The following is a 55,689-nucleotide window of genomic DNA, read 5'->3' on the forward strand; positions in this document are numbered from 1 at the left end:
CTGTGGGCGCGATCATCCCGCCCTGTCGCCAACACCTTCCGGGTTCGGTTAGGACCTACCAGCCCGCGAGAACGAGCCGGGGCGCACCGCCGTACGGCGGTGCGCCCCGGAACGGGTGTCGCTACCGGATCAGAAGCCCGGGCCGTGCTGGTGGCCGTGACCGTGGCCGTGCCCGCCGCCGGCGGCCGGCTCGGCCTGCTCCGGCTTCTCCACCACGAGGCTCTCCGTGGTGAGCAGCAGACCGGCGATCGAGGCGGCGTTGGTGACCGCGTTGCGGGTCACCTTCACCGGGTCGATGATGCCGGCCTTGACCAGGTCGACGTACTCGCCCTTGGCTGCGTCGAGGCCGTTGCCCCACTTGAGGTCGGCGACCTTCTGCGTCACGACGTAGCCGTCGTGACCGGCGTTCTGGGCGATCCAGCGCAGTGGCTCGACGAGCGCCTTGCGCACGACCGAGACGCCGACCTTCTCGTCACCGGTGAAGCCCAGGTCGTCGTCGAGCACCGAGAGGATCTGCACCAGGGCGGCGCCGCCGCCGGGCACGGTGCCCTCCTCGACCGCAGCCTTGGTCGCCGCGATGGCGTCCTCGATGCGGTGCTTGCGCTCCTTCATCTCGACCTCGGTCGCCGCGCCAGCCTTGATGACGGCGATGCCACCGGAGAGCTTCGCCAGCCGCTCGGCCAGCTTCTCCCGGTCCCAGTCGGAGTCGGAGGCCTCGATCTCCTTGCGGATCTGAGACACCCGGTCGGCGACGTCGGCCTTCTGGCCACCGCCGTCGACGATCGTGGTGTTCTCCTTGTCGACCACGACGCGCCGGGCGGTGCCGAGCACCTCCAGGCCGACCTGGTCGAGCTTGTAGCCCAGCTCCGGGGCGACCAGCTCGGCACCCGTGGAGATCGCGATGTCCTGGAGCATTGCCTTGCGCCGGTCACCGAAGCCCGGGGCCTTGACCGCGCAGACCTTGAGGGTCTTGCGCAGCGAGTTGACCACCAGGGTGGAGAGCGCCTGGCCGTCCACGTCCTCGGCGATGATCAGCAGGGGCTTGCTGTTCTGCAGGACCTTCTCCAGCAGCGGCAGCAGCTCCTCGATCGCCGAGATCTTCTGGGTGGTGACCAGGATGTACGCGTCCTCAAGGACGGACTCCTGACCCTCCAGGTCGGTGACGAAGTTCGGCGAGATGAAGCCCTTGTCGAACTGGAGACCCTCGGTCACGTCCAGCTCGGTGGTGAGCATCGAGCCTTCCTCGACGGTGATGACTCCGTCGCGGCCGACGCGCTCCATCGCCTCGGCGATCAGGTCGCCGATCGTGGAGTCCTGCGCGGAGATCGTCGCCACGTTCGCGATCGACTCCTTGCTGGTGACCTCGGCGGCACGGCCGAGCAGCGCCTCGGAGACCTTCATGGCCGCCGCGTCGATGCCCCGCTTGAGGCCGGCCGGGTTGGTCCCGGCGGTCACGTTGCGCAGACCCTCGCGAACCATCGCCTGGGCCAGCACTGTCGCGGTGGTGGTCCCGTCGCCGGCGACGTCGTTGGTCTTGGTCGCCACCTCCTTGACCAGCTGCGCGCCAAGGTTCTCGTACGGGTTGGTGAGCTCGATCTCCTTGGCGATGGTCACACCATCGTTGGTGATCGTCGGCGCACCGAATTTCTTGTCCAGGACGACGTTGCGCCCGCGCGGGCCGAGGGTGACCTTGACCGCGTCCGCGAGGGCGTTGACACCGTGCTCCAGCAGGTGCCGGGCGTCGTCCGAGAAGCTCAGGATCTTCGCCATTAATGTCCCTTCGAAGCGCCATTGCCCCGGCCCGGCGAGCCGGACCGGGGCAGTGGCACTGATCGGTTGCTTACTTCTCGATGACCGCGAGGACGTCGCGGGCGGAGAGCACCAGGTACTCCTCGCCGGCGTACTTGACCTCGGTGCCGCCGTACTTCGAGTAGAGGACGGTGTCGCCGACCTGCACGTCAACCGGAACCCGGTTGCCGTTGTCGTCGACGCGCCCCGGGCCCACAGCGAGGACAGTGCCCTCCTGCGGCTTCTCCTTGGCGGTGTCGGGGATCACGATGCCCGACGCCGTGGTGGTCTCAGCCTCGTTCGCCTGGACCACGATGCGGTCCTCGAGCGGCTTGATCGCAACCTTGGTCGCGGTAGTCACGGGCATACCCTCCTGGGGTACTGGTTTCGTTGCTGGCCAGCGGGGCTGACCAGCGTCAATCTGCCTCATGCCACCGGGCGGTGCCGTCGTCGCGGGTGCCGGTCCGCCTGGCGTGCGCACCCGGGTCGCGAGACCCGGAAGCTGGCACCCTCAGGGTGAGAGTGCTAATCGCAGGTTATTCCGTGGCTAGCACTCCGTCAAGGAGAGTGCCAGCGCGTCGCGCCCCGCCAGCCAGGATTTCCGGGTCGGCCGGGACAATGACCGGGTGGATCTCGATCAACTGGCGGCGCTGCGTACCCCTGAGGGGTCGGCCGCGCTCACTGCGGCGGCCGACCTGGCCGGCGGTGATCCACTGGTCGCGGCGTCGGCGCTGCGGGCGACCGGGGTGCCGCCGACGTTGGCCGCGGCGGCACTGACCCAGGCCGAGCTGCGTCATCGGGCGGTGGGCAAGTTCGGCCCGGCCGCCGCTGGGATGTTCCTCACCCGCCCCGGCCTGGAGCAGGCCACCCGCCGGGTGGTCGCCGACCGTCGGGCCGCCCGGTTGTACGCGGCCGGCGTGCGCACCCTGGCCGACCTGGGCTGCGGGCTCGGGGCCGACGCGCTGGCCGCCGCCCGTGCCGGCATCCGGGTGTACGGGGTGGAGGCCGACCCGGTGACCGCGGCGATGGCCGCCGCCAACGCCGACGCGGCCGGCCTGGCCGAGCTGTTCACCGTCGAGTGCGGCGACGCGACCGGGTTCGACGTGTCACGGGTCGACGGGGTCTTCTGCGACCCGGCCCGCCGCACCACCGGCACCGGGCGGCGGATCTTCGACCCGCGCGCCTACTCGCCACCGTGGGACTTCGTCACCGGGCTGGCCGAGCGGGTGCCGCGAACCGTGGTGAAGGTCGCGCCGGGCCTGGACCACGCGCTCATTCCGGCCGGCGCGGAGGCCGAGTGGGTCGGCGTGGACGGCGACCTGGTCGAGGCCGCGCTCTGGTGCGGCGAGCTGGCGGAGGTGCCCCGCCGCGCCACCCTCTATCGTCAGCGGGGCGCCGAGGCTCACCGCCACCAGCTCACCGGCTCGGGTGCCGCCGAGGCGCCGGTCGGGCCGCCGCGCCGCTACCTGTACGACCCGGACCCGGCGGTGGTGCGCGCGCACCTCGTGGCCGAGTTGGCCACCGAACTGGACGCCAACCTGGGTGATCCGAGCATCGCCTACCTCTACGCCGACCAGCCGATCCGCACCCCGTACGCGCGCTGTCTGGAGATCACCGACGTGCTGCCGTTCTCGCTCAAGCGCCTGCGGGCGCTGCTGCGCGAGCGCCGGGTGGGCCGGGTGGAGATCCTCAAGCGGGGTTCGGCGCTCACCCCGGAGCAGCTCCGGCGGGACCTGCGGCTGGCCGGTGACGCGGCGGCGAGTCTGGTGCTCACCCGGGTCGACGGCGCACCGACGGTGCTGATCGGTCGGCCGGTGGGCTAGCGCCGTCTCGACTAGCCTCGTCGCTGTGGCGGGACAGGGCACGCCGGCAACGGCACTGTTGGTCAAGCGCGGCATCCCGCATCGCACCCATCCGTACCGGGTGGCGCCGGACGCCCCGAACTACGGCGCGTTGGTGGCGGTGGCGCTCGGCGTGGCACCGGAGCGCGTGTTCAAGTCTTTGGTGACCGCTGTCGACGGCGCGCTCACAGTGGCGGTCGTTCCGGTCACCGGCGAGCTGGATCTCAAGGCGCTCGCGGCGGCGGTCGGCGGCAAGCGGGCGGGGTTGGCCGACCGGGCGGTCGCCGAGCGGGCCACCGGTTACGTGCGCGGTGGAATCAGCCCGCTCGGGCAGCGTCGACGGTTGCCCACGGTGCTGGACGAATCCGCGCTGGATCTCCCGACGATCTACGTCTCGGCTGGTCGGCGTGGTCTGCAACTCGAACTGGCCGCGGCGGATCTGGTGGCGCTGACCGACGCCCGCACCGCGCCGTTGCAGACCCACTGACGACAGTCGTTACGTCGACTCCCCCGTGGGATACCCGGGGAGTAACAGTCGCGTTGCTGAATTGTTATCGCTCCCAACAAACTATGCACCTGCGCGGTCTTGTGGAGCCGGTGTGACGCGAAATACGTTGCCGGACACAACAAAACAACACCTCCCCCACCTCCGAAAGGACCCTGCACATGCGTAAGGGGATCCTCACCATCGCCGCCGTGGGCCTGCTCACGACCGGCGGCTTGACCGCCTGTAGCGACGACTCCGGCGACAAGGCCGCCTCCGCCAAGACCCCCAAGATCGGCGTGATCCTCCCGGACAGCAAGTCCTCGGCCCGCTGGGAAACGGCGGACCGTCGGTTCCTGGAGGAGGCGTTCAAGGCCGCCGGCGTCCAGTACGACATCCAGAACGCCCAGAACGACAAGACCGCCTTCCAGACCATCGCCGACCAGATGATCACCGGCGGCGTGACCGCCCTGATGATCGTCAACCTGGACTCCGGCACCGGCAAGGCCGTGCTCGACAAGGCCAAGTCGCAGGGTGTGGCCACCATCGACTACGACCGGCTCACCCTCGGCGGCTCCGCCCAGTACTACGTCAGCTTCGACAACGAGACCGTCGGCAAGCTCCAGGGCGAGGGTCTGTCGAAGTGCCTGACCGAGAAGGGCGCCAAGAACCCCGTCGTGGCGTACCTGAACGGCTCCCCCACCGACAACAACGCCACCCTCTTCAAGGCCGGCTACGACTCGGTGCTCAAGCCGAAGTTCGACGCCAAGGAGTACGTCAAGGGCCCTGAGGACGCGGTGCCGGCGTGGGACAACGCGCAGGCCGCGACGATCTTCGAGCAGCAGCTCACCAAGGCCAACGGCAAGATCGACGGCGTGCTGGCCGCCAACGACGGTCTCGGCAACGCGGCCATCTCGATCCTCAAGAAGAACAAGCTCAACGGCAAGGTGCCGGTGACCGGGCAGGACGCCAGCACCGAGGGCCTGCAGAACATCCTCGCCGGTGACCAGTGCATGACCGTCTACAAGGCGGTCCGGGAAGAGGCCAAGGCCGCCTCCGACCTGGCCATCGCCCTCGCCAAGGGCGAGACGAAGGACACCGGCCAGACGGTCAAGGACGGCGACCGGGACGTCCCCTCGGTGCTGCTCACCCCGAAGGCCATCTACAAGGAGAGCGTCAAGGACGTCATCGCCGACGGCTACGTGACCAAGGAAGAAGTCTGCACCGCGGCGTACGCCAAGTTCTGCGCCGAAGCCGGCATCAGCTGACCGACGCCGCAGTACCCGCCGGAACGACCATCGCCGCCCGGCACGGGAGCACCCTCCCGTGCCGGGCGGCGCCCGCCGGACGGGCCCCGACCCTCCCTTAAGAAGGAGACCCCCGTGTCCGCGACCCCCCTGCTGGAACTCCGCGGGATCGACAAGAGCTTCGGTCCCGTCCAGGTGCTCCGCGACGTCGCCCTGACCGTCCACCCGGGCGAAGTGACCGCACTGGTCGGCGACAACGGCGCCGGCAAGTCGACCCTGGTGAAGTGCATCAGCGGCATCCACCCCACCGACGCCGGAGAGTTCCTGTTCAACGGTGAACCGGTGCACATCGGCAGCCCCCGCGACGCCGCCACGCTCGGCATCGAGGTCGTCTACCAGGACCTCGCGCTCTGCGACAACCTGGACATCGTGCAGAACATGTTCCTCGGCCGGGAGAAGCGCAGCGGCATCGTCCTCGACGAGCCGACAATGGAACAGCTCGCCGCCGAAACCCTGGCGGGGCTCTCCATCCGCACCGTCACCTCACTCCGCCAGCACGTGTCCAGCCTTTCCGGCGGTCAACGCCAGACCGTGGCCATCGCCAAGGCGGTGCTGTGGAACAGCAAGCTCGTCATCCTGGACGAGCCGACCGCGGCGCTCGGCGTGGCACAGACCGCCCAGGTGCTCGAACTGGTCCGCCGCCTCGCCGACAACGGCCTGGCCGTGGTGCTCATCTCGCACAACATGAACGACGTCTTCGCCGTCTCCGACCGGATCGCCGCGCTGTACCTCGGCCAGATGGTCGCCCAGGTGAAGACCACCGACATCACCCACGCCCAGGTGGTCGAGCTGATCACCGCCGGGCGCTCGGGCGGGCTCGGCCTCGCCACCGACCCGGGCAGCAACGGCGACGGCCCGCAGCCGGCCGACTCGATCTCAGGAGGCGCCCGATGACCACCACCGCCGTGCGGAAGGACGGACCCGCCGCCGTCACACCGCCGCCGACCATCGGAGGCCACTTCCGCAACTACCTCAGTCGGGTACGCGGTGGCGACGTCGGCGCGCTGCCAGCCGTACTCGGCCTGATCGTGCTCTGCACCGTCTTCGCGATCATGCGGCCGTCGTCGTTCCTGTCGGCCGGCAACTTCGCCAACCTCTTCACCCAGGGCGCGGCGGTCACGCTGATCGCGATGGGCCTGGTCTTCGTGCTGCTGCTCGGCGAGATCGACCTCTCCGCCGGCTTCGCCAGCGGCGTCTGCGCGGCGGTGCTGGCCAATGTGGTCACAGTGCTCGGCTACCCCTGGTGGGTCGCCGTGCTCGCCGCTGTCGCCACCGGTGTGGTCATCGGCAGCACGCTCGGCATGCTCGTCGCGAAGATCGGCATTCCGTCCTTCGTGGTCACCCTCGCCGGCTTCCTCGCCTTCCAGGGCGTCGTGCTGCTGCTCGTCAAGGATGGCACCAACATCGCCGTCCGCGACGACGTGCTGGTCGCCATCGCCAACCGCAACCTCGGCCCCACCTTGGGCTGGGCGCTGACCGCCCTCGCGGTCATCGGCTACGCGGCGGTGCAACTGCTGCGCCACCGCACCCGGGTGGCCCGCGGCCTGATCACCGACCCGCTCGCGGTGGTGGCGCTGCGGATCGGCGGGCTCGCCGTCATCCTCGGCACCGCTGTGTACGTGCTCAACCTCGAGCGCAGCCGCAACGTCCTCATCGTCTCGCTCAAGGGTGTGCCGATCGTGGTGCCGATCATCGCGGTGCTGCTGATCATCTGGACCTTCGTGCTCCAACGCACCAGCTACGGCCGGCACATCTACGCCGTGGGCGGCAACCGCGAAGCGGCCCGCCGGGCCGGCATCGGAGTCGACCGGATCCGAATCTCCGTCTTCGTGATCTGCTCCTCGATGGCCGCCATCGGTGGCATCGTGGCGGCCAGCCGGGCCAACTCGGTCGACCCGAACACCGGGGGCAGTAACGTACTGCTCTACGCGGTCGGCGCGGCGGTGATCGGCGGCACCAGCCTCTTCGGTGGCAAGGGCCGCGTCCTCGACGCCGTACTCGGCGGCGCGGTGGTCGCGGTCATCGAAAACGGAATGGGCCTGATGGGGTACACCTCGGGAGTCAAGTACGTGGTCACCGGCGTCGTGCTGCTGCTCGCCGCCAGCGTCGACGCGCTCTCCCGCCGCCGCGCGGCAGCCACCGGCACCCGCTGACCGCGCGGGAGGTAGCACCAGCATGCGCCCAGGACCGAGCCAGGATGACGTCCGACGGCAGAACCTCGGGGCCCTGCTGCGACACGTGCACGTCCACGGGGCGACCACCCGTGCCGAACTGACCACCACGCTGGGCCTCAACCGCAGCACCATCGGCGCGCTCACCGCCGACCTGTCCGCGGTGGGGCTGGTCAGCGAAGGGGCACCGAAGGAAACCGGCCGAGCCGGACGACCGTCACTGGTCGTCCGGCCCGAGTCGGCCCGGGTCTACGCGTACGCGTACTCGGTGGAGGTGGACCGGCTGCGCGCCGCCCGGATCGGGCTGGGTGGCGCGGTCCTGGACCGCCGGGATCTGGACCGGCCGCGCGGGCTGCTGGCCGCGGAGGCCGCGCCACTGCTGGCCGGCGCGGTCAAGGAGATGCAGCAGCTGGTGCCGGCGGACGCGATCTGCGTCGGTGCCGGCGTCGCGGTCTGCGGCATGGTCCGCCGGGACGACGGCCTGGTCCGGCTCGGCCCCACCACCGGTTGGGTGGACGAGCCGATCGGCGCGGCCCTCGCCGACGAGTTGGGCATCGACGTACCGGTCACAGTGGGCAACGTGGCCGACGTCGCCGCGTTCGCCGAGCACGCACGAGGTGTGGCGGCAGGCTGCGACAACGTCCTCTACCTGTACGGCGACGTGGGCGTGGGTGCCGGCATCATCGCCGGTGGGCGCCGGCTGACCGGGCACGGTGGCTACGGCGGCGAGGTCGGCCACATGAAGGTGGTCCGCGACGGCAAGCCCTGTGAGTGCGGCTCCCGGGGCTGTTGGGAGACCGAGATCGGCGAGCACGGCCTCCTGCGCGCCGCCGGACGCTCCGACGCCCGGGGCCGTGACGCGCTGCTGGAGGTCTTCGACGCGGCCGACCGCGGGGACGCCCGGGCCCAGACGGCGGTCCGCCAGGCCGGCGACTGGCTCGGCTTCGGGGTGGCCAACCTGGTGAACGTCTTCAACCCCGAGATGGTCATCTTCGGCGGGACAATGCGTGACCTCTACCTCGCGGCGGCGGCCCAGATCCGCAGCCGGCTCAACTCCAACGCGCTCGGTGCCTGCCTGGAGCACGTCCGGCTGCGCACGCCGAAACTGGGTACTGACGCGCCCCTGATCGGTGCCGCCGAGCTGGCCTTCGAACGGCTCCTCGCCGACCCCCTCGACGTGGGCTGATCCGCGTACGCTGTCCGGCGTGGATGTCGAGCTGCGCGCCTCCGACGACGACCGCAACCGGGTGGTCGCCGCGCTGCACCAGCACACCGCGGCGGGCCGGCTGACGCTCGACGAGTTCGCCGATCGGGCCGGTGCGGTGTGGACGGCGCGCACCCTCGGTGACCTGGCCGCGCTGACCCGCGATCTACCGGCCCTGCCCACCTCGGTCGTCGACGCCGGCCCGGTCGGGCGCGGGCGTCAGGAGTTGCTGATGGTCTTCGCCGCCGCGGCGCTCACCCTGCTGCTGCTCGGCGGCCTGCTCGCCGTCACCCGCTGATCCCTGTCGCTCCGCGATGAACTGATCGCGCGATCAGTCCGTACCAGTGGGCGGACGGGCAACCGGCAGGATACGGCTGCCCGGTCCAGACGCGTTCCGGTCCGGACCGAGGAGGCACCACAGACATGGCACCGCGCAGATCCGCCCACCGCCGACTGGGCACCCGGACCCACCGAGCGGCGATGCTGCTCATCGCGATCATCGCGGGGGTCGGTGTCCTGCCCGGCGTGGCCGTCGCCGCGCCCGCCGGTGGCCAGCAGCTCAACGCCGCCGACATGACACTGCTCAACGGAGTGCGGCTGGCCGGGCTGTGGGAGATGCCAGCCGGCCAGATGGCCGCCGAGAAGGGACAGTCGGCGAAGGTCCGGGAGATCGGCGCCGGCATCGCCAGCGAGCACCAGAAGCTCGACCAGCTCGTGGTCGACGCGGCCAACAAGTTGGGCGCGACGATCCCCAGCGAGCCGACCGCCGAGCAGAAGGGCTGGCTTGCCGAGATGCAGAAGGCGTCCGGCGCTCGGTTCGACCAGATCTTCGTCACCCGGCTCCGGGTCGCCCACGGCAAGATCTTCCCGGTGATCGGCGCGGTCCGCGCCAGCACCCGGGACGCCACCGTCCGCAAGCTCTGCGAGGACGCCAACGCGTTCGTCCAGCACCACATGCAGATGCTGGAGAGCACCGGCCTGGTCCGTTGGCCGGAGCTGCCGCCGGCCGCGCTGCCCGCCCCGGGTGAGGACGGGCTCCTGGCCGCTGCCTCCGCCAACTCCGGCCCGCAGGTCGGAGTCAGCAGCACGGTCGTCTGGCTGGTCTTCCTCGCCGCGCTGGGCACGGGTGGAATCGCCACCTACCGGATGTTGCGCCGCAGCTGACCGATCAGGCAGCGGCCTGGATGGTGGCTCGCGTCAGCGGTCTACCTGGGTGAAGTCCCAGGAGTGCGGGGCGCGGGCCACCAGCAGGGCTGGCGGGTCCGGCAGCGGGCGGGGGTTGCTGCGCCACTTGGAGATCACCACCACGCGGTGGTCGGTGGAGGAGAAGACCTCGCTGGAGACATGAAGCGGGTCGTGCTCCAACTCGGGCAGGGCGGTGTCGCACACCCAAGTGATCAGGTCGGCGACTCCGTACGCCTCGGCGCGTGCCTCCCACATCCGCACGATCATGTCCGCCGCTCCCGTCACACGCTGACCGTTGTCAACGGAAGTGCCGAGTCGGCTGGCAGGTCCAGTCGGCTCGGAGCGACCCCGGCGGCGACCAGGTGCGAACCGAGCGCGGCCACCATCGCGCCGTTGTCGGTGCACAGCTTCGGCCGGGGTACCCGGACCCGGATGCCGTACTTCTCGGCTCGCTGCTCGGCCATCGCCCGCAGCCGCGAGTTCGCCGCCACTCCCCCGCCGATGACCAGGGTATCGATGCCCTGCGCCCGGCAGGCGGCGAGCGCCTTGCTGGTCAGGACGTCACAGACCGCCTCCTGGAAGGACGCGGCCACGTCGGCCACCGGCACCGGCTCGCCGGCACGCTGACGGGCCTCGACCCACCGGGCCACCGCCGTCTTCAGGCCCGAGAACGAGAAGTCGTACCGGTGGGCAGCGAGATCCTTCGCGGCGGTCAGACCGCGGGGGAAGGCGATCGAGGCGGCATCGCCGGCCCGGGCCTCCCGGTCGATGGGCGGACCGCCCGGGAACGGCAACCCGAGCAGCCGGGCGACCTTGTCGAACGCTTCCCCGGCCGCGTCGTCGATGGTGGCGCCCAGCGGGGTGACACCCCGGGCCAGGTCGTCCACGAGCAGGAGGGACGAGTGGCCGCCGGACACCAGGAGCGCGATGGCGGGTTCAGGCAGTGGGCCGTGCTCAAGGGTGTCCACCGCGACGTGGGCGGCGAGGTGGTTGACGCCGTAGACGGGTTTCTCGGCGGCGACCGCGTACCCCTTGGCGGCAGCGACGCCGACCAGCAACGCACCGGCGAGCCCCGGCCCGGAGGTGACAGCGATCGCGTCGATGTCGGCCAGCGTGACGCCGGCCTCGGTCAGTGCCCGGTCCATGGTCGGCACGATGGCCTCCAGGTGTGCCCGGCTGGCCACCTCCGGCACCACACCCCCGAACCGGGCGTGTTCCTCGACGCTGGAGGCGAGCGCGTCGGCCAGCAGGGTGTGCCCCCGCACGATGCCGACACCGGTCTCGTCGCAGGAGGTCTCGATACCCAGGATCAGTGGTTCGTCAGCCATGGTCGTGTGGTCCGTCCCCGGTCGACTCGGCGTCGCGCCGCATGACCAGCGCGTCGGTGTTGCTCGGTTGGTAGTAGCCGCGCCGCACCCCGATCGGCTCGAAACCGTACGTCGCGTAGAGCCGCTGAGCTGCCGCGTTGTCCACGGCGACCTCCAGCAGGGTGCTGCGGGCGTCGCGCCGGACCGCCTCGGCGAGCAACTCCTCCAGCAGGGCACGGCCCACGCCGCGCCGCTGGGCGTCCCGGCGGACGGCGATGTTCTGCACCCACACCTCGTCCGGCGGAACGCCGGCGAGCCCGGCGTAGCCGAGCACCGACCCGTCCGCGTCGACGGCGATCCGGTAGTGGTGCCCGTTGGCGAGCTCGCTCCAGAACATGGCGGGCGACCACTTCTCAGCGCCGAAGAGGTCCGCCTCGATCGGCAGCACGTCGTCGATGTGCCACCAGCGGAACGGTTCGAGCCGTACCGCCGTCATGGCAGGACCGGTTTGCGGCCGGTCGCCGCCACCGCGTCGGGGCGGCGCAGGTAGAGCGGGGTGAGCCGCTCACTGGACGCGCCCGCCCGGACCCGCTCGGCGGCGAGCAACGCCAGCACTGTCGCGTCCGGGTAGCGCGGCTCGACCCGAACGGGCAGGTCAAGGACCTCGGCGTACCGGTGTGCCCCGTCACCGACCGCGATCGTCGCGCCCAGTTCGCGGGCGCGCGCGGCGGCGACCGCCGGCGCGGACACCTCGGGCCCGACGATCCGCTGGCCGGCACCGTCGTAGACGGCCCAGTAGAGTTCCTTGCGCCGGGCGTCGGTGGCGGCCAGGACCGGCGCGCCGGACGCCGCCGGGTAACCGATGGCGTCCAGCGAACAGACGCCGTACGTGGGGATGCCGAGCACCTGACCCATCGTCGCGGCGGTGACCAGGCCGACCCGTAGCCCGGTGAACGGACCCGGGCCGAGCCCGGCGACGATGGCGGCCAGGTCACGCGGGCGCGCGTCAGCGTCGGCGAGGACCGCATCCACCTGGGGCGCGAGCAGCTCACCGTGCGCGCGGGCGTCGACGGTGCACCGGTGCGCACGCGACGCCACGCCGTCTGCCGAGACCTCCACCAGCGCGGCGGTGACCGCGGGGGTCGAGCTGTCCACCACGAGTACGAGCACGGTAAGCCAGCCTAGCCGCCCCGCCCACGCGCCCCGGTCACGCCCCGCCACCGCCGCTCCGAATGAGCGGTGGAGCCACGTTCCCGAATGAGCGTGATGTCTGTGGGTCATCGTGATGACTCACAGACATCACGCTCATTGAAGTAAGGCGACCCGCCATCCGCCGATCTGCCGCAACGGGATCGCGGACGTCTCGCCCTTGGTCCACCATGCCGGGATGTCATCCACTCGCCTTGTCACCCTTCTCGGCGCTGCCGTACGGCAGCAACGACATCTGCGCGACCTGAGTCAGCGTCAGTTGGCCGCGCTGGCCGAGGTCGACCAGGCAGCGGTGGCCCGCTTCGAACGCGGTGAGCGGGCGCCTACCATCGCCGTACTGGAGCGGTTGCTTGCCGCGATGGATGTGCAGTTGGTCGTCGGGGTCGAGCCGTTGGACGCACACCTCGACGCCCGGATCGACGACCTGGCCGCCCGGCCGATCGCCGAACGGATCGACGGGCTGGGGTTGGATCGGCTGCTGGATCGGCTCACCGACTTTCCGCAGGCGATCACCGGGAGCACTGCGGCGCTGTTGCAGGGCGCACCGGTGCCGGTCGACGCGCTCGAGATCGCCCTGCGCTGGCAGGACTCCAAACCGTTCACCCGCTGGCTGGAGACGAACTACGGGCAGCGGTGGAACGCCCGCTGGGGTGAGTTCGGCGGGGTGTGGTTGGAGCCAGAAGAGCCGGGCGAACACCTGTGGTCGACACGGTACGGGGAGATCAGGGCCACCATGTGCGACGAGCTGCCCGAGACGATCGAGGTGCGCCACGGTGGGCGGAGTTACCAGGTGGTGCCGCTGGTCGAGCTGGAACTGAGCGAGCCACGCGCCGCCGAGTTGCTGCGCCGCTACCGGGACCGGCAGCTGGCCAGCGACGGCTGAGCCAGTGCCGGTCCAAACCAGCAGCAGGACGTCGACGAGCGGCTCAGCCGGCGGTGCGCTCCCAATCGACTGTGGGCAGGCCGGCGTCGGCGAGTGCCTTGTTGGCCGCGCTGAACGGGCGGCTACCGAGGAAGCCGCGCGGGTTCATCGGGCTGGGGTGACCGGCCTCCAGCACCACGTGCTGCGGGTTGGTGACCAGCGCGGCCTTCTTGCGGGCGTAGCCACCCCAGAGCAGGAAGACCACCCGCTCCGGTGCCGCGTCCAGTGCCCGGATGGTCGCGTCGGTGAACTCTTCCCAGCCGGCGTTGGCGTGCGACCCCGGGGTGGCCTGCCGGACGGTCAGCACCGCGTTGAGCAGCAGCACCCCCTGGGCGGCCCACCCGTTCAGGTTGCCGCTGCGCGGCTTGGGGACGCCCACGTCCTCGCCCAGCTCCTTGAAGACGTTGCGCAACGACGGCGGCACCGTCACACCGTCGCGGACGCTGAAGCTCAAACCGTGTGCCTGCCCGGCCCGGTGGTAGGGATCCTGCCCGAGGATGAGCACCCGGGTGCCCTGCGGCGGGCAGAGCCGGTATGCCGAGAACAGATCCTCCACCGGCGGGAAGACCGTCTGCGTCGCGTATTCCCGGGCGACGAACTCGCCCAGCGCTGCGGTGCGTGCCGGATCGAGGTGCGGGGTGAGCGCTCTGCGCCACTGCTCCGGCAGCAGGGCCAGCAGATCCAGGGCGGGGGCGTCGTCGGGCATCGGGAACCTCTCACAGCGCGGGTCGGACCCCCGCACTCTAGGCATCGGGTACGACAGCCGCCGACCTAGCCCAGGTCGGCGAGCCGACGGGCCCAGTCACCGCCGATCGGGTCCAGCTCGACGATGCGGGTGTCGTCGTCGCGGCGGTCGATGCGAACCCGCAGGTGCGCGTCCACCAACTGCTCCACCAGGCCCTCGCCCCACTCCACCACTGTCACCGAGTCGTCCACCGACGCGTCGAGGTCCAGGTCGTCGATCTCGGCGCGTGGGTCGGTGGCGTCACCCAACCGGTACGCGTCGGCGTGCACCAGCGCCACCCGGCCGCCCCGACCCGGATCGGGGCGGTGCACCCGGGCGATCACGAAGGTCGGCGAGGTGATGTCCCCGAGAACACCGAGCCCGGCGCCGATGCCCTGGGTGAGTGCGGTCTTGCCGGCGCCCAACGGGCCGGTCAACAGCACCAGGTCGCCGGCACGCAGCAGCCCGGCCAGCCGCCGGCCGAAGTCCCGAGTGTCCTCGACGGTCGGCAGCTTGACGACGTGACTCACCGTTCCTCCACGCTCTGCAGTGACTCCAGGAACCGCGCCAGGGCGGCGTTGACCTCGTCCGCGTGCTCCAACATCACCACGTGACCGCTGTCCTTGATCTTCACGAACTCGGCGTGCGGCAACCGGCGGACGATCTCCTCGGAGTGGGTCACCGGCGTGATCATGTCCTTGTCGCCGACCACCACCAGCACCGGAGCTGCCGCCAGCGCCGCCAGCGCCGGGAAGCGCGAGTGGGTGGCCAGGGTCCGCAGGTAGCGGGTCACCGTGTCGGCCGACGTCCGGGAGTTCATCGTCTCCACGTAGGACACCAGCGACGGGCTGGGCTTGCGGGTGCCGAAGCCGTACTTGCGGGTCAGTAACCAGGCCACGTTCGACGTCGACTTGCGGGCCTTGTCGATCACCGGCCCGCCGTACCGGGTGGCGTTGCTGACCATGTAGAGCACCGGGCCACCGACCCGGCCGAGCAGCGCGGGCGCGACCAGCTTGGTCTCCGCGACGAGCCCGCCCGACGTGGCCATCAGAACGGTGCCCACCACCCGGTCACCGAACAGTTCCGGGAACAACTCGGCGAAAGCCATGATCGTCATGCCACCCATCGAGTGGCCGACCAGCACCAACGGCCCGTCCGGGGCGGTCCGGTCGATCACCTGGCGCAGTGTCCGGCCGAGCACCGCGAGGTCGTACTCCCCGGTCTCCAGGCGGCCGGACCGGCCGTGACCGGGCTGGTCGTACGCCACGATCCGGTAGTCACCGCGGGCGGCGAGCATCTGGCGCTGGAAGTGGAACGTCCCCATGTCCAGGCAGAAGCCGTGCACCAGCACCACTGTCGGTCGCCCCGGCACCGGCCGGGTCGGCTCGACCACCTCGACGTGGATGTCGGTGCCGTCCGGCAGCTCCAGGCGGAACGCCTCGTCGTACCGCTGCTTGTCGAATGTCTCGTGCGCGTAGCGGTCGGCCGGGTCGGCCTTGAGCCGGCGGACCAGGGTCCGCTCGGTAGCGACGCCAGCCGCCAGACCTGCCGCGGCCACCCCCACCGCCGCGCCGACGATCCCGGCTACCCGGCCCGCGGCCGTCCGCGGACGCGGAATCCGATAGCTCATGGTTTCTCGCCGTCGTAGACCCGGGGCACCCGCGTGCCGCCGAACCGGGTGACGATCTCGTAGTTGATCGTGCCGACCGCCTCGGCCCAGTCGTCCGCTGTCGGCTCGCCGTCGACGCCGCTGCCGAAGAGCGTCGCCACGTCGCCGTCGGCCACCGGGTCGTCGCCGCAGTCGAGCACGAACTGGTCCATGCAGACCCGCCCCGAGATCGTCCGGCGTACGCCGCCGAGCTGCACCGGGCCGGTGTTGGACGCGTGCCGGGGGACCCCGTCGGCGTACCCGAGCGGCACCACGGCCAGGTTCGCGTCGGCGTCGGTGGTGTAGGCGTGTCCGTAGGAGATACCGGTGCCGGCGGGCACCCGCTTGGTGAGCATCACCCGGGCGCGGGCGGTCATCGCCGGCCGCAACCCGTACGTCTCGCCGGCCACCGGGGAGAGCCCGTAGATGGCCAGGCCCGGGCGGACCAGGTCGAAGTGGGTGTCCGGGCGGGTGAGGGTGGCGGCCGAGTTGGCGAGGTGCCGCCAGCGCGGTCGCAGCCCGGCCCGCTCGACCATGGCCAGCCCCTCATGGAAGACGGCCAGTTGACGGTCGGTGGTGGGGTGGCCGGGCGAGTCCGCGTACACGAAGTGGCTCCACACGCCGACCACCTCGACCAGGCCGTCGGCCTGCGCCTTCGCGGCGGCGTCCAGCAGCGCGGGCCAGTCGGCGACCGTCGCGCCGCCCCGGGACAGCCCCGTATCGATCTTGAGGTGCAGGCGGGCGGGGCGCCCGGCGAGGCGACTCGCCTCGATCATCTCGTCCAGTTGCGCCAGGCTGGCCGCGCCCAGGTCCACCCCGGCGGTGACCCCCTCGTGCAGCGGCAACCCGGGGGCGAGCAGCCAGGCCAGCACCGGCACTGTCACCCCGGCCCGCCGCAGGGTGAGCGCCTCGTCGAGGGTGCAGACACCGAGCCAGTCAGCGCCGGCGTCGAGCGCCGCGCGGGCGGCCGGAAGCATGCCGTGGCCGTACCCGTCGGCCTTCACCACTGCCATCAACTCGGCGGTGGTGCCGGAGCGGAGCCTGCTCACGTTCTCGCGGATGGCGTCAAGATCGACGCGTACCTCGGCCTGCCACATGTGCCCAGCCTACTTTCCGCCGTGATCACCGCGGGCGGCGACGCACGTCCCGACGCGGCGATCCGGTCACCGCACCCGGAACCGCCCCGTTCAGCCCAGCCGGGCCAGCACCGGACGCAGCGCGGTCGCCACGTCGGGCGCGGTCACCGGCCCACCCCGGGCCGCCTCCCGCCCGGCGAGCCCATGCAGGTACGCGGCCGAGGCGGCGGCCCGATCGGCGGGTACCCCGGCTGCCAGCAGCGAGCCGAGCAGCCCGGCCAACACGTCGCCGGTGCCGCCGGTGGCCAGCGCCGGGGTGCCGGTCGGGTTGACGTACGCCCGACCGTCCGGCGTGCCGATCACCGTGCGGTCGCCCTTGAGCAGCACCACAGCGTTCATCCAGGCGGCCAGCCGCAGCGCGGCGCCGACCCGGTCGGCGCCCGGCTCCTCCCCGCAGAGACGGGTGAACTCCCGGTCGTGCGGGGTGACCACGATGGGCGCGTCCCGGCCCCGCAGCCGGTCGGCGAGCGAGCCGTCCACCAGCAGGGTCAGGGCGTCGGCGTCGAGCACCACCGGCACCGGGGCGGCCAGCACGGCGCGCAGCTCGGCCGCCGCGTCGGCGCCGGTGCCCAGCCCGGAGCCGCAGACCCAGGCCTGCACCCGGCCCGCGTCGGCGACCCGCCCACTGGCGATCACCGACGGGTGCTGGTGCAGCACCTCGGCGCGGGCGCTGCCGGCGTAGCGGACCAGGCCGGTCGGCCCGGCCAGTGCGCCGCCCACGGAGAGCACCGCCGCACCGGGGTAGGTCGCCGACCCGGTCGCCACCCCCACCACGCCCCGGGTGTACTTCTCCGACGCCGGCCCCAGCTGGGGCCACCAGTCGACGAGGTCGGACCACTCGGTGACCCGCATCGCCGGAGTGCCGCGCAGCCACTGCCGCAGCCCGATGTCGACCAGCTCGACCTGCCCGGCCAGCGCGGCGGCCGGCCCGACCACCAGGGCGGGCTTCAGCGCGCCGAAGGCCACCGTCACGTCGGCGCGGACCGCGGTGGGCCGACCGGACGCGGACAGCGGCACGTGACCGGTGTCGACCGCGACCCCGCTGGGCACGTCGACCGCCAGCACCGTGGCCCGTTCCCCGTCGCGTCCACGCAGCTCGCCGAGGCGCTGGACCACCTCGTCCGCGTTCGCCCGTAGCCCGCCGGTGCCACCGATGCCGACGATGCCGTCGAGGACAAGGTCGACCGGGCCGGTCGGATCCTGGACCAGCCGGCCGCCAGCGGCTCGCAGCGCGGACAGACCGCCGGCGTGCGCCCGCCCGGGGGTGAGCAGCAGGGCGGACACCTGGACACCTCGACGGGCCAACCGCTCCCCTGCGTACAGCGCGTCGCCGCCGTTGTCACCGGAGCCGACCAGCAGCAGCACCCGGCCTCCGTAGACCCCGCCCCGCTCGGCGAGCAGGAGCGCGGCCCGGCGGGCCAGGCCGGCCGCGGCCCGCTGCATCAGCGTCCCCTCCGGCAGCGTGCCCATCAACCCCGCTTCGGCCGCCCGTACGTCGGCCACCCGCCACACCGATCTCATGCCACCGTGTCCCATTCCGTTAGCGGGCGGACCTGACCGGCCCTCCCGGCCGACGTCATCGTTCCGCGACCACCATCGCCGACGCGATCCCGCCGTCGTGCGACAACGAGAGATGCCAGTGGTTGACCCCGCGTGCGTCGGCCACCGCCGCGACAGTGCCGGAGACGGCCAGCCAGGGGCGGCCGTCCGGGTCGGGCACGATCTCGCAGTCGTGCCAGCTGAGCCCGGCCGGGGCGCCGAGCGCCTTGGCCACCGCCTCCTTGGCGGCGAACCGGGCGGCGAGCGACTCGGGCGAGCGCGGGCTGCCGGAGCGGGTGTGCCGCTCGGCCTCGGTGAAGAGCCGGTCGGCGAGCAGCGGCGTCCGTGCCAGGGCCCGGGCGAACCGGTCGACCAGGACGACGTCGATGCCGACAGCGACGATCACCACACCACCCTACCGGCGGTCGAGGCCGCAGATTAACCGTCGGGCTCGCGCTGGGCAACGCCTGTGGACACCCCGGGGTACGCCTCGACGTCGGCTGTCCACAGGGCACCGCGCGGCCTCCGGTACGTGCCTAGCGTCAGCGCGTCGATGCCGATCGTCCACGGGGGTGTGGTCATGACCGACGAGCCGTTCGCCGTCCAACCGGAGGAGTTGCGGGCTGTCGCCGTCCTGCTCGACGACGAGGCGCGCCGGTTGGCGTTGGGCCTCGCGGGGCTGCCCGGGCTGGTGGTGGCGGCGCCCGAGTGGCGAGCCGGCGCGGCGCTGGCCGGGTTGGAGGCGGCCGGGCACGCCTGGTTCTGCCGGCTGGGTGCCCGGGTCGCGGCGACCTCCGGCGGGGTCCGGGCGGCGGCCGAGGCGTACGAGACGGTGGACGACCGGGCCGCCGGCCGGTTCGCCTCCCTACCCCGGTGAGCAGTGTCGGTTACCGACAGCTGTGGGCTGTCGATCCGGGCGGGTGGCGGGCCGCCGGGGCGGCGTGGGCGGGGTTGGCCGGGCCACTCGATCGGCACCTCGGCGAGCTGCGCACGGCCACCGGGCGGTTGCGGGGCGGTTGGTCGGGTGCGGCAGCCACGGCGGCGGGCACTCGACTCGGCGGTCTGCGTGACGAGCTGGCCTCGATCGCACCCGCGCTGATCGAGGTCGACCAGGTGCTGGCCGAGTTGGCCGGTGGGCTGGCGGTGGCGAAGGCACGGCTCTCCCAGGCGGTCGCCCAGGCCGAGGCGGCCGGCCTGCTGGTGGACCGTTCGGGTGGGGTGCGGGTCGATCCCGCCCGGTTTCGGCCCACCGAGCGGGCCGGGGTGGCAGCGGCTGGGGTGGCCGCGGCCCTGCGGGCCGCGCTCGACGGGGCAGCCGCCGCGGACCGGGTCGCCGCCGACCGGTTGGATGACCTGGCGAGGGCCGCCGGCACCGGTTGGGCGTCCCCGCCCCCGCCGGGCCGACCGGCCCTCGGTGCCGCACCCGCGCTGGTCAGCGCCTGGTGGTCCGGGTTGACCCCGGCGCAGCGACGGTGGCTGATCGGGCGCGAGCCGGCACTGGTCGGCCGGTTGGACGGGCTACCGGTTGCCGTCCGCGACCGGGCCAACCGGTTACGGCTCGACGCCTGGCGTGCGGAGCTGCTGGCCGAGCGGCGACGGCTGCTGTCCCAGGTGTCGCCAGGGCCGCTCGCGTTGATCCGGTTGCGCGGGGTGGCCGGACGGCTGGCCGGCCTGGACGCGCTGGTCGAGCGACTGACGGCCGGCGAGGCGCCGCGGGCGTACCTGCTCGGGTTGGATCCGGCGGGTGAGGGCCGGGCGGTGGTGGCGCTCGGCGACCCGGACCACGCCGACCGGGTGCTGACCTACGTGCCGGGGATGACCGCCGGCCTGGACGACGCCTCCGGCGAGCTGGGCAGGGCGGCCCGGGTGCTGGAGCGGTGTGCCGCGCTCGCCCCGGATGAGCGCAGCGCGGCGGTGCTCTGGTTGGACTACGACGCTCCGGATCTGCTGACCGAGGCCGCCTCGGCGGGTCAGGCCCGGGACGCCGGCCCGGCGTTGCACCGCTTCCAGGAGGGGCTGCGCGTCAGCCACGACGGGCCGCCGGCCCGGCAGACGGTGCTCGGGCACAGCTACGGGTCGCTGGTGGTGGGTGTGGCCGCCCGGGAGCACGGCCTGGCCGCCGACGCGTTGGTCTTCGTCGGCTCCCCCGGTGTCGGCGCGTCGCACGCCACCGAGTTGGGTGTGCCACCCGGGGAGGTCTGGGCGAGCAGCGCCCCCGACGACGTGATCCGGGCGGCCCGGTCACCGGAGGAGCTGGGCCGACAGGCCCTGCTGCGTACGGCTCCGCTGGCCGCCGTGCTGGGCTGGCCGGGCCAGACCGGGCACGAACTGTGGTTCGGGCACGACCCGTCGGATCCCGGGTTCGGCGGTCGGGTCTTCGGCAGTGGGCGAGGCGGGCACGCCGGTTACTGGGACCCGGGCAATCCCGCGCTGGACGGGATGGCCCGGGTCGTGTTGGGCCGCTGAGGCTTACTCGACGGTGACCGACTTGGCCAGGTTGCGGGGCTGGTCCACGTCGTGCCCCCGAGCGGCGGCGATCTCGGCGGCGAGCACCTGCAACGGCACAGTGGTGACGAGCGGGGCAAGCAGGGTGGGCGTACGCGGCACGTAGATCAGGTGGTCGGCGTACCGGACGACCGCCTCGTCGCCCTCCTCAGCGATCACGATGGTCCGCGCGCCACGAGCCCGGACCTCCTGGATGTTGGAGACGACCTTGTCGTGCAGCATGCCCCGGCCCACCGGCGAGGGCACCACGCAGATGACCGGGGTGCCCTTGTCGATCAGGGCGATCGGGCCGTGCTTCAGCTCACCGGCGGCGAAGCCCTCGGCGTGCATGTACGCCAACTCCTTGAGCTTCAGCGCGCCCTCCAGGGCCACCGGGTAGCCGACGTGCCGGCCGATGAACAGCACTGTCGGCTCGGACTTCAGCTCCCGGGCCAGCTCGCGGACGGGCTCGATCCGGTCGAGCAGCTCACGCAGCTTGCCGGGAATCTCCTGCAACTGCGCGACCACCGCGCCCACCTCGTCGGCGAACTTGATTCCGCGCACCTGGGCCAGGTGCAGGCCGATCAGGTAGCAGGCGACGACCTGGGTGAGGAACGCCTTGGTGGAGGCGACGGCGATCTCCGGCCCGCCGTGGGTGTAGAGCACGGCGTCGGACTCGCGGGGGATGGTCGAGCCGTTGGTGTTGCAGATCGCCAGCACCCGGGCCTTCTGCTCCTTGGCGTGGCGCAGCGCCATCAGGGTGTCCATCGTCTCGCCGGACTGCGAGATGACCACGATCAGCGTGGACCGGTCGAGCACCGGGTCGCGGTAGCGGAACTCGCTGGCCAGCTCCACCTCGCACGGGATCCGGGTCCAGTGCTCGATGGCGTACTTGGCGACCATGCCGGCGTGGTACGCCGTGCCGCAGGCCACGATGAAGATCTTGTCGACGTCGCGCAGGTCCTGGTCGCTGAGGCGGACCTCGTCGAGGGCGATCTCGCCGCTCTCGGTGAGCCGGCCCAGCAGCGTGTCGGCGATGGCCTGCGGCTGCTCCTCGATCTCCTTGAGCATGAACCAGTCGTAGCCGCCCTTCTCCGCGGCCGAGGAGTCCCAGTCGATGTGGAAGTCCTTGCCGGCGGCGGGCTGGCCCTCGAAGTCGGTGATCTCGATGCTGTCACCGGTGATCAGCACGATCTGGTCCTGGCCCAGCTCGACCGCTTCCCGGGTGTGCTCGATGAACGCGGCCACGTCGCTGGCCAGGTAGTTTTCCCCGTCGCCCCGGCCGACCACCAGCGGCGAGTTGCGCCGGGCGCCGACGACCGCGCCGGGCACTGCGGCGTCCACCGCGAGCAGGGTGAACGCGCCTTCCAGTCGCTGGCAGACCACGCGCATGCCGGCGGCGAGCAGTTGCGGGCTGTCCGGCTGGCCGGCGGCGCGCAGGTCGGCCAGCGCGGCGGCGAGCAGGTGCGCGGCGCACTCGGTGTCGGTGTCGCTGGTGAACTGGACGCCGTCGGCCTCCAGCTCGGCGCGGAGCTTGGCGAAGTTCTCGATGATGCCGTTGTGGATCACCGCGACCCGTCCGTCGGGGGCGACGTGTGGGTGGGCGTTGCGGTCGGTCGGGCCGCCGTGGGTGGCCCACCGGGTGTGCCCGATGCCTGTGGTGCCGTCACCGATGCCGATCGGGCTGGCCGCGCAGGAGGTCGGGTCGTCGGCGGCCCGCTCGGACAGCACCTTCTCCAGGTTGGCCAGCTTGCCGGCCTTCTTCTCGGTCAGCAGCTTGTCGTCACAGACGATCGCGACGCCTGCCGAGTCGTAGCCACGGTATTCCAGTCGCCGCAGCCCGTCGAGGACGATGCCGAGTGCGGGGCGCGCGCCCGCGTATCCCACGATTCCACACATGGCCCGCAGCCTAACCCAGTTTCACTCATGTTGGTTGCTCGAAAGTCGGGTTATCAATCACGGAATCTGAGCGATCAGTGCCTGCGCGGCCGCAACGGGACGAGCGTCACAGGCAGCTCGCGCCCCGCTCCGGAGGGCGGGGTTGCGACACGCCTTCGGGTGCGACAGTCTCTCGGCGGGTTTGGCGCTCCCGTCCACGGCCCGTCCGTCCCATACCCACTCCCGCCCGGAGCAGCCATGTCCGACGCGCCGTCGCCCGACCCAACACCCTCATCCGCTCCGGACCCGGCCTCCCCCGCACCCCCGCCGGATCCGACGGCACCACGGTCCTCGGCTCCGTTCCCGGCCCCCGACCCGCTGGCTCCGGGCCAGCCTTGGGCAGCGCAGGCCCCCTGGGCGCCCGCCCCACCGGCCGCGCCGTGGACGCCGTCTCCGCCCGCCACCCAGTGGACGCCACAACCGTCCGCGACGCCGTGGACGCCCGACCCACAGACGCCCCCGTGGACGCCCGACGCCTCAGGCCCGCCGTCGGCCGGATCGCCACCGCCAGCGGGGTGGCCCATGCCCGGCGGGCAGCCCTCGGCCGCTGGCTGGCCGCCGCCCGGCTATCCGCCGCCGTACGCCTACCCCGGGTATCCGCAGGTCCCCGGCAAGCCGGCCACGAGCAGCGGGCGGATCGTCGGGATCGTCGTCGCGGCCGTCGTGGCACTCGTCCTACTCGTGTGTGGCTGCCTCTGCGTGGGTGGCCTGTGGCTCGGCTCGACCAACCCGGACCCGATCGCCGAGCAGCCGTGGGTCGTCCCCGACGACGCCGGTTGGACGGAGCCCACCAGCGCACCACCATTCGCACCAACGGCAAGACCAGGGTGATGGTGGAGGCCAGATGGGCCGACGATGAGGGTGCGAGACCACTCGACTGCACAGTCACTGTCACCGGCGCCGGCAAGCCGGTCGTCGACAAGACCCGGGGGTACTGGCCGACCAGTTGCGCGCCCGAGTGAGGCTGGGGTCCGAGCCGGGTATGGCCGTAGGCTGGCGCAGGTGACGACGAGCACCGATGTCGACCCGCTGGTGGCCCGGATGCGGCCATTCGGCACGACGATCTTCGCCGAGATGTCCGCCCTCGCCGTACGCACCGGCGCGGTCAACCTCGGCCAGGGCTTCCCCGACACCGACGGTCCGCCGGAGATGCTGGCCGCCGCCGCCGAGGCGCTGCGCAACGGGCAGAACCAGTACCCGCCCGGCCCGGGGATCCCCGCCCTGCGCGCGGCCGTCGCGGCGCATCAGCGGCGGTTCTACGACCTGGGGTACGACCCGGACAGCGAGATCGTGATCACGGCGGGCGCGACCGAGGCGGTCGCGGCGAGCATCCTCGCGCTCTGCGAACCGGGCGACGAGGTGGTCTGCTTCGAGCCGTACTACGACTCGTACGCCGCCTCGATCGCGCTGGCCGGCGCGGTCCGCCGGCCGGTGACGCTGCGCCCCACGGCCGACGGCCGGTACGCCTTCGACCCGGCGGCGCTGCGTGCGGCGTTCGGGCCGCGCACCCGGCTGGTGCTGCTGAACTCGCCGCACAATCCGACCGGCAAGGTCTTCACCCCGGCGGAGTTGGCGCAGGTCGCCGAGTTGTGCCAGGAGTTCGGCGCGTACGCGGTCACCGACGAGGTGTACGAGCACCTGGTCTTCACCGACGCGGCGAGCAGGCACGTGCCGCTGGCCAGCCTGCCCGGGATGCGGGAGCGGACGCTGCGCATCTCGTCGGCCGGCAAGACGTTCTCCTGCACGGGGTGGAAGGTCGGCTGGGCGAGCGGCCCGGCGGCGCTGGTCTCGGCGGTGCTCCGGGTGAAGCAGTTCCTCACCTATGTCAACGCCGCGCCGCTGCAACCGGCGGTGGCCGTGGCGCTGGCCCTGCCGGATGACTACTACACCGGTTTCCGGGACGGTCTCCAGCAGCGGCGTGACCAGCTCGTCGGTGGTCTGACCGACGCCGGGTTCGAGGTGCTCGACTCGGAGGGGACGTACTTCGTCACCGCCGACATCACCGCCCTCGGCGGCCGGGACGGGGTGGAGTTCTGCCGTTCGTTGCCAGAGCGCTGCGGTGTGGTGGCGGTGCCCACCCAGGTCTTCTACGACGACGTCGACGCGGGCCGGCGGCTGGTCAGGTTCGCCTTCTGCAAGCGCCCGGAGGTGCTGACCGAGGCGGTCAGCCGGCTGCACGCTCTGGGCCCGAGCCGCTGACGTGCCCGGAGCCGGCCGATCCCGGGTCGGTCGCCGACTGATCCGCTGTCGACGCCGCGAGTCGGGTGAGCAGTTGGCCCTCGTCACCGAGCAGCACCGCCTCGGCGTCGTCAACGAACGACAGGTCCGCGGTCACGTGCCGGCTGGCCGCGGTGAGCAGCAACCTGACCACCTGATCCTCGGCGGCCCTCCGTAGGCCGTCCAGATTGCGCAGCTCGCGCAGCAGGTGCCCACGCTGGTTGCTCAGGACGGCGCGAACCGTGGTCGCGGAGCCGGACCGGGCGGCGGCGGTGACCTTGAGGAAGAAGTCGTCCCGGAATCCGCCGCTGCGCGGGCTCGGCTCGGCCAGCCACCGCGCCAACTCCGAGCGGCCGGCCGGGGTGATCTGGTAGACCACCCGGTCCGGCTTGATCGGCTGCGGCTGCCGTTCGGCGACGACCAGCTCGTCCCGGGAGAGCCGGTCCAGGATCTGGTAGAGGTGGCCGATGTTCAGCGGCCCCCACTGCGGGCCGACGGCGGCCTCGAACGCGCCCTTGAGCTGGTAGCCGTGGCTGGGGCCACCAGCGAGCAGGGCGAGGACAGCGTGCTGGATCGCCATGTCACCTCCGGTACGGGTCTTGCATTGTCACAATGTATCGCGCAGAGTGGGGACAGCACACGGGGAGGCGCGATGCTCGGCTTCATCTGGAGACAGCTGCGCGGCCGTGCGGGGCGGTCGGTGGCGCTGCTGGTCGGCGTGCTGGTGGCGACCACCGGCTTCGTGGTCCTGACCGGCGCCACCACCACCTCTCGTCTGGACGTCACCGGCACTGTCGAGCGCAACACCCAGGTCGCCTACGAGATCCTGGTCCGTCCGAAGGGGACCCGCACCCCGCTGGAGGCCGAGCGCGGGCTGGTCCGCCCCAACTATCTCTCCGGGCTGTTCGGCGGCATCACCACACAGCAGTACGAGCAGGTGACCACAGTCCCCGGCGTCGAGGTGGCGGCCCCGATCGCGATGCTCGGCTATTCCACCACGCTGCTACCGACGCCGCTCGACCTCACCGACGCCGTCGACCGCTCGCTGGATCGTCAGGTCATTCGGGTCGACCCGACCTTCCACGCCGAACGCGGTCTCTCCAGCGCACCGGGCAAACCCCGGTACGTCTACGTGACCAAGAAGCCGCTGATCTACCCCCGGATCGACAGGGGAATCGACGGTGACGCCGTGCCGTACTCCGATGGACGGTCCTACTCCTGGTCGGACACCTGCGGGCCGACGCCCCGCGAGGTACAGCCGGACGGGCGCAGCCTTCCCATCTGCGATCCGGGATACGCCCTGCTGGGCAACCCGGGCACCTACTCTGAGCGCGAGGATTGGTCCCTGCACGCCGTCCAGCTGCTGCCCGACGGTCGGTTCCAAGCCGACTCCTACATCCTCGCTACCGACCGGGACGGCTCTGCTACACCCAATGACCGGCTGGTTATGGCGTACGACCTGACCGTGCCGTTCCTCCTGGCCGCTGTGGACCCGGCGGCCGAGGACCAACTCGTCGGACTCGACGATGCCGTGGTCACCGGTCGAGCCGTCCGCACCGACGACAAGGTCGCCGTCAACCGCCGGGGCTCAGCGGACAACCACGAGGTCCCGGTCCTCGTCACCAACCGACCCTTCATCGACGAGTCGCTGGCGGCCAGGTTCACCCGGCTCGCGATCAGCCCCGCAGGGGTGGAGGCGATCGACCTGGAGGAGACGTTGAGCCGCCCCGAGGGGACTCCCGCCGGGTCCGGTCGGTACGACCTCACCGCCGGGCACCAGGCGATGCTCACCGAGGAGCTTTCCCTGGCCGGGTGCTGCCACGGCCAACTTCAGACGGTCGTGCAGTCGGCCGAGGTGCAGTACGACCGGCTACCCGACGGCAGCCTGCGGGCCCGCCAGCAGCCGCCCGGCGACCCCGCGGTGTACGGCAAGATGGAGGCGTTCAACCCGCTGCCCCGACCTTGGCTCGCCGACGACACCGGATCCCGATCGATCCGGGCGCTGCCGCTACCCGTGGGCGCGAACACCGCCAATCGCTTCTGGCGGGCAGTCGGTGTCTTCGACCCGGGCCGGCTGGCCGGGTTCAGTGACCTCGGCCAACTGCCGCTGGAGACCTACCAGGCGCCGACGGCGGAGGGTGCGGACGACCGCAGCCGGGCAGCGCTGGGCGGTCAACCGCTGTCGCCCAGCGGCAACCCTGCCGGCTACCTGTCCGCGCCGCCGCTGCTCCTCACCAACCTCGGCAGCGTGCCGAAAATCCTGGAGGGTGGCGGCGGGCCACAGGCCAAGGCCCCGATCAGCGCGATCCGGGTGCGGGCGGCCGACGTGGGCGGCTACAGCGAGCGGTCGGCCGAGCGGGTCCGACTGGTCGCCGAGCAGATCGCGGCACGCACCGGGCTGGACGTGGACATCACCCTCGGTTCGTCGGGTGCGCCGCAGACCGTGGAGCTGCCCGCCGGCTCGTTCGGCCGGCCGATGCTGCGGCTGACCGAGAACTGGTCGGCACTCGGCGTGGCGTCGGTCATCACCCAGGCGGTGGACCGTAAGAGTCTGGTGCTCTTCGTACTGGTGCTGGTGGTCTGCGTGCTCTTCCTCGGCAACGCGGTCAGCGCCGCCGTCCGGGACCGGCGCTCCGAGCTGGCGGTGCTCTCGTGTCTCGGCTGGCCGGTCCGCCGCATCGCGGCGCTGATCGTGGGCGAGGTCGCTCTACTCGGGCTCGTCGCCGGTCTGCTCTCGCTGACCCTCGCGATCCCGCTCGGGATGGCGCTCGGCATCGACGTCGACTGGCGGCGGTCGGCCCTGGCCGTACCCATCGCCCTGCTGCTCGCGGTGGCAGCGGGCCTGGTGCCGGCGCTGCGGGCCGCGCGCACCCACCCGGCCGCCGCCCTCCGCCCGATCGTCGCTCCCGCCGGCTGGGTACGCCGGCCACGCACCCTCTTCGGGTTGGCGCTGGTGAATCTGGCCCGCACCCCCGGGCGCACGTTCCTCGGCGCCGGCGCGCTGGCCATCGGGGTGGCCGCGCTGACGCTGGTCACCGCCGCCGCGTGGGCGTTCCGGGGCGCGATCGTCGGCAGTCTGCTCGGCGACGTGGTTTCGCTGAGCGTGCGCGGCGCGGACACCGTGGCCGCTGCGGCCACCGTGCTGCTCGGTGCCGCTGCGGTGGCGGACGTGCTCTACCTGAACATCCGCGACCGGGCCGCCGAGTTGGCCACCCTGCGGGCGGTCGGCTGGACCGACGCCGAACTCGGCCGGCTGGTCGGCTACGAGGGGTTGACGCTGGGGCTCGTCGGTTCGACGACCGGCGCGGCGATCGGCCTGGCCAGCGCGGGTTGGCTGATCGGCGCCCTTCCCGGCGCGCTGCTCCTGGTGGCCGCGCTGGTCGCGCTGGCGGGCGCGTTGGTCAGCGCCTTCGCCGCGCTGGTGCCCGCCGCCCTGTTGCCGCGCCTACGACCCGCCCGACTTCTGGCAGAGGAGTAGCAGTCATGAGCGAGCAGATCGGTAGCGCGATCTCGGTCGACCACCTGACACGGCGATTCGGCACCGGGGCGGACCAGCTGACCGCGGTCGACGACGTGTCCCTGACCGTCGCGGCCGGCTCGGTGGTGGCGTTGACCGGGCCGAGCGGGTCGGGCAAGTCGACGCTGCTGCATCTCATCGGCGCGATCGAGCAGGCCGACGAGGGCAGCGTGACAGTCGACGACGTGGTGGTCAGCGACCTACGTCGGGCTGCACTGGCCCGCTACCGGCAACGGGTCGGGTTCGTGTTCCAGCGCTACCACCTGCTGCCCGCACTCACCGTGCTGGACAACGTGATCGCGCCGGTCCTCCCCCGCCGGGGCCGGGCCGATCACGCGACCCGTGCCCGCGAGTTGCTCGACGCGGTCGGCCTGGCCGGGCGGGAGCGCGCCCTGCCCGCGCAGCTCTCCGGCGGCCAGCAGCAACGGGTCGCCATCGCCCGCGCCCTGATGGGAGCGCCGGGCCTGCTGCTGGCCGACGAGCCCACCGGCAACCTCGACTCCACCAACGGCGGGCAGATCCTCGACCTGCTGCTCGACCTACGTGAACGGCACGGCATGACCATCCTGCTCGCCACCCACGAACAGGCCATCGCTGCCCGCTGCGACCGACTGGTCCGACTTACCGACGGACGCGTCACCGAGGATCTCGACCTCACCGACGGCGAGGACCCCGCCGACACGTACGAGCGGGCGGCCCGACTGCGGTTGTGACGCCGCCCCGAGGTGGTCTCAGGCGACCGGGCTCGCGGTGCGGACCAGCTCGGCGATCCGCTCGGCGACCTCACGGGCGGTCGCCTCGGTGGCCGCCTCGACCATCACCCGGACCAACGGCTCGGTGCCCGACGGGCGCAGCAGCACCCGGCCGGTCTCCCCCAACTCCGCCTCGGCCCGCTCGACCTCGGCGCGTACGGCGGGTGCGGCGGCGCCGACGGTCCGGTCGCCGACCGGCACGTTGATCAGCACCTGGGGCAGCTTGGTGACCACCGAGGCCAACTCGGCGAGGGACTGGCCGGTGGCCGCCATCCGAGCCATCAGGTGCAGGCCGGTGAGCACCCCGTCGCCGGTGGTGGCGTGCGCGGGCATCACGATGTGGCCGCTCTGCTCACCGCCGAGCGCCAACCCGGAGGCGCGCAGCTCCTCCAGCACGTACCGGTCACCGACCTTGGTCTCGATCAGGCGGATGCCCTGCGCGGACATCGCGAGGCGCAGCCCGAGGTTGCTCATCACGGTGGCCACCAGGGTGTCCTGGGTGAGCGTGCCGGCGTCCCGCATGGCCAGCGCGAGGATTGCCATGACCTGGTCGCCGTCCACCTCGTCACCGTCGGCGGTGACCGCCAGGCAGCGGTCGGCGTCGCCGTCGTGGGCGATGCCCAGGTGGGCGCCGTGCTCGACCACTGCGGCGCGCAGCGCCTCGATGTGGTTGGAGCCACAGTCGTCGTTGATGTTCAGCCCGTCGGGCTCCGCGTGGATGGCGATGACCTCCGCGCCGGCCTCCCGGTAGGCGACGGGGGCGACCTCGGCGGCGGCGCCGTTGGCGCAGTCGACCACTACCTTGATCCCGTCGAGCCGGTGCGGAACGGTGCCCACCAGGTGCTGGACGTAGTGGTCGGCTCCGTCGAGCAGGTCGTGCACCCGGCCGACGCCGGCACCGATCGGCCGGTCCCAGGCGGTGGTGGCGTTCGTCTCGACGGCCGCCTCGATCTGCATCTCGATCTCGTCGGGCAACTTGTGCCCACCGGCGGCGAAGAGCTTGATGCCGTTGTCCGGCATCGGGTTGTGCGACGCGGAGAGCATGACACCCAGGTCGGCCTTGGCCTCCGCGGTGAGGAACGCCACCGCCGGGGTGGGTAGCACGCCGACCCGCACCACGTTGGCGCCGGCGCTGGTCAGCCCGGCGACCACGGCGGCCTCCAGCATCTCGCCGCTGGCGCGGGTGTCGCGACCGACGACGGCGAGCGGCGGATGACTGCGGTCCGTCTCGGCGAGTGTGTGCGCGGCTGCCACCGCGAGCGCCAGCGCCAATTCCGGGGTGAGATCCGCGTTTGCCCGCCCGCGTACGCCGTCCGTGCCGAACAACCGACCCATACCCGCCAACCTCCGAAAGAGCACTGCCAGTGAGGAGAAAGCGGAACGGCCGACCCGCCTCCCCCGAGGGGGAGGCGGACCGGCCGTCCGTCAGAAGTACAACGCGCTGGAAAAGATCAGCGCTTCGAGTACTGGGGAGCCTTACGGGCCTTCTTGAGGCCGTACTTCTTGCTCTCCTTGACGCGGGCGTCACGGGTGAGGAAGCCGGCCTTCTTCAGGGCCGGGCGGTCGTCCGGCTCGTTGATGATCAGCGCGCGGGCGATGCCCAGCCGCAGCGCACCGGCCTGGCCGGTGGTGCCGCCGCCACGCAGGTTCGCGATGACGTCGAACTGCTCGAGCTTCTCGGCGGTGACCAGCGGGTCCTTGATGAGCTGCTGGTGCACCTTGCTCGGGAAGTAGGCCTCGAGGTCCTGGCCGTTGCAGGTGATCTTGCCGGTGCCCGGGACGATGCGGACCCGGACGATGGCCTCCTTGCGGCGGCCCACGGTCTGGATCGGCCGGTCACCACGAGGCGCGCGGGCAACGGGCGCCGGCGCCTCGGTGGCCTCGGGGGCTTCCGGGGCGACCTCGGTCTCGATGATGTCGGTCATGCTGCTTCCTTCGCCCGCGCTCACTGCGCGATCTGCTTGATCTCGAACGGCACCGGCTGCTGCGCGAGGTGCGGGTGCTCGGCACCGGCGTAGACCTTCAGCTTCTTGATCAGCTGACGGCCGAGCTTGTTGTGCGGGAGCATCCCCTTCACGGCCAGCTCGATGGCCCGCTCGGGACGCTTGGTCAGCAGCTCGTCGTAGCCGATCTGCTTCAGACCACCCGGGTAACCGGAGTGGCGGTAAGCGACCTTGGTCTGACGCTTGTTGCCGGTCAACGCAACCTTGCCCGCGTTCACGATGACGACAAAGTCGCCCGTGTCGACGTGCGGCGCGAAAGTCGGCTTGTGCTTACCACGCAGCAACGTGGCGGCGTGGGTGGCCAGGCGGCCCAGCACGACATCAGAGGCGTCGATGACGTGCCACTGACGCTCGATCTCACCCGGCTTCGGGCTGTACGTACGCACAGGTCTACCTTGTCTCGTCGTCGGTCTGGGGTCGCGCGCCGAGGTGACCAGATCTAGCAGGCCGGACCAGCGCGCACGAACGACCAAGCGTACCTGAAGGGGCACGCCTCTGGATGTCGTACAACAGCAGGCAACGATACCCGGCGCCCCGTCCGCAGGTCAAAACGGGGGTGCGGTCCCGCGCGGCGACGCGCCGAGGGTGTCTCACCTCACACGTTGGCGAGTCGACCGGCCCTCGGACGGCGGTAGACCACCCAGGTGACCGCGAAGCACAACGCGTACCAGCCGATGAAGGCCAGGTAGGCGGCGTCGGCGTTGCCCGAGCTGAGGAACGACTGGCGGAACGCGATGTTGACCAGCACCCCGCCGAAGGCGCCGATCGCACCCGCGATGCCGATCAACGCGCCGGTCATCCGACGCGCCCACCGCGCGGCGGCCTCCGGATCACGCTGACCCGTGGCCACCGCGTCCGCCGACCGGGCCCGGAAGATCGCCGGGATCATCTTGTAGGTGGAGCCGTTGCCGACGCCGGAGAAGACGAAGAGGGCGAGGAACCCGGCGAGGTAGAGCCCGAACGAGCGCTCCCGGGCCGCGTACAGCACGGTGCTCGCGCCGGCCGCCATCGCCACGAAGTTCCAGAAGGTCACCCGTGCCCCGCCCAACCGGTCGGCGAGGTGCCCGCCCAGCGGCCGGATCAGCGAGCCGACCAGCGGGCCCAGGAACGTCAGCCAGGCGGCGTCGACCGGGGTGGGGAACCGCTCGGCGAACTGGAGCTGGAGCACCTGACCGAAGGCGAAACCGAAGCCGATGAACGAGCCGAAGGTGCCGATGTAGAGCAGCGACATCACCCAGGTGTGTGGATCACGGGCCGCCTCCCGCAACGCGCCCGGTTCGTTGCGCGCCCCGGGCACGGTGTCCAACCAGCGGGCCGCGGCGAGCGCGGCCAGCACGATCAGTGGCAGGTAGACCGCCGGCACCAACCGGGGGTACGCGGCGCCCGCGGTGGCGAGGACCGCCAGGCCGACCAACTGCACGGCGGGTACGCCCAGGTTGCCGCCACCGGCGTTGAGCCCGAGCGCCCGCCCCTTGAGCCGCTGCGGGTAGAACAGGTTGATGTTCGCCATCGAGGAGGCGAAGTTGCCGCCGCCGACCCCGGTGAGGCAGGCGAGCACCATCAGGGTGGTGTAGGACACCCCGGGTTCCAGCAGCACCGTCATCGGGACCGCGGGCACCAGCAACAGCAGTGCGCTGATGATCGTCCAGCGTCGTCCGCCGAAGCGGGCCACCGCCAGCGTGTACGGCAGCCGCAGCACCGCGCCCAGGGCGGCCGGCACGGCGGTGAGCAGGAACTTCCCGGCCGGATCGATGCCGTAGGCGGGGCCGAGGAAGAGCACGGTGACCGACCAGAGACTCCACACCGAGAAGCCGACGTGCTCCGCGAAGATCGAGACCCAGAGGTTGCGCCGGGCGATCGGCGCGCCGGTGGCCTGCCAGAAGTCCGGGTCCTCGGGGCGCCAGTCGTGCAGCGGTTGCCGGCGACCGGTGACGGCAGGCGGCTCGGCGGTGACTACGGTGCTGGTGAGCGTGCTCACGGCGGCTCCTCCTCGTCGATGTGACGAGGGGAAACGCTAGGAACGCCCGGTTACCTGGCAGTGCCCGTCGCGGGTCGGGCCGGAAACGGCTATCGCACCACGGGCCGGCGGCGATGGTGAGCACGCCACCGGGACGGCGCGATCGGAGCTGCCCTTACGGTCAGAGCTGCTGGAGGATACGCAGCGCGCGGCCGACCCGGAGCATGGTGTCGGTGTCGGCGACGTCCACGCACGCGGTGAACCACTTCTTCATGGGCGAGGAGATCCGGTCGGGCATCACCACGTACCGGCCCATCGACACGGCGAGCGGCGAGTCCCGCAGCAGCGACTCCTCAACCACCTCGACCACGATCACGATGGGCACGTCGGTGGAGTTGTAGACGTCCGAGCTGATCACGAGGCCGAGGCGTTCCCGAGCGCCCTCGATGCGCCAGATCTCACCCCTACGCAGCACGCGGCCGTCCGCCGGAGAACAGGTCGTTGACCATGCCCACCTCGCGGGCGTCGGCGAGCGCGGCGGACTCCAGATCCAGGCTGGCGCGGCCCACGGCGGCGGCGTGCGCGGTGAAGACCTCGCGCAGCGCCTTCTCCCGGGCGGCCTGGTCCATCCACGCGGAGAGCGACAGCCCCTCGCGCTTGGCGAACCGCCGCGCTTCCTCGATCGTCTCGTCCGTGAACGAGAGAGTCACCTTGGCAGTCATGCCGAGCAGATTACCCACCGGTGTGACCAACAGTCATCCCTGCTTCCTCGACTCGCCCCCGGGCGGGGAAACGCACATTCCGTCAGGCTTACCCGGCCCGACCGCCGAACACCGCGAAGCGCCACTCCTTGAAGTAGCAGTCGACGTCGACCAGGCCCGCCTCGGCGAGCCACCGGCACTGGTCGGCCACCGTGGCCGGGCGGTCGTGGCGCATCCGCTCCCGGGAAGCCGCGATCTCGTCGGGGGACGCGCCCAACTCGGTGATCCGCTCCAGCCACACCTCGTCGTAGCGCCGGTCCAGCTCCGGGGTCGGGCCGGCGACCTGCTCGGCGTTGACGAACACCCCGCCCGGTGCCAGCGCGGCGGCGGCCCGCCGGTAGAGCGCGCGCTTGCCGGCGTCGTCCAGGTGGTGGATCGCCAGCGCGCTGACCACCGCGTCGTACCGGCCCGGCGGCAACTCGTCGGCCAGGTCGGCGTGGACCGTTCGGTGTGGCACGGACCGCCCGTCCAACTGGTCGGTGGCGCGGGCGAGCATCGCCGGCGCTCCGTCCACCAGGGTCAGCCGGACTCCGGGCACCGCTGCGGACAGCAGCAGGGAGAGCAGGCCGGTGCCGGCGCCCAGATCCAACACCTCCGGGGTACGCCCGGTGGCGAGCGCGGCCCGCAACGGCGGCGCGGCCACCTGGACGGCGGTGCCGTAGAAGGCGTCGAAGCACGGGATCAACCGCCTGCGCGCCTCGTCGTACGTGCCGGCCACCGCGTCGAAGACGTCCGTCACGCTCATCGCGCACTCCCGTCTATTGAGACAGATTTCCCACATTATAAGCCAACGAACCGGTGTTGATGTCGTCAGCGATTCAGCTCCAAAGGCCATCCCGACTCGTACCTGCCATCGCCCGAGTCACCGCTGATTCCGCCGCAGCGAAGCCGGACCGTCGCGAGCGGTCTACGTGGTCGGTCCCTGGCCGCGCATGCGCTGCCTGGCGGGTGGTTGACCCCGGACACGCGAAAGCCCCCGGCGCTCTCCTGAGGTTCCAGGAGCCGAGGGCTCACTGCGTCATGCTGGTCAGGCCGGGTCGTGTGCCTTCGCCATACCGACGAACGCCCGCCAGGCAGCTGACCCGAAGACCAACGCCGGCCCTGCCAGGTCCTTCGAGTCCCGGACGCCAACGACGCCAGGCAGGTTGTCGGCAACCTCGACGCAGTCGCCGCCATTGCCGCTGCTGCGGGTGCTCTTACGCCACTGCGCGCCGGTCAGTTCCATGTCTTCGCCATCTCCGTAAGTAGATCGACGGATTGCCAGTGGGACAGCGCCTCGCCGCGTACGTTCTCCCATGCGGCCAGCATCGCCGCTATGTCCTCGGCACCGGTAACGACTTGCCCCTGAAGCTGATTGTCGAGGTAGCCGGCAATCCGATGCTCGGACCCCACGGCGATCACGAAGGGACCGTTCAGGCCAGCGTACGCGCCGACGGTGGAGGGGACGATGTGCACGCGGACGTGCGGGGCCCCGCACGCGGTGATGAGAGCCTGCACCTGCTCACGCATGGTGGCTCGCCCGCCGACTGGCCGCCGCAGCACGGCTTCGTCCACAACGGCGGTGAAGTGTGGCGGGTCGTCGCGGGTCAGGATGCTTTGCCGGGCCAGTCGTGAGGCTAGGTGCCGCTCGACGTCGCTGCGGGCGATGACGTCGGCTCCGGCGAGCACGGCGCGAGCGTATGCCTCGGTCTGGAGCAGGCCGGGAAGGACGGTCGACTGAAACGACCGCAGCGAGATCGCCTCGCGCTCGATCTCTTGCCATGGTCGGAACCAAATTGGCTCGCGGCGTCTTGAAGTGTCCGGCCAGATGTCCCCTATGGGCCGTCGGAGCGCACTCGCCGCCGCCTCCCGGTGTCGGGGGTGGGGAATGTGGTCGTGGTTCAGCCAGCGCGCGACCGTCTTCCGATCGACCCCGACCAACCCTGCCAGGGACTCAATCGAGTGTCCCGTCTCGGCTAGCGCGGCGCGCAGCGCATCGTTCACGGCTTCCCCCGTCGGATGCGCGGAATGTCTCGTGACCATATCGCTACGGGCTGTTCTTGTCCCATCACTGCCCGCAAGGTGGGATCCGGCGGCGCGGCCGGTAGGGACCCTGAAAACCGGTGGACGCGTTCGTACCGGGGGCCGCCCCTGGACTGCGCAGATCTTGGACACTTTCCGTTACGCGAGAACGGAAATTGTCCAAGATCTGCGCGGGCGAGCTTGCACGGGGTGGCCCTTCCCAAAGTGACGAGCAGGGGGAAGACACCGTGCCGGACAAGCCGCCCGATCGGGAACCCGAGCCGCCGCCCAAACCGCGAAAGCCGCACACGGGTGACGTCTTGCACCTGACCCGCGCCGCGAGTGTGCAGTTCATGCGCCCGATCTTCGTCCGCGTGATTCGCGTTCTCGACTGGCCGACGTACGACGGGTGGCTGTGGATTGACGCTTACGAACTGGCCGCGAGCGGCGATGCGGTCGCGCGCCGGTCCCTGTTCGTGATGCCCGCGGGCCTGATCTGGCCGGACCCGCCCGCCCCGCCGGCCCGTCGGCCAACCACCCGCAGGCCCGTCAAACGCGGTCCGGTGAGGGTCGGATGACCCGCCGCCCTCGCCCGCACCATCCGATGCGCCCGGCGTGGCTCTGCCGCAACTGCGCCGCGCCCTGGCCGTGTGCGCCGGCTCAGCTTCACCTCGCGACCGAGTACTACGGCCACTCGATCGCCCTGGCCTTCTACCTGGCAGCGAACATGCATGACGCGGTCGACGACCTGTACTCCCTAGGCCTTCGCCCTGACCTGCGGGCACTCCACGCCCGGTTTCTGGGCTGGCTGTCCCTGACCCGCCGACCACGCCGCGCCGGCTCGCGCTGACCGGCCGTCACCCACCCGTCACACTCGCTGCCCCTGTGCGGTGTGAGCCCCACTTGACAGGACCGAAACAGAAGGGACCCGGACCGGAAACCGCCCGACGGCACGCTTTCCCGACATGACAGACGGTGCACGGTCGGCGACTCCACCGGGGCTGACGCCCCGGGAAGTGGCGACGCACTGCCCGTACTGCGCACTGCAGTGCGGGATGACGCTGCGCGCGGACGACGCCGGTGTGACGGTCCACCCGCGTGAGTTCCCCACCAACCGGGGCGGGCTCTGCCAGAAGGGTTGGACCGCCGCCGAACTGCTCGACCACCCGGAACGGCTGACCACTCCGCTGGTGCGCGACGCGGCCACCGGCGAACTGCACCCGGCGAGCTGGGACACCGCGCTCGATCGGGTGGTCGCCGGCATCCGCGCCGTCCAGGACGACGCCGGCCGGGACGCGGTCGCCGTCTTCGGCGGTGGTGGCCTGACCAACGAGAAGGCGTACGCGTTGGGAAAGTTCGCCCGGATCGGGCTGCGCACCCGGCACATCGACTACAACGGACGGTTCTGCATGTCCTCGGCGGCAGCCGCCGGGATGCGCGCCTTCGGCATCGACCGTGGGCTCCCGTTCCCCCTCGCCGACCTGGGTCGGGCCGACACCCTGCTGCTGGTCGGAGCGAACCCGGCGGAGACCATGCCGCCGCTGGTGCGCTGGCTCACCGAGCAGCGCCGCAACGGCGGGAAACTGATCGTCATCGACCCCCGGGTCACCGCCACCGCCCGCCAGGCCGATCTGCACCTGCAACCGCTGCCCGGCACCGACCTCGCGGTGGCCAACGCGCTGCTGCACATCGCCCTCACCGAGGGTTGGGTCGACCGCGCCTACGTGGCGGACCGCACCACCGGTTTCGACGCGGTCCGTCGAGGCGTCGCCGCCTGGTGGCCGGCCCGCGCGGAACAGCTCTCCGGGGTGCCGGTGGCCGACCTGGAGGCGACCGCCCGCGCGCTGGGCACCGGCGGTCGCGTGATCATCCTGACCGCGCGCGGCGCGGAGCAGCACGCCAAGGGGGTGGACACCGTCACCTCGTACGTCAATCTCGCCCTCGCCCTCGGTCTGCCCGGCCGCGACGGTTCGGGGTACGGCTGCCTCACCGGCCAGGGCAACGGCCAGGGCGGCCGGGAGCACGGGCAGAAGGCCGACCAGCTCCCCGGTTACCGGCGGATCGACGACCCGGCGGCCCGCGAGCACGTGGCCGGGGTCTGGGGCGTGCCGGCCGACGAACTGCCCGGCCCGGGAGTGCCCGCCTACCAACTGCTCGACTCGCTCGGCACCCCGGGTGGCCCGCGCGCGATGCTGGTGTTCGGATCGAACCCGGTGGTCTCGGCACCCCGGGCGGCCCGGATCGAGGGCCGGCTGCGCGACCTCGACCTGTTGGTCGTCGCGGACCTCCTGCTCTCCGAGACGGCCGCGCTGGCGGACGTGGTGCTGCCCACCGCGCAGTGGGCCGAGGAGGACGGCACCATGACGAACCTGGAAGGTCGGGTGCTGCGTCGACGCGCGCTACGGCCGCCCCCGCCGGGTGTCCGGACCGACCTCGCCATCATCTCCGACCTGGCGGCACGGCTGGCCGACGCCGAATCGGCTGACGTCGACCCGACCGACGCCAACCCGGCCAGCGTGCGACCGGCCGCCGTCGCGGCGGCTCGGTTCCCGGCCGACCCGGCCGTCGTCTTCGCCGAGCTGCGCCGCGCCTCCGCAGGTGGGGCCGCCGACTACGCCGGCATCAGCTGGGACCGGATCGACGCCGACGACGGGGTCTACTGGCCCTGCCCGACCGAGGACGGGCCGGACACGCCCCGACTCTTCGCCGACCGGTTCGCCACCCCGGACGGCCGGGCCCGCTTCCACCCCGTCGACCATCGGCCGGCCGCCGAGGAGGTCTGCGCCACGTACCCGCTGCACTTCACCACCGGTCGGGTGCTGGCGCAGTACCAGTCGGGCACCCAGACCCGACGGGTGGCCGCGCTGCGCCGCGCCGCCCCGGAGGCGTTCGTCGAACTGCACCCCGACCTGGCCACCCGGCTGGGCATCGACGACGGCGACCCGGTCCGGGTCACCTCCCGGCGAGGTGAGTTCCGCGCGCCGGCCCGGCTCAGCGCCGGGATCCGACCCGACACCGTGTTCGCCCCGTTCCACTACGCGGGGGCGGGACGCGCCAACTCGGTGACCAATGACGCGGTGGACCCGATCTCCGGGATGCCCGAGTTCAAGATCTGCGCGGTTCGGGTGGAGAAGGCATGACCGCCCGGGTGGTCATCGTCGGCAACGGGATGGCGGGCGCGCGCCTCGCCGGTGAGCTGCACGCCCGGGAGGGAGACCGGAAGGTCACAGTGCTCGGGGCCGAGCCGCACCGCGCGTACAACCGGATCCTGCTCTCCACCCTGCTGGCCGGCCGGATCGACGAGCCGGACGTGGAGCTGACCGAAGCCGCCGGGCACGGCGTCGACCTGCGCAGCGGCGTACCGGTGATCGCTGTCGACAGGTCCGCCCGGGAGGTCCGCACCGACGACGGCGAACGAATCGGGTACGACCACCTGGTGCTGGCCACCGGCGCGCGGGCGGTGGTGCCGACGCTTCCCGGCCTCGACCCGGCGAACCTGCCGGAGCGGGTGGTCCCCTTCCGGACCCTGGACGACTGCCGGCGGATCCTCGCCGCCGCGGACGGCGCCCGCAGCGCGCTGGTCCTCGGCGGCGGGCTGCTCGGTCTGGAGGCCGCGCGAGGGCTGGCCACCCGGGGGCTGGCCACCACAGTGGTGCACCCGAGAGAGCACCTGATGGAACGGCAACTGGACCCGGTGGCCGGCGCGGTGCTCGCGGGCACGCTCGCCGGTTTCGGCGTCACCGTCCAACTGGGGGTGTCGGCGACCGGCGTGGCCGCGGACGCCAGTGGTGTCCGCCTCGACCTGGCCGACGGCCGGTCGCTCCGCGCCGACCTGCTGGTGCTCTCCTGCGGCGTACGCCCGGACACCGCCCTCGCGCAGGCCGCCGGCCTGACGGTGCGGCGCGGCGTGGTGGTGGACGACAGGCTCCGCACCACCGACCGGTCCATCTCGGCGATCGGCGACTGCGCCGAGCACGACGGCGTGCTCACCGGGCTGGTCGCGCCCGCCTGGGCCCAGGCCCAGGTGCTCGCCGACGTGCTGACCGGGACGGACCCACTGGCCCGGTACCGGCCCCGGCCGGTGGTGACCCGGCTGAAGGCCGCCGGCATCGACCTGGCGTCGATGGGTGACGCGGCAAGTGGCGGGCCGGGCGAGGAGCTGACCTTCGCCGACCCGACCCGGGGCACGTACGCCCGGTTGCGGATCCGGGACGAGCGGTTGATCGGCGCGATCCTGCTCGGCGACAACCCGGCGGTCGGCACGGTGATCCAACTCTTCGACCGTGGTCAGCCGGTGCCGAGTGACCGACGGGCGCTGCTGCTCGGCCGGGCACTCGGTGCGGTCGGCGCTACCCCGGCCGCCTCACCGGCGCTGATGCCGGACGCGGCCACGGTCTGTCAGTGCAACACGGTGAGCAAGGGCGCACTGGTCAGAAGCTGGCGCTCCGGTGCCCGGACTGTCGATGCGGTGGTGGCCGCGACCCGGGCCGGCACCGGATGCGGCGGATGCCGGGACGCGGTGAGCGGCATCGTCGACTGGCTGAGCCAGGCGGAATCGGTGGAGGTGACGCGATGAGCGGCGGCGAACTGGTCGTCATCGGCAACGGCATGGTCGGGCAGCGTTTCGTGGACGCGCTGCACGCCCGCGACCCACAGGGCAACTGGCGGGTGACAGTGCTGGCCGAGGAGGGGCGCCCGGCGTACGACAGGGTGCGGCTCTCGGCGTACTTCGACGGGGTGAGTGAGAGCGAACTCAACCTGCACACTCCGCACGACGGGGTGCGGCTGCGACTCGGCGAGCCGGCCACCGCCGTCGACCGGGATCGCCAGGTCGTGACCACCGCCCTCGGCGAATACCGCTACGACGCGCTGGTGCTCGCCACCGGGTCGTACGCGTTCGTGCCGCCGGTGGCCGGCACGGAACTGCCCGGGGTCTTCGTCTACCGGACCCTTGACGACCTGGCGGCGATCCGGGCGTACGCGCGGGGCCGGCGGGTCGGCGCGGTGATCGGTGGCGGGCTGCTCGGGCTGGAGGCCGCCAATGCCCTGCGACTGCTCGGCCTGAGCACCGACGTGGTCGAGTTCGCGCCCCGGCTGATGCCGGTGCAGGTGGACCAGGCCGGCGGCGCGATGCTCCGCCGCTACGTCGACGAGTTGGGCGTACGGACCCATCTCGGGGTGGCGACCACAGCGATCCGTCAGGGCCCGGACGGCGGCGTCGCCGCCCTGGAACTGTCCGACGGCACCGCCCTCGACGCCGAGCTGGTGGTGGTGGCCGCCGGCATCCGGCCCCGGGACCAGTTGGCCAGGGACGCCGGCCTGCCGCTGGGCCCGCGCGGCGGGGTGCTTGTCGACGCGACCTGTCGTACCGCCGACGAGCGGATCTGGGCCGTCGGAGAGTGCGCGGCGGTCGACGGCACCTGCCACGGTCTGGTCGCGCCGGGGTACGCGACGGCCGAGGTGGTGGCCGATCGGCTGGTCGGCGGCGCGGCGACCTTCCCGGGCGCGGACACCGCCACCAAACTCAAGCTGCTCGGCGTCGACGTGGCCTCGTTCGGCGACGCCCACGGCACGACCGAGGGCTGCCTGGACGTCACGTTCACCGACCCGGCCACCCGGGTCTACGCGAAGCTGGTCCTCTCCGACGACGCGCACACCCTGCTCGGCGGGGTGCTGGTCGGTGACGCCAGCGCGTACCCGACGCTGCGGGCCAGTGTGGGCGGCCCGCTGCCGGCCGCGCCGCTGGCGCTGCTCGCCCCGGACGGTGGCGGCGCGGACGCCGGGGCCCTGCCCGCCGCCGCGCAGGTCTGCTCCTGCAACGCGGTGACCCGGGGCGACGTGGACGCCGCCATCGCCGACGGTTGCGCGGACGTTCCGGCGTTGAAGGCGTGCACCCGGGCCGGCACCAGCTGCGGGTCCTGCGTGCCGATGTTGAAGCAGCTCCTGGACGCGGCAGGGGTGGCACAGTCCAGCGCGCTCTGCGAGCACTTCGACGTCAGCCGGCGGGAGCTGTTCGAGATCGTCCGCGTCCGCGGCATCCGCACCTTCTCCCGGCTGGTCGCCGAGCACGGTAGTGGCCGCGGCTGCGACATCTGTAAGCCGGTGGTGGCGTCCATCCTCGCCTCGCTGGGCAGCGGGCACGTGCTCGACGGCGAACAGGCGTCGTTGCAGGACACCAACGACCACTTCCTGGCCAACCTGCAACGCGACGGCAGCTACTCGGTGGTGCCCCGGATCCCGGGCGGCGAGATCACCCCGGAGAAGCTGATCGTGATCGGCGAGGTCGCCCGGGACTTCCAGCTCTACACGAAGATCACCGGTGGGCAGCGGATCGACCTGTTCGGGGCGCGGGTGGAGCAGCTGCCGCAGATCTGGCGGCGGCTGGTCGACGCCGGCTTCGAGTCCGGGCACGCGTACGGCAAGGCGCTGCGCACCGTGAAGTCGTGCGTGGGCGAGACCTGGTGCCGGTACGGGGTGCAGGACTCGGTGGGACTGGCCGTCGCGCTGGAGCTGCGCTATCGCGGGCTGCGTGCTCCGCACAAGCTGAAGTCGGCGGTCTCCGGTTGCGCCCGGGAGTGCGCGGAGGCGCGCAGCAAGGACTTCGGCATCATCGCCACCGAGACCGGCTGGAATCTCTACGTCGGCGGCAACGGTGGTTTCCGGCCCCGGCACGCCGACCTGTTCGCCACCGACCTGTCCACGGACGCGCTGATCAGGCTGATCGACAGATTCCTGATCTACTACATCCGCACCGCCGACCGGCTGCAACGCACCGCCGGCTGGATCGAGGCCATGGACGGCGGCCTTGACCACCTGCGCTCGGTGATCGTGGACGACTCGCTCGGACTCTGCGAGGACCTCGACGCGGCGATGGCCCAGCACGTGTCGTCGTACTCCGACGAGTGGCGCGACGTCCTGGAGGACCCGGATCGGCTGCGCCGCTACACCTCCTTCGTCAACGCCCCCGACGTACCGGACCCGTCGATCACCTTCACCCGGGAACGCGGCCAGCCGGTCCCCGTACGCGACCAGTCCCCGACCGGATCCGAGCCGACCAATGGTCACCGTCGGCAACCGGTCACCCTCGGCCTACCGGAGGTACGGCGATGACCCAGACCCTCACGCTGACCTGGACCACCGTCTGCCCGCTCGACCGGTTGGAGCCGGACCGGGGCGTCGCCGCCCTGGTCGACGGGGTGCAGATCGCGCTCTTCCGGACCGCCGACGAGCTGTTCGCGATCGACAACCGCGACCCGGTCTCCGGGGCGTACGTGCTGTCCCGGGGCATCGTCGGCAGCCGCGGCGGAGTGCCGACTGTCGCGTCACCGCTGCACAAGCAGGTGTACGACCTGCGCAGCGGGCACTGCCTCGACCTGCCCGGGGTGGCCGTGGCCCGACACGACGCACGTTGCCGCAACGGGCTGGTCGAGGTGCGGCTGCGACAGGAGGGTTGATGCGGGAAGAACTGGCGGGCTTCACCATCGGGGTGACCGCCGACCGGCGGCGCGACGAGTTGGCCGCGCTGCTCGAACGACGGGGCGCCCGGGTGGTGCTCGCCCCGGCGCTGCGGATCGTGCCGCTGTCCGACGACACCGAGCTGCGCGAGGCGACCCGTGCCTGCCTCGACCAGCCGCCGGACATCTTGATGGCCAACACCGGCATCGGCATGCGCGGCTGGTTGGAGGCGGCCGAGGGCTGGGGGCTGGCCGAGCCGCTGCGATCCGTGTTGGCCAGCTCGTACGTGGTGGCGCGCGGCCCGAAGGCACGCGGCGCGATCCGGGCGGCCGGGCTGCACGACCAGTGGTCGCCCGCCTCGGAAAGCTGCGACGAGGTGGTCGACCACCTGCGCCGGCGCGGCGTGGCCGGGCAGGTCATCGCCATGCAGCTGCACGGCGAGCGGCAGCCCGAGTGCACGCTCGCGCTGGAGGCGGCGGGTGCCACTGTCATCGAGGTGCCGGTCTACCGCTGGGCACCGCCGACCGACCCGGCCCCGCTGCACCGGCTGATCGACCTGATCGCCGGTCGGCTGGTGGACGCGGTGACGTTCACCTCGGCGCCGGCGGCCGAGGCGTTGCTGCGGGCCGCCGGTGACCGCACCGACGCGGTGCTGTCCGCGTTGCGCAGCGACGTGCTGGCCAGCTGCGTCGGGGCGGTGACCGCCGAGCCGCTGCTGCGGCACGGGGTGCCGGTGAGCGCGCCCGGTCGGGCCCGGTTGGGCGCACTGGTGCGGACCATCGTCGACGAGCTGCCCCGCCGGACCGTGACGTTCAAGGCCGGCGGGCACCTGCTCACGTTGCGCGGGCACGCCGCGGTGATCGACGGTGAGCTGCGGCCACTGGCGCCCGCGCCGATGGCGGTGCTGCGGGCGCTGGCCCAGTCCCCGGGTCGGGTGTTGTCCCGCACGGCGTTGCTGAGGACGCTGCCCCGGGGCGCGGACGAGCACGCAGTGGAGATGGCCGTCGCCCGGCTACGCGCCGGCCTGCGCGCGCCCCGCGTGGTGCAGACAGTGGTGAAGCGCGGCTACCGGCTCCGGGTCGACTAGGGCGTGCGGCGAAGTCCCCGGTCGAGCCGGGGGCCTCGACACGCGCCCTGAACGCGTCACGGCCGGCCGTCGCGCGCCGGCCGTGACGCGGCGTTTCAGCCGACCGGCGTCGGGAAGCCCCGCCCGTGCTCGGACTGGAGCCGGAGCATGGCGTGCTCGACCACAGTCACCAGCACCTGCTTGACCGAGTCCCGCTGCCGGGCGTCGGTCATCACGAGCGGCACCTGCGGCGAGATGGCCAGCGCCTCGCGGACCTCCTCGGCCTCGTACTGCGGTGCGCCGTCGAACTTGTTCAGCGCCACCACGTACGGCAGGTTGCGGTTCTCGAAGTAGTCCAGCGGGGCGAAGGCGTCGGTGATCCGGCGGGTGTCCACCAGCACGGCGGCACCCACCGCCCCACGGATGATCTCGTCCCACATGAACCAGAACCGAGTCTGACCCGGTGTACCGAATAGGTACAGGATCAGGTCCTGGGCCATGGTGATCCGGCCGAAGTCCATGGCGACCGTGGTGGTCTCCTTGCCCGGCACCTTGGACGGATCGTCGATGCCGACACCCGCCGCGGTCATCAACGCCTCTGTGGTCAGCGGTGTGATCTCGGAGATCGCCCCGACCAGTGTCGTCTTACCGACGCCGAAGCCGCCCGCGACGACGATCTTCGCGGAGACGATTCCCCGGCCCGGCCGCCCCCCTGCGGGGTCATAGCCTGCGAAGTCCACTTAGCACCCTTCCAAGCAGTTCCATCCGCTCCTCGAACCCCTCGGCGGGAGCAGCAGTGTGTAACGTCAGCAGGCTCTCGGCCACCATGTCGGCGACCAACACCCGGGCGACGCCCAGCGGCATCCGGGTATACGCGGCGATCTCCGCCAGCGACTGTGCTCGGCCCTCACAGACCGTGGCGATGCGGTGCTTGTCGTGCCCGGCGAAGCGGGACTCGGCGACCTGGGTGGGAGAGGCGGTCAGGACGGCCTCGAGGGCGATGTCCTGCCGGGGCTCGGTACGACCACGGGTGACCGCGTACGGACGCACCAGCGCGCCACGCGGGTCAGCGCGTCGTTGGTCCATTCCCGATCACCTCCTCGTCCCCTGCTGAGCCGGACTGTGCCGCCTCCCGTCCCTGGTCCGGCGCTCGAAATGAGCGCCGCCTTCCGGTGCTAAGAGCGCACCGCGTCGCGCGGCAGCGGCACCAGCGCGGCACCCACCCGCTCGACCAGCAGCGCCATCTCGTAGCCCACCTGGCCCACGTCGCAGCTGCGCGCGGCCAGCACGGCCATCGAGGAGCCGTCGCTGATCGACATCAGGAAGAGATACCCGCTGTCCATCTCGATGACTGTCTGCAACACCCCGCCCGCGCTGAACATCCGGGCCGCGCCCTCGGTCAGGCTCACCACCCCGGAGGTGATCGCGGCGAGCTGGTCCGCCCGGTCCCCCGGCAGATCCCGGGAGGACGCGAGCAGCAGCCCGTCTGCGGACACCGCCACCACGTGGGCGATGCCCGCCACGCTGTCGGCGAAGTTGGTGAGCAGCCAACCCATGTCCTGCATGGCAGCTGGCCTGTTCATCGGCTCTCCTTGGTCGAGGTGCTGTTCAGGTCCGTTCCGGCCGTCCGACCGCGCTGCACACCGCGGTGGTAGGCCGACAGCAGACCACGTACTTCATCCGGGGTCCGCCGGCTGCGGTCCCGGCCGCTCTTCGGTTCGATGCCACCCGGCACGAGCTGCTGCTGCGGCACCCGCTTGGGCAATCCGGAGCGGGTGGTCCCGGCGGGAGCCGGCTCGGCAGCCCGACTGGCCCGGGACCAGCCTTCGTCCGCCGCCGTACGCCATGCGCCCGGGTCGGGGGCGGGGGCGGGGGCGGGGGCGGGGGCGGGTGCGGGTGCGGGTGCGGGTGCGGGTGCGGCCGGAGCCGTCCGGGCGGCCGGGGGCGGGGCGTACGTCGGCGGCGCCGACGGCCGCGCCCCGAAACCGTCCATGCTGGCGCCGAGGCCGTCGGCGCCCGGGGTGGCCGTCCCGTCGGTGCCGGAGCTGCCCGGGGTACGGGTCGGCAGTTTCGGTCGGGCCGGCGACGCGGCCGGCACCGACCCGGCGCTCGGCTGGCCGCCGTTGCCGGTGCGCAGGCCGGCGTCGGCCGCTGCGGTGGTGGCGGGCGCGGGCGGCTCGTCGAAGTTGGGCCGGGTGAAGATCGCGGTGGCGTCGTCGCCGTGCGACCGGAACCAGACCGCCTCCATCTCCCGGAAGATCGGGGCCTCGGCCGGGAAGTCGGGCCGGGTGCTGACCGGTGCGGCGGGCACCGACGGAACGGCCGGCGGTGCCACAGCGCCCGGCCCGGCGACCGGCCCGACCGGGAGGCCGTGGGCGCCACGCCCATCAGCGGTCTCCGGGGTGTCCGGGGTGGTGCCACGCCGGGGCAGCGGGTCGACGGTCGGGTAGGCCACTGTCGGGCTGCCCAGCGAGGCGCCCGCGCCGTTGCTGTAGGCCGGCCGGGCCGGCGGGAGCGGGGCGGCGGGTGCGGGGGCGGCGGGGGCCGGCGGCATCGTCGAGCGCGGGCCGGTGTAGCCACCCGCCTGTACGGCCGGGGTGGTGTCCCGCGAGTCCAGCGGCGACTGCCACTGGGCGGGTGCCGGCGGGCTGGTCCGCCACTGGTCGGGCAACGTCGCCGCGGTCGTCGCGGCACCGGCGAACTGCTCGGCGTGGCCGGCCGGGGTGAGCGGCGCCTGCTCCACGGCCATCGGCTGACGCGGGCGGGTGAGCACCTGCTCGCGGCCCCGGTTGCTGGGCAGCACCACTGTGGCGGCGGGCAACGTCACCTGGGCGACGGTGCCGCCCTCGACGTTGCGGCGCAACTCGACCCGGATGCCGTAGCGGGAGGCGAGTCGGCTCACCACGGCCAGACCCATCAGTCGGAACGCGGCGACGTCCACGCTCGGTGGGGCGGCCAGCCGCCGGTTGAGCGAGTCGAGCTGGTCGTCGGTGAGGCCAAGCCCGCGGTCCTCGATCTGGATCAGCACGTAGTCGCGGATCCGGCGACCGTCGGCGACCACAGTGGTGTTCGGTGGCGAGAACCGGGTGGCGTTGTCGAGCAGCTCGGCGACGAGGCGTACCACGTCGTTGACCGCGTGCGCGGCCACCTCGATGTCGGTGTCCACGGTGCCGAACTCGATGCGGTTGTAGAGCTCCACCTCGGACTGGGCGGCGCGCAGCACATCCACCACCAGCGCGTTGTCGTGACGCGGTGCGGCGGAGTCGGCGCCGGCCAGGACCAGCAGATTCTCGTCGTTGCGGCGCATTCGAGTGGCCAGGTGGTCCAGTTCGAAAAGCTGCGCCAGCCGCTTCGGGTCCTCCTCGCCGCGCTCGATCGCGTCCAGCTCGCCGATCATCCGGTCGACCAGGGTCTGACTACGGCGGGCCAGGTTGAGGAACATCGCCGAGACGCTGGTACGCAGTGCCGCCTGCTCGGCGGCGACCCGCACCGCCTCCCGGTGTACGACGTTGAAGGCCAGCGCCACCTGACCGACCTCGTCGCGGGTGTTCAGCTGGATGGGGTCCCGGACCTGGCGGACGATCTCGTCCACCCCGCCGTCACCCACACTGCCCATGTTCTGCAGCCGCTGCACGGCGTCGGGCAGGTCGTGGTTGGCCACCGAGAGGGCACCCTCACGCAGTCGGCGCAGCGAGTGGTTGAGCGAGCGGGCCAGCACCACGGCCAGCGACACGGCGATGATCAGGGTCAGCAGCACCAGGATCGACTCGACCACTGCCTGCCGGATGACGTCCGAGCGGGCCTGGTCGGCCTGCTGGAGCAGTCGGTCCTGCAGTTGGATCTCGGCCCAGCGCATCAGGTCGTTCACGGCGCCGATCGCCGCCGTGGCGTCCTGTGCGGTGACCAGCGGGCGCTGCCCGACCGAGCGGGTGATGTCGGCGGCCACCCGGTCGGCCAGGCCGACCGCGTCGCCGGAGACGGTGCTGTCGACCAGGGCGCGCTGCACCGGGTCGGCGGCCAGCGAGAAGGCGACCAGGGCCTCCTGCTGACCCGTCAACGTTGCCACGAAGGAGGAGAACTGCTCCGAGTCGAGCTGGCCGGCCGTCAACGCGGTGAAGGCGACGGCCTGTTCCTCGGCGACGGAAGCCTTGGCGCGGGCGAAGGCGGCGACCGCGCGGCGGCTGTCCGCCAGGCTCTCGGCGCCGGGCAGCTGGGCCAGGCCGTCACCGTACGAGACCAGGTCGGTGAGAATGACTCCGTAGCGGAGCACCGCCTCGGCGACCGCCATCTGCCGGCGGTCCAGCACCTCCTGACGGGTGCCGTCCAGGGTGGCCAGGTGATCGTCGATGGCGGCCAGCCGGTCCCGCAGGGCGGCCGGCACGTCGCCGATCCGGCCCCGCTCGGCGCGGTACTCGTCCACCTGCTGCTGCGTCTGGCGGACCCGCAGGTTGTACGCGTCGGCCGGCTGCTGCGGAGCGGCCAGGTAGGCGGCCGCTGCCATTCGTTCGGCCTGGAGGTCCTGGGTGAGGGCGCTGACGTCGACGGAGAGGGCCGTCAGTGACCGGGCCCGGGTGGCGTCGAACGCGCCCTCGCCGACGGAGATCAGGCGGACCGTGGCCAGCGCGATCACCGCCGCCACCGGGACGACCAGAATCAACGCCAACTTGGACCGGATCCGGGCGTCACGCAGTCTCGGCATCCGTCGGCGCGCAGGCCGACCGCTATCGCCGAGCGTGGGCAGGGTCGTCGGTCCGGTGCTCACGACATCGCCTCCGTCGTTTCTTCCCCGCCTGAGCCGCCGAGCCATGCCGTAAGCGGAGGGGACCACGCGCGGCACGGCCGCGATTTCATCAGAGATGATCGTGTTTGGGAAGCCGCAGTGAGGTAGGAAACGGTCGGACGGAGCGCATCCCGTGATCCGGGCAACTGATACCTTCATTTCCGCAAGCCCCTGAACAGGGCATGTAACTCCAGAGTGGTCACGCGTGTATGCAAAGTGAGCTTTTGCAAACATTGCGTTACCCCAGCATGTGGGATGGCCGTCCCGAAAATGCTGCCGGGGTCCGCGCTTGACCACAGCGCCGGCCATTGGCAAGGTTTTGCAGGCTTCGCGCACACCGTACGGCAGAGGAGATCCCGTCCTCCACTGAGGACGGATTAGCGGCGGTGACCGGGCAGCGCCCGCGCCCGCACCTGGAGGACTGAGTTGAGCCCCATCCGCTCCGCGACCATCGCGGCGCTCGCATCGGCCGTAGTGGCCACCACGCTCACCGGCTGCCAGTTTGGCGAGGCGGAACAGGACACGAGTCCGATCGTGATCGCTGCCGATCTCGAACTCTCCGGCGCCGCAGCCACTGTTGGCCGGACATACCAGCGCGCCCTCAAACTCAAGGTCGATCAGTTGAACGCCTCCGGTGCACTGAACGGCCGGAAGATCGACCTGAAGGTGAAGGACAACCGTTCCGACTCGGCCGAGTCACTTCGCAACATCGTCGACTTCAGCAGCGATTCGAAGGTCAGCGCCATCATCATGGGCGGCTGCAACGAATGCGCGGTCGGAGCGGTCGGGACCATCAACGAGAAGCGGATTCCCACCATTGCGCTAGCCGCTTCCGGCGCGATCGCCGCGCCGGCCGCTGAACGGCGCTACGTGTTCAAGCTGGGCCCCAACGCCCCGGACAGCGCCGCCGCCCTGACCGCTGAGCTACGCCGCAACAACATCCGGAAGGTGGGGATGCTGGTCAGCGACGACGACTACGGCCAGGAGGGCGCGACCGCGCTCAAGAGCGAGCTGGACAAGGCCAGGATCACGCTCCGACAGCAGCGGATCAAGACCACCGACACCGACGTCAGCCAGCAGGTCCAGCAGCTCGCGTCGGGCAAGCCCGACGCGATGGTCTTCTGGACCCCGCCGGAGCAGGCGACACTGGCCGCCACCAGCGTGCAGCAGACCATCTTCCGTGGGTCGATCTACTTCGACGCGGCAGCGGCCGGGGACCTCTTCCTCGGGGCGGCGGCCAAGGCGACCGAGAAGGCCACGCTGATCTTCACGCAGACCATGGTGATCGACGACGTGATCGCGACCACGCCGGCCAAGGCGGCGCGGCGGCAGTGGTTCCAGGACTACACCGCCCGCTTCGGTGGCTACAACGGGTCCTCGTCGTTCGCCGCGGACGCCGTCCAGCTGATCGCCGACGCCGAACTGCGCGCCGGTGGTGAGATCGGGAAGGTGGACCGCAACGGCATCCGGGACGTGCTGGAGACGTCCCAGATGGACGGCCTCTCCGGCCCGATCCGCATGACGCCGGACAACCACAGCGGCCTGATGCCGCAGGCGCTCACCACGCTTGTCGCCCGCAATGGTCGTTGGCGGTTGGCGGGGTAGACGCTGGGGCCTTTCATCTGGCCGGTTCGTCGGGGTGCCGGGTGGGGGGGTGTGGCCGACCGTGCCCGGCTCCGGGCGGTCAGGCTTGATCCCTCCGCCGGGCCCGGTAGGCCACACCCTTTGTGCCAGCAGCGTCGATGGAAAGGGCCGGCCTCCTGAGTGGGAGGCCGGCCCTTCACGTTTCCTAGTTCTGCTGGGTTAGCGGCTGCTGGTGGTTTCTCGTACCCAGGGGAGGGCGAACCGCTCGATCAGCAGGAGCGCCGAGTAGAGCAGGATGCTCACCAGCGCCACCAGCATGATCGCCGCCCAGGCGGTGGCGGCGTCGCCAATGCCGGCGTACTGCGTGATGACATAGCCGAGGCCGCTCTCGCCGGCCTGGAACTCACCGATCACCGCGCCGATCGCGGCCAGTGGCATGGCCACCTTGAGCCCGACGAAGATCTGCGGCAGCGCGGCCGGGAAACGCACCTTGCGGAACGCCTGCCAGCGGGAGGCGTTCCAGGACCGCACCAGTTCGGCCAGGTCGGCCGGCGTGGTGGTCAACCCGGTCGCGGTGGAGAGCACGATCGGGAAGAAGCAGAGCAGGAACACCATGGTCAGGATCGGCTTCTGGCCCCAGCCGAGCGCCACCACCAGCAGCGGGCCCAGCGTGATCTTCGGCACCGCGTTCACCGCGACCAGCAGCGGCGTGAACATCCGCTCCACAGTGCGGGAGCTGGCCAGGGAGAGTCCGATCAGCACACCTGCGGCCACCGAGAGGGCGAAGCCGATCAGGATCTCCAGCGTGGTGTCCCAGGTGTGCTCCAGCATCTGGACGGGCTTCTCGACGAACGCGCTGAGCACGTCGCCGGGCGGCGGCAGGGCGACAGGGTGGACCAGCTCCAGCCGGGCGATCAGCCACCACGCCGCCAGCGCGACCAGGATGCCGACCGCGGGCAGCGCCGCTCCAGCCCCGGCCCGAAGACCGGCACCTCGACCCGCGCGCCCCGCGTCGGGGCCGGCACTCGGCGGCGCGGGTTCCGCCACCGCCGGGTCCGCTGACCGGACGTCGGTCATCTCTGTCCTCCTCGAAATCCCACGGCCCGCCGGGGGCCGACGAGCGACGGGGGTACGTCCCACCGGGATCGGCGGGACGTACCCCCTGCTGACGACCGGACGATCAGGCCTTCGGCGCGAGGCTGAAGTCGATGATCTGCTCGGGGGTGATGTTCTGCTTCAGCGCGCCGGCGCCCTGCAGGATGGCGATGCTCTTGGCGACCCGACCGCTGTCCAGGGTGCCGATCGCGGTGCCGGTGTTGCCGGAACGGACGTACGCGGCCATCAGCTCCAGCTCCGCGGCGGCCGAGACCGGGTTGGTGGCGTCGACGTTCTTCTTCAGGATGTCGGCGGCCTCCTTGGAGTTCGCCAGGCTGTACTCCAGGCCCTTGAGCAGCGCCGCGGTGAACTTCTTCACCATCTCGGGCTTCTCCTTGGCGATCTTCGAGGAAGTGATCAGCACGTTGCCGTAGAGGTCCTGCATCACGTTGCTGTACGGCAGCATGACGGCCTTCTTCTTGGCCACCGCCTCGATGGTCGGCTGACCGACGACGAACTGACCGATGCCGTCCACCGAGCCGGAGGCCAGCGTGCCGATCAGGTTCTGCGCCTCACCGTTGACCCAGGTCACCTTGGTCGCGTCCACCCCGGCGAGCCGGGCGTACGTCGGGAAGAGGTTGCGGACCACGGACCCGGGGGTGTCGGCGAGCTTCTTGCCCTCCAGGTCCTTCGGCGAGCTGATGTTCTTGCCCTCGACGGTGGCGATGCCCGCCATGGTGCGCTGCTGGATCGCGGCCACCGCGGTGAAGTCCTTCGCCTGGCCGTTGCCGAGCTGGAGCAGACCGCCGGTGAGGTCGATCGGGCCGAAGTCGGCCTGGCCGCCGACGACGGTCTGGATCACGCCACCGGTGCCCTGGCCAGCCTTGATCTCGACGTCGAAGCCGGCTTCCTTGAAGAAGCCCTTGTCCTTCGCCACCCAGGCGTAGGAGTCACGGCCGAAGTTACCGAACGAGGTGAGGTAGGTCACCTTCTCCAGCGTCTTGCCGTCGCCGCCCTTGGCATCGTCGGCCGAATCCGACCCGCTGCTGCAGGCGGAGACAAGGGCGAGGGCGGTGGCCAGCGCGGCCGTAGCGACCGTACGGGTCAGCCTTCTCATCAGTGCACCATGTCCTTTCCGACCGGGGCCGGCAGGCCACCGGAGGGGGTTGTCGCGACGGGCCGGCGGGAGGGGTGGAAGCCGGGCGCCGCCGTCGTGGGGGGACTCTTCGCGGGCACAGCGTACGAGAAACCCACAGTTGCGACGCCAGGCGTATCGGGTTGCGGAACGGATACAACCTGACGACCACCCCAGCCGGTGTCATACCTCAACGGAGCAGTTAGCCTTTGTCGGATTCCTGACCGTCCACTCAGCGGAGGTACGCCGGAGATGATCCGACTGTCCGGGGTGTCCCGTACCTTCGAGGGCCGGTCCGGCCGGGTGGAGGCGCTGCGCGGCATCAACCTCGACGTCGCCGAGGGCGAGTTCGTCGCCGTGCTCGGCCGCTCCGGCTGCGGCAAGTCCACACTGCTGCGGCTCATCGCCGGGCTGCTCCCGCTGAGTGCCGGTGAGATCACCGTCGCCGGTACGCCGATCGCCCGCCCCCGCCAGGACATCGCCATGCTGTTCCAGAAGCCGGCGCTGCTGCCCTGGCGCACCGTGCTGGACAACGTCCTGCTGCCCGTGGAGATCTTCGGCTGGAACCGCGCCAAGCACCGGGAGCGGGCCCGGCAACTGCTCGACGTGGCCGGGTTGGCCGGCTTCGAGAAGCGGTTGCCGCACGAACTCTCCGGCGGCATGCAGCAGCGGGTGTCGCTGTGCCGGTCGTTGATCGGTGAGCCCCGGGTGATGCTGATGGACGAGCCGTTCTCCGCGCTGGACGCGCTCACCCGCGAGGAACTCTCCGGCGAACTCCAGCGGGTGCACATGGAGAACAAGCCGACCATCGTCTTCGTCACCCACTCGATCGACGAGGCGGTGCTGCTCGCCGACCGGGTGGTCGTGCTGAGCCCCCGCCCCGGCCGGATCCGCAAGGTCGTCGACGTGACCATCCCCCGGCCCCGCACCCTGGGCCGCAACGCCCACCTGGCCGACGTCGCCCAGGTCAGCGCCGACCTGCACGAACTGCTGATGGAACGCGAACAGCCGGCCACCGCCGGCGCGGAAGGACACTGACCATGCGGGTGTCGGTCTTCACCGAGCCGAACCGTGGTGCCAGCTACGACACCCAGCTCCGGTTCGCGCGGCTGGTCGAGGCCTGCGGCTACGAGGGCTTTCTCCGCGCCGACCACTACCAGTCGATGGGCGCCGACCCGGGCCTGCCCGGCCCCACGGACGCCTGGCTGACCCTCGCCGCGCTGGCCCGGGAAACCGAGCGGATTCGACTCGGCACCCTGGTGACGTCGGCCACGTTCCGCCTGCCCGGCCCTCTCGCGGTGATGGTCGCGCAGGTCGACCAGATGAGCGGTGGCCGGGTCGACCTCGGCATCGGCGCCGGCTGGTACGAGCGTGAGCACACCTCGTACGGAATCCCGTTCCCGGCGGTCGGCGAGCGCTTCGACCGGCTGGCCGAGCAGCTCGAGGTGATCACCGGGTTGTGGGCAACCCCGCCCGGCGAGACGTACAGCTTCACCGGCGACCACTACCGGCTGGTGGACGCTCCCGCCCTGCCCAAGCCGGTGCAGGTGCCCGGCCCGCCGATCATCGTGGGCGGGCGTGGCCCCAAGCGCACACCCGAACTGGCCGCCCGGTACGCCGACGAGTTCAACATGCCGTTCAAGTCCGTGGCCGCCACCGCAGAGGCGTACGACCGAGTGCGCGAGACGTGTGAGCGCACCGGACGGACGGAGTCCGGGCGCGCCCCGTTGGTGCTGTCCGCCGGGATCGTCGTCGCCATCGGCCGGACCGACGCGGAGGCCCAGCGTCGGGCCGCGCCCCTGCACGAGAAGAGCGCGCTGCCACCGGAGGACCCGGTGGTCGGCTCCCCCGCGCAGCTCGCGCAGCGACTCGGCGAGTTCGCCGCGATCGGCACCACCCGGGTCCACCTGCGCCTGATCGACTTCGATGATCTCGACCACCTCGAGCTGATCGCCGCCGAGGTGCTGCCCCAACTGGACGGAGCACGATGACCGACGTGATCGACGGAACCGAACTCGGACCGGTGGGTCAGGAGATCGTGTACGAGAACGACCGGGTCCGGGTCTGGCACATCCGCCTCGAGCCGGGCGAGCGGCAACCGCTGCACCGGCACGACCACCCCTACCTGGTGGTGGCGATCGAGGGCGCCAAGAACGTCGTACAGACCATCGACGGCACCCGGATCGACGCCGACGAGCCCACCGGCGGGGTCGTCTACCGGGACCCGGGCGCGGTGCACATGCTGACCAATGTCGGGGATACGACTTACCTCGCACGGCTGGTCGAACTCAAGTAGACCCGCCGATGGCCACCGGCGTGCCTCGCGGCGCGCCGGTGGCGATCGGGTGTACCAGGTGCGTAACGTGCCGGACATGGCCTTTCGGACCTGGGGCAGACTGCTGCTCACGGCGCTCGGGGTGAGCGTGCTGGCCGGAGCCGGCCAGCTCGGCGTCGCGTACGGTTTCGGCATCGTCCGCCT

At 71.7% G+C, this 55,689-nt stretch carries 57 protein-coding genes (1 of these 57 only partly in view); 28 read left to right on the forward strand and 29 right to left on the reverse strand.

What is annotated here, in order from left to right:
• Positions 1-129: 129 nt before the first annotated feature.
• Together groL and groES are read right to left on the reverse strand one after the other, a co-directional pair.
• Positions 130-1,770: a chaperonin GroEL gene (gene groL, locus ABZ794_RS15480; protein ID WP_210783328.1), complete on the reverse strand. Its 1,641-nt coding sequence runs from the start codon at positions 1,768-1,770 to the stop codon at positions 130-132.
• Between the two features lie 70 nt (positions 1,771-1,840).
• Positions 1,841-2,155: a co-chaperone GroES gene (groES, locus tag ABZ794_RS15485; protein WP_030330046.1), complete on the reverse strand. Its 315-nt coding sequence runs from the start codon at positions 2,153-2,155 to the stop codon at positions 1,841-1,843.
• A 259-nt stretch (positions 2,156-2,414) separates the two neighbouring features.
• Between groES and ABZ794_RS15490 the strand changes: the two genes are divergently transcribed.
• From ABZ794_RS15490 to ABZ794_RS15525, 8 genes are all read left to right on the forward strand, one after another.
• Entirely contained in the window at positions 2,415-3,611 is a 1,197-nt protein-coding gene (locus tag ABZ794_RS15490) for a methyltransferase domain-containing protein (RefSeq protein WP_210783326.1), read from the forward strand.
• 25 nt (positions 3,612-3,636) lie between these two features.
• Positions 3,637-4,116, forward strand: a complete 480-nt coding sequence (gene ybaK, locus ABZ794_RS15495) for a Cys-tRNA(Pro) deacylase (RefSeq protein WP_357516023.1) — start codon at positions 3,637-3,639, stop codon at positions 4,114-4,116.
• A 179-nt stretch (positions 4,117-4,295) separates the two neighbouring features.
• Positions 4,296-5,381 (forward strand): substrate-binding domain-containing protein, encoded by a 1,086-nt coding sequence (locus tag ABZ794_RS15500; RefSeq protein ID WP_210783322.1) that lies wholly within the window; start codon positions 4,296-4,298, stop codon positions 5,379-5,381.
• 114 nt (positions 5,382-5,495) lie between these two features.
• Positions 5,496-6,314: an ATP-binding cassette domain-containing protein gene (locus tag ABZ794_RS15505; RefSeq protein ID WP_238689161.1), complete on the forward strand. Its 819-nt coding sequence runs from the start codon at positions 5,496-5,498 to the stop codon at positions 6,312-6,314.
• Positions 6,311-7,573 carry an ABC transporter permease gene (locus tag ABZ794_RS15510; protein WP_238689160.1) on the forward strand — a complete coding sequence of 421 codons (1,263 nt, stop codon included), beginning with the start codon at positions 6,311-6,313 and terminating at the stop codon, positions 7,571-7,573. Before ABZ794_RS15505 ends, ABZ794_RS15510 begins: the two co-directional genes overlap by 4 nt.
• 22 nt (positions 7,574-7,595) lie before the next feature.
• Entirely contained in the window at positions 7,596-8,777 is a 1,182-nt protein-coding gene (locus ABZ794_RS15515) for an ROK family protein (protein ID WP_112737048.1), read from the forward strand.
• Positions 8,778-8,796: 19 nt separating this feature from the next.
• Positions 8,797-9,093 (forward strand): DUF1707 domain-containing protein, encoded by a 297-nt coding sequence (locus ABZ794_RS15520; RefSeq protein ID WP_238689159.1) that lies wholly within the window; start codon positions 8,797-8,799, stop codon positions 9,091-9,093.
• 125 nt (positions 9,094-9,218) lie between these two features.
• Positions 9,219-9,959, forward strand: coding sequence for a DUF4142 domain-containing protein (locus ABZ794_RS15525; RefSeq protein ID WP_210783316.1), 741 nt, complete (start codon positions 9,219-9,221; stop codon positions 9,957-9,959).
• A 33-nt stretch (positions 9,960-9,992) separates the two neighbouring features.
• On the opposite strand, the gene ABZ794_RS15530 is transcribed toward ABZ794_RS15525, so the two are convergent.
• From ABZ794_RS15530 to tsaB, 4 genes are read right to left on the reverse strand one after another with little or no spacing between them, the layout of a single operon-like run.
• Complete coding sequence (locus ABZ794_RS15530) at positions 9,993-10,247, reverse strand: hypothetical protein (RefSeq protein WP_053660576.1); 255 nt, start codon at positions 10,245-10,247, stop codon at positions 9,993-9,995.
• A 14-nt stretch (positions 10,248-10,261) separates the two neighbouring features.
• A complete protein-coding gene (gene tsaD / locus ABZ794_RS15535) occupies positions 10,262-11,308 on the reverse strand; it encodes a tRNA (adenosine(37)-N6)-threonylcarbamoyltransferase complex transferase subunit TsaD (protein WP_357516028.1) in 1,047 nt (348 codons plus the stop codon).
• Complete coding sequence (gene rimI / locus ABZ794_RS15540; RefSeq protein WP_210783312.1) at positions 11,301-11,783, reverse strand: ribosomal protein S18-alanine N-acetyltransferase; 483 nt, start codon at positions 11,781-11,783, stop codon at positions 11,301-11,303. Before rimI ends, tsaD begins: the two co-directional genes overlap by 8 nt.
• Complete coding sequence (tsaB, locus tag ABZ794_RS15545; RefSeq protein ID WP_210783310.1) at positions 11,780-12,457, reverse strand: tRNA (adenosine(37)-N6)-threonylcarbamoyltransferase complex dimerization subunit type 1 TsaB; 678 nt, start codon at positions 12,455-12,457, stop codon at positions 11,780-11,782. Before tsaB ends, rimI begins: the two co-directional genes overlap by 4 nt.
• A gap of 217 nt (positions 12,458-12,674) precedes the next feature.
• Between tsaB and ABZ794_RS15550 the strand changes: the two genes are divergently transcribed.
• A complete protein-coding gene (locus ABZ794_RS15550; RefSeq protein ID WP_238689156.1) occupies positions 12,675-13,379 on the forward strand; it encodes a helix-turn-helix transcriptional regulator in 705 nt (234 codons plus the stop codon).
• Positions 13,380-13,422: 43 nt separating this feature from the next.
• Here the strand turns inward: ABZ794_RS15550 and ung are convergent, their stop codons facing one another.
• The 6 genes from ung to ABZ794_RS15580 form a co-directional block, all read right to left on the reverse strand.
• On the reverse strand, positions 13,423-14,124 hold the full coding sequence (ung, locus tag ABZ794_RS15555) for a uracil-DNA glycosylase (protein ID WP_357516031.1): 702 nt from the start codon (positions 14,122-14,124) through the stop codon (positions 13,423-13,425).
• Positions 14,125-14,189: 65 nt separating this feature from the next.
• Positions 14,190-14,672 carry a tRNA (adenosine(37)-N6)-threonylcarbamoyltransferase complex ATPase subunit type 1 TsaE gene (gene tsaE / locus ABZ794_RS15560; RefSeq protein ID WP_238689155.1) on the reverse strand — a complete coding sequence of 161 codons (483 nt, stop codon included), beginning with the start codon at positions 14,670-14,672 and terminating at the stop codon, positions 14,190-14,192.
• Positions 14,669-15,772, reverse strand: a complete 1,104-nt coding sequence (locus ABZ794_RS15565; RefSeq protein WP_210783300.1) for an alpha/beta hydrolase — start codon at positions 15,770-15,772, stop codon at positions 14,669-14,671. Before ABZ794_RS15565 ends, tsaE begins: the two co-directional genes overlap by 4 nt.
• Positions 15,769-16,887, reverse strand: coding sequence for an alanine racemase (alr, locus tag ABZ794_RS15570; protein WP_238689154.1), 1,119 nt, complete (start codon positions 16,885-16,887; stop codon positions 15,769-15,771). The genes ABZ794_RS15565 and alr overlap by 4 nt, the downstream gene beginning before the upstream one ends.
• Positions 16,888-16,977: 90 nt before the next feature.
• The gene (locus ABZ794_RS15575; protein WP_210783296.1) at positions 16,978-18,447 is read right to left on the reverse strand and encodes an NAD(P)H-hydrate dehydratase; all 1,470 of its coding nucleotides are present in this window, start codon (positions 18,445-18,447) and stop codon (positions 16,978-16,980) included.
• 55 nt (positions 18,448-18,502) lie between these two features.
• Positions 18,503-18,871, reverse strand: a complete 369-nt coding sequence (locus ABZ794_RS15580) for a holo-ACP synthase (RefSeq protein WP_124860243.1) — start codon at positions 18,869-18,871, stop codon at positions 18,503-18,505.
• Between the two features lie 174 nt (positions 18,872-19,045).
• Here ABZ794_RS15580 and ABZ794_RS15585 point away from each other — a divergent pair, with 174 nt between their 5' ends.
• Positions 19,046-19,342 carry a hypothetical protein gene (locus ABZ794_RS15585; protein WP_112676914.1) on the forward strand — a complete coding sequence of 99 codons (297 nt, stop codon included), beginning with the start codon at positions 19,046-19,048 and terminating at the stop codon, positions 19,340-19,342.
• On the forward strand, positions 19,339-20,931 hold the full coding sequence (locus ABZ794_RS15590) for an alpha/beta hydrolase (RefSeq protein ID WP_357516035.1): 1,593 nt from the start codon (positions 19,339-19,341) through the stop codon (positions 20,929-20,931). The genes ABZ794_RS15585 and ABZ794_RS15590 overlap by 4 nt, the downstream gene beginning before the upstream one ends.
• Positions 20,932-20,934: 3 nt before the next feature.
• Here the strand turns inward: ABZ794_RS15590 and glmS are convergent, their stop codons facing one another.
• Positions 20,935-22,848, reverse strand: a complete 1,914-nt coding sequence (gene glmS, locus ABZ794_RS15595) for a glutamine--fructose-6-phosphate transaminase (isomerizing) (RefSeq protein ID WP_210783288.1) — start codon at positions 22,846-22,848, stop codon at positions 20,935-20,937.
• Between the two features lie 561 nt (positions 22,849-23,409).
• Between glmS and ABZ794_RS15600 the strand changes: the two genes are divergently transcribed.
• From ABZ794_RS15600 to ABZ794_RS15610, 3 genes are all read left to right on the forward strand, one after another.
• Complete coding sequence (locus tag ABZ794_RS15600) at positions 23,410-23,718, forward strand: hypothetical protein (protein ID WP_357516037.1); 309 nt, start codon at positions 23,410-23,412, stop codon at positions 23,716-23,718.
• Positions 23,718-23,849 (forward strand): hypothetical protein, encoded by a 132-nt coding sequence (locus ABZ794_RS15605; protein ID WP_255750438.1) that lies wholly within the window; start codon positions 23,718-23,720, stop codon positions 23,847-23,849. Before ABZ794_RS15600 ends, ABZ794_RS15605 begins: the two co-directional genes overlap by 1 nt.
• A 79-nt stretch (positions 23,850-23,928) precedes the next feature.
• Entirely contained in the window at positions 23,929-25,086 is a 1,158-nt protein-coding gene (locus ABZ794_RS15610; RefSeq protein WP_357516132.1) for a pyridoxal phosphate-dependent aminotransferase, read from the forward strand.
• On the opposite strand, the gene ABZ794_RS15615 is transcribed toward ABZ794_RS15610, so the two are convergent.
• Positions 25,052-25,684 carry a PadR family transcriptional regulator gene (locus ABZ794_RS15615; RefSeq protein ID WP_357516039.1) on the reverse strand — a complete coding sequence of 211 codons (633 nt, stop codon included), beginning with the start codon at positions 25,682-25,684 and terminating at the stop codon, positions 25,052-25,054. The genes ABZ794_RS15610 and ABZ794_RS15615 overlap by 35 nt on opposite strands.
• 72 nt (positions 25,685-25,756) lie before the next feature.
• On the opposite strand from ABZ794_RS15615, the gene ABZ794_RS15620 reads away from it, so the two are divergent.
• On the forward strand, positions 25,757-28,582 hold the full coding sequence (locus ABZ794_RS15620; protein WP_210783282.1) for an ABC transporter permease: 2,826 nt from the start codon (positions 25,757-25,759) through the stop codon (positions 28,580-28,582).
• Between the two features lie 5 nt (positions 28,583-28,587).
• Complete coding sequence (locus ABZ794_RS15625) at positions 28,588-29,334, forward strand: ABC transporter ATP-binding protein (protein ID WP_210783280.1); 747 nt, start codon at positions 28,588-28,590, stop codon at positions 29,332-29,334.
• Positions 29,335-29,352: 18 nt separating this feature from the next.
• On the opposite strand, the gene glmM is transcribed toward ABZ794_RS15625, so the two are convergent.
• From glmM to ABZ794_RS15670, 9 genes are all read right to left on the reverse strand, one after another.
• On the reverse strand, positions 29,353-30,708 hold the full coding sequence (gene glmM / locus ABZ794_RS15630) for a phosphoglucosamine mutase (RefSeq protein WP_091402319.1): 1,356 nt from the start codon (positions 30,706-30,708) through the stop codon (positions 29,353-29,355).
• Between the two features lie 116 nt (positions 30,709-30,824).
• The gene (gene rpsI, locus ABZ794_RS15635; RefSeq protein ID WP_112626216.1) at positions 30,825-31,298 is read right to left on the reverse strand and encodes a 30S ribosomal protein S9; all 474 of its coding nucleotides are present in this window, start codon (positions 31,296-31,298) and stop codon (positions 30,825-30,827) included.
• A gap of 20 nt (positions 31,299-31,318) precedes the next feature.
• Complete coding sequence (gene rplM, locus ABZ794_RS15640) at positions 31,319-31,762, reverse strand: 50S ribosomal protein L13 (protein WP_053653864.1); 444 nt, start codon at positions 31,760-31,762, stop codon at positions 31,319-31,321.
• Positions 31,763-31,971: 209 nt separating this feature from the next.
• A complete protein-coding gene (locus tag ABZ794_RS15645) occupies positions 31,972-33,354 on the reverse strand; it encodes a nitrate/nitrite transporter (RefSeq protein WP_124854248.1) in 1,383 nt (460 codons plus the stop codon).
• Between the two features lie 160 nt (positions 33,355-33,514).
• Positions 33,515-33,808, reverse strand: coding sequence for a hypothetical protein (locus ABZ794_RS15650; RefSeq protein ID WP_091402325.1), 294 nt, complete (start codon positions 33,806-33,808; stop codon positions 33,515-33,517).
• The gene (locus ABZ794_RS15655; RefSeq protein ID WP_091403518.1) at positions 33,798-34,055 is read right to left on the reverse strand and encodes a DUF6364 family protein; all 258 of its coding nucleotides are present in this window, start codon (positions 34,053-34,055) and stop codon (positions 33,798-33,800) included. Before ABZ794_RS15655 ends, ABZ794_RS15650 begins: the two co-directional genes overlap by 11 nt.
• Before the next feature lie 88 nt (positions 34,056-34,143).
• The gene (locus ABZ794_RS15660) at positions 34,144-34,839 is read right to left on the reverse strand and encodes a methyltransferase domain-containing protein (protein ID WP_210783278.1); all 696 of its coding nucleotides are present in this window, start codon (positions 34,837-34,839) and stop codon (positions 34,144-34,146) included.
• 282 nt (positions 34,840-35,121) lie between these two features.
• Complete coding sequence (locus tag ABZ794_RS15665) at positions 35,122-35,319, reverse strand: DUF397 domain-containing protein (protein WP_210783276.1); 198 nt, start codon at positions 35,317-35,319, stop codon at positions 35,122-35,124.
• On the reverse strand, positions 35,310-36,077 hold the full coding sequence (locus ABZ794_RS15670) for a helix-turn-helix transcriptional regulator (protein WP_210783275.1): 768 nt from the start codon (positions 36,075-36,077) through the stop codon (positions 35,310-35,312). The genes ABZ794_RS15665 and ABZ794_RS15670 overlap by 10 nt, the downstream gene beginning before the upstream one ends.
• Before the next feature lie 371 nt (positions 36,078-36,448).
• On the opposite strand from ABZ794_RS15670, the gene ABZ794_RS15675 reads away from it, so the two are divergent.
• The 7 genes from ABZ794_RS15675 (at position 36,449) to ABZ794_RS15705 (ending at position 44,637) form a co-directional block, all read left to right on the forward strand.
• Positions 36,449-36,673: a hypothetical protein gene (locus ABZ794_RS15675; RefSeq protein WP_210783393.1), complete on the forward strand. Its 225-nt coding sequence runs from the start codon at positions 36,449-36,451 to the stop codon at positions 36,671-36,673.
• The gene (locus ABZ794_RS15680; RefSeq protein ID WP_210783273.1) at positions 36,670-36,945 is read left to right on the forward strand and encodes a hypothetical protein; all 276 of its coding nucleotides are present in this window, start codon (positions 36,670-36,672) and stop codon (positions 36,943-36,945) included. Before ABZ794_RS15675 ends, ABZ794_RS15680 begins: the two co-directional genes overlap by 4 nt.
• A 115-nt stretch (positions 36,946-37,060) precedes the next feature.
• On the forward strand, positions 37,061-39,235 hold the full coding sequence (locus ABZ794_RS15685) for a molybdopterin oxidoreductase family protein (protein ID WP_210783271.1): 2,175 nt from the start codon (positions 37,061-37,063) through the stop codon (positions 39,233-39,235).
• The gene (locus tag ABZ794_RS15690) at positions 39,232-40,671 is read left to right on the forward strand and encodes an FAD-dependent oxidoreductase (RefSeq protein WP_357516044.1); all 1,440 of its coding nucleotides are present in this window, start codon (positions 39,232-39,234) and stop codon (positions 40,669-40,671) included. Before ABZ794_RS15685 ends, ABZ794_RS15690 begins: the two co-directional genes overlap by 4 nt.
• Positions 40,668-43,205, forward strand: a complete 2,538-nt coding sequence (gene nirB / locus ABZ794_RS15695) for a nitrite reductase large subunit NirB (RefSeq protein ID WP_210783267.1) — start codon at positions 40,668-40,670, stop codon at positions 43,203-43,205. Before ABZ794_RS15690 ends, nirB begins: the two co-directional genes overlap by 4 nt.
• Positions 43,202-43,549 carry a nitrite reductase small subunit NirD gene (gene nirD / locus ABZ794_RS15700; RefSeq protein ID WP_210783265.1) on the forward strand — a complete coding sequence of 116 codons (348 nt, stop codon included), beginning with the start codon at positions 43,202-43,204 and terminating at the stop codon, positions 43,547-43,549. The genes nirB and nirD overlap by 4 nt, the downstream gene beginning before the upstream one ends.
• Complete coding sequence (locus ABZ794_RS15705; RefSeq protein WP_238679479.1) at positions 43,549-44,637, forward strand: uroporphyrinogen-III synthase; 1,089 nt, start codon at positions 43,549-43,551, stop codon at positions 44,635-44,637. Before nirD ends, ABZ794_RS15705 begins: the two co-directional genes overlap by 1 nt.
• 95 nt (positions 44,638-44,732) lie before the next feature.
• On the opposite strand, the gene ABZ794_RS15710 is transcribed toward ABZ794_RS15705, so the two are convergent.
• The 4 genes from ABZ794_RS15710 to ABZ794_RS15725 all read right to left on the reverse strand — a co-directional run bounded on the left by ABZ794_RS15710 (position 44,733) and on the right by ABZ794_RS15725 (position 49,378).
• Positions 44,733-45,356, reverse strand: a complete 624-nt coding sequence (locus tag ABZ794_RS15710) for an ATP/GTP-binding protein (RefSeq protein ID WP_030329978.1) — start codon at positions 45,354-45,356, stop codon at positions 44,733-44,735.
• Positions 45,337-45,702 (reverse strand): DUF742 domain-containing protein, encoded by a 366-nt coding sequence (locus tag ABZ794_RS15715; protein ID WP_007465174.1) that lies wholly within the window; start codon positions 45,700-45,702, stop codon positions 45,337-45,339. The genes ABZ794_RS15710 and ABZ794_RS15715 overlap by 20 nt, the downstream gene beginning before the upstream one ends.
• Positions 45,703-45,791: 89 nt before the next feature.
• Positions 45,792-46,199 (reverse strand): roadblock/LC7 domain-containing protein, encoded by a 408-nt coding sequence (locus tag ABZ794_RS15720; RefSeq protein WP_007465177.1) that lies wholly within the window; start codon positions 46,197-46,199, stop codon positions 45,792-45,794.
• Positions 46,196-49,378, reverse strand: a complete 3,183-nt coding sequence (locus tag ABZ794_RS15725) for a nitrate- and nitrite sensing domain-containing protein (RefSeq protein ID WP_357516047.1) — start codon at positions 49,376-49,378, stop codon at positions 46,196-46,198. The genes ABZ794_RS15720 and ABZ794_RS15725 overlap by 4 nt, the downstream gene beginning before the upstream one ends.
• Positions 49,379-49,822: 444 nt before the next feature.
• Between ABZ794_RS15725 and ABZ794_RS15730 the strand changes: the two genes are divergently transcribed.
• Positions 49,823-51,001: an ABC transporter substrate-binding protein gene (locus ABZ794_RS15730; protein ID WP_210784143.1), complete on the forward strand. Its 1,179-nt coding sequence runs from the start codon at positions 49,823-49,825 to the stop codon at positions 50,999-51,001.
• A 198-nt stretch (positions 51,002-51,199) separates the two neighbouring features.
• Here ABZ794_RS15730 and ABZ794_RS15735 read toward each other — a convergent pair whose 3' ends face one another.
• Together ABZ794_RS15735 and ABZ794_RS15740 are read right to left on the reverse strand one after the other, a co-directional pair.
• Positions 51,200-52,057: an ABC transporter permease gene (locus ABZ794_RS15735; RefSeq protein WP_210784142.1), complete on the reverse strand. Its 858-nt coding sequence runs from the start codon at positions 52,055-52,057 to the stop codon at positions 51,200-51,202.
• A 103-nt stretch (positions 52,058-52,160) separates the two neighbouring features.
• Positions 52,161-53,192: an ABC transporter substrate-binding protein gene (locus tag ABZ794_RS15740; protein WP_210784141.1), complete on the reverse strand. Its 1,032-nt coding sequence runs from the start codon at positions 53,190-53,192 to the stop codon at positions 52,161-52,163.
• A 270-nt stretch (positions 53,193-53,462) separates the two neighbouring features.
• On the opposite strand from ABZ794_RS15740, the gene ABZ794_RS15745 reads away from it, so the two are divergent.
• The 4 genes from ABZ794_RS15745 to ABZ794_RS15760 form a co-directional block, all read left to right on the forward strand.
• On the forward strand, positions 53,463-54,248 hold the full coding sequence (locus ABZ794_RS15745; protein WP_210784140.1) for an ABC transporter ATP-binding protein: 786 nt from the start codon (positions 53,463-53,465) through the stop codon (positions 54,246-54,248).
• 2 nt (positions 54,249-54,250) lie between these two features.
• On the forward strand, positions 54,251-55,201 hold the full coding sequence (locus ABZ794_RS15750) for an LLM class F420-dependent oxidoreductase (RefSeq protein ID WP_210784139.1): 951 nt from the start codon (positions 54,251-54,253) through the stop codon (positions 55,199-55,201).
• Positions 55,198-55,506 carry a cupin gene (locus ABZ794_RS15755; protein WP_007465195.1) on the forward strand — a complete coding sequence of 103 codons (309 nt, stop codon included), beginning with the start codon at positions 55,198-55,200 and terminating at the stop codon, positions 55,504-55,506. The genes ABZ794_RS15750 and ABZ794_RS15755 overlap by 4 nt, the downstream gene beginning before the upstream one ends.
• A 76-nt stretch (positions 55,507-55,582) precedes the next feature.
• Positions 55,583-55,689 carry the 5' end (the start) of a hypothetical protein gene (locus ABZ794_RS15760; RefSeq protein ID WP_357516049.1) on the forward strand. Its footprint extends 2,971 nt past the window's final position, so 107 of the gene's 3,078 nt are visible here — the first part of the coding sequence; it begins with the start codon at positions 55,583-55,585; its stop codon lies off the right edge, out of view.

The organism is Micromonospora sp. NPDC047187 (assembly GCF_040643355.1).
Classification (GTDB): domain Bacteria; phylum Actinomycetota; class Actinomycetes; order Mycobacteriales; family Micromonosporaceae; genus Micromonospora; species Micromonospora salmantinae.

Coding starts and splice junctions, on each gene's coding strand:
- groL (WP_210783328.1), bottom strand. CDS start 1,770: ATGGCGAAGATCCTGAGCTTCTCGGACGACGCCCGGCACCTGCTGGAG.
- groES (WP_030330046.1), bottom strand. CDS start 2,155: ATGCCCGTGACTACCGCGACCAAGGTTGCGATCAAGCCGCTCGAGGAC.
- ABZ794_RS15500 (WP_210783322.1), top strand. CDS start 4,296: ATGCGTAAGGGGATCCTCACCATCGCCGCCGTGGGCCTGCTCACGACC.
- ABZ794_RS15510 (WP_238689160.1), top strand. CDS start 6,311: ATGACCACCACCGCCGTGCGGAAGGACGGACCCGCCGCCGTCACACCG.
- ABZ794_RS15515 (WP_112737048.1), top strand. CDS start 7,596: ATGCGCCCAGGACCGAGCCAGGATGACGTCCGACGGCAGAACCTCGGG.
- ABZ794_RS15525 (WP_210783316.1), top strand. CDS start 9,219: ATGGCACCGCGCAGATCCGCCCACCGCCGACTGGGCACCCGGACCCAC.
- ABZ794_RS15530 (WP_053660576.1), bottom strand. CDS start 10,247: ATGATCGTGCGGATGTGGGAGGCACGCGCCGAGGCGTACGGAGTCGCC.
- tsaD (WP_357516028.1), bottom strand. CDS start 11,308: ATGGCTGACGAACCACTGATCCTGGGTATCGAGACCTCCTGCGACGAG.
- rimI (WP_210783312.1), bottom strand. CDS start 11,783: ATGACGGCGGTACGGCTCGAACCGTTCCGCTGGTGGCACATCGACGAC.
- ABZ794_RS15550 (WP_238689156.1), top strand. CDS start 12,675: ATGTCATCCACTCGCCTTGTCACCCTTCTCGGCGCTGCCGTACGGCAG.
- ung (WP_357516031.1), bottom strand. CDS start 14,124: ATGCCCGACGACGCCCCCGCCCTGGATCTGCTGGCCCTGCTGCCGGAG.
- ABZ794_RS15565 (WP_210783300.1), bottom strand. CDS start 15,772: ATGAGCTATCGGATTCCGCGTCCGCGGACGGCCGCGGGCCGGGTAGCC.
- alr (WP_238689154.1), bottom strand. CDS start 16,887: ATGTGGCAGGCCGAGGTACGCGTCGATCTTGACGCCATCCGCGAGAAC.
- ABZ794_RS15575 (WP_210783296.1), bottom strand. CDS start 18,447: ATGAGATCGGTGTGGCGGGTGGCCGACGTACGGGCGGCCGAAGCGGGG.
- ABZ794_RS15585 (WP_112676914.1), top strand. CDS start 19,046: ATGACCGACGAGCCGTTCGCCGTCCAACCGGAGGAGTTGCGGGCTGTC.
- glmS (WP_210783288.1), bottom strand. CDS start 22,848: ATGTGTGGAATCGTGGGATACGCGGGCGCGCGCCCCGCACTCGGCATC.
- ABZ794_RS15600 (WP_357516037.1), top strand. CDS start 23,410: ATGCCCGGCGGGCAGCCCTCGGCCGCTGGCTGGCCGCCGCCCGGCTAT.
- ABZ794_RS15605 (WP_255750438.1), top strand. CDS start 23,718: ATGGTGGAGGCCAGATGGGCCGACGATGAGGGTGCGAGACCACTCGAC.
- ABZ794_RS15610 (WP_357516132.1), top strand. CDS start 23,929: ATGCGGCCATTCGGCACGACGATCTTCGCCGAGATGTCCGCCCTCGCC.
- ABZ794_RS15615 (WP_357516039.1), bottom strand. CDS start 25,684: ATGGCGATCCAGCACGCTGTCCTCGCCCTGCTCGCTGGTGGCCCCAGC.
- ABZ794_RS15620 (WP_210783282.1), top strand. CDS start 25,757: ATGCTCGGCTTCATCTGGAGACAGCTGCGCGGCCGTGCGGGGCGGTCG.
- ABZ794_RS15625 (WP_210783280.1), top strand. CDS start 28,588: ATGAGCGAGCAGATCGGTAGCGCGATCTCGGTCGACCACCTGACACGG.
- glmM (WP_091402319.1), bottom strand. CDS start 30,708: ATGGGTCGGTTGTTCGGCACGGACGGCGTACGCGGGCGGGCAAACGCG.
- rpsI (WP_112626216.1), bottom strand. CDS start 31,298: ATGACCGACATCATCGAGACCGAGGTCGCCCCGGAAGCCCCCGAGGCC.
- ABZ794_RS15655 (WP_091403518.1), bottom strand. CDS start 34,055: ATGACTGCCAAGGTGACTCTCTCGTTCACGGACGAGACGATCGAGGAA.
- ABZ794_RS15660 (WP_210783278.1), bottom strand. CDS start 34,839: ATGAGCGTGACGGACGTCTTCGACGCGGTGGCCGGCACGTACGACGAG.
- ABZ794_RS15665 (WP_210783276.1), bottom strand. CDS start 35,319: ATGGAACTGACCGGCGCGCAGTGGCGTAAGAGCACCCGCAGCAGCGGC.
- ABZ794_RS15675 (WP_210783393.1), top strand. CDS start 36,449: ATGCGCCCGATCTTCGTCCGCGTGATTCGCGTTCTCGACTGGCCGACG.
- ABZ794_RS15680 (WP_210783273.1), top strand. CDS start 36,670: ATGACCCGCCGCCCTCGCCCGCACCATCCGATGCGCCCGGCGTGGCTC.
- ABZ794_RS15685 (WP_210783271.1), top strand. CDS start 37,061: ATGACAGACGGTGCACGGTCGGCGACTCCACCGGGGCTGACGCCCCGG.
- ABZ794_RS15690 (WP_357516044.1), top strand. CDS start 39,232: ATGACCGCCCGGGTGGTCATCGTCGGCAACGGGATGGCGGGCGCGCGC.
- nirB (WP_210783267.1), top strand. CDS start 40,668: ATGAGCGGCGGCGAACTGGTCGTCATCGGCAACGGCATGGTCGGGCAG.
- nirD (WP_210783265.1), top strand. CDS start 43,202: ATGACCCAGACCCTCACGCTGACCTGGACCACCGTCTGCCCGCTCGAC.
- ABZ794_RS15705 (WP_238679479.1), top strand. CDS start 43,549: ATGCGGGAAGAACTGGCGGGCTTCACCATCGGGGTGACCGCCGACCGG.
- ABZ794_RS15715 (WP_007465174.1), bottom strand. CDS start 45,702: ATGGACCAACGACGCGCTGACCCGCGTGGCGCGCTGGTGCGTCCGTAC.
- ABZ794_RS15720 (WP_007465177.1), bottom strand. CDS start 46,199: ATGAACAGGCCAGCTGCCATGCAGGACATGGGTTGGCTGCTCACCAAC.
- ABZ794_RS15735 (WP_210784142.1), bottom strand. CDS start 52,057: ATGACCGACGTCCGGTCAGCGGACCCGGCGGTGGCGGAACCCGCGCCG.
- ABZ794_RS15740 (WP_210784141.1), bottom strand. CDS start 53,192: ATGAGAAGGCTGACCCGTACGGTCGCTACGGCCGCGCTGGCCACCGCC.
- ABZ794_RS15745 (WP_210784140.1), top strand. CDS start 53,463: ATGATCCGACTGTCCGGGGTGTCCCGTACCTTCGAGGGCCGGTCCGGC.
- ABZ794_RS15750 (WP_210784139.1), top strand. CDS start 54,251: ATGCGGGTGTCGGTCTTCACCGAGCCGAACCGTGGTGCCAGCTACGAC.
- ABZ794_RS15755 (WP_007465195.1), top strand. CDS start 55,198: ATGACCGACGTGATCGACGGAACCGAACTCGGACCGGTGGGTCAGGAG.